Consider the following 57,671-nt stretch of genomic DNA (forward strand, 5'->3'; position numbering starts at 1 on the left):
CCGCGTCCGGTTCTCGTAGCGCGAGCGGCTGTAGACGGCCTCGTAGTCCCAGTCGCTGTCACCCAGCTGGCCGCGTACACCGACGTTGAACGACCACGATTTTTCCAGGAAGCGATTGGCGTTGCGCGGCAGGCCGCCCACTTCTTCCGGTGCGAACCGGCGATACCAGCTCTCCAGTTCACCACTGTTCTGGTTGTAGAAGTAATTGCGTGCGGACGTCCAGGTCGGGGCCCGGGTATTGTTGTAGATGGTGGCGCTGCCCACCGCCAGGTCGGCGAACAGATCGGTCCGTTCGTCCAGATGGAAGGTCAGCAGGCCATAGCCATCGAGGTTGCGCTTTTCAGTCTGCACGGTCCAGTAGCTGGCGGCGGCCTCGTTGCTGCCGCAGTAACTGCCCAGGCGCGGATTGGTGGCGCGGAACACGCTCCCGCCGTAGATCCCGGAAGCGGCATCGCAGCCCTCACTGCCCGGGTCGATGTTCCTGCCGGTGGCTGCATTGCGCCGATAAGCGATGGCAGTGGCCTGCGGGACCGTGCCACGCGGATCATCGTCCAGCGAATCCATGAAGTCGCGCTGGCGTGCGTGGATGGCCTTGCGGATTCCCAGCTCGAAGCCGAACACGCCTTCCCATCGCTCACCGGCACCACCTCCCACCACCTGCACGCGCTGGTTGTCTCCGCCGCCCTGCTCGGTACCGCCGGCACGAACGTTGATGTCCACGCCGTCGTAGCGCTCCTTGAGAATGATGTTGACCACGCCGGCGATGGCGTCGGAACCGTACACGGCCGAAGCGCCGCCGGCGAGCACTTCGATACGCTCGATGAGGGCGCTGGGAATGTTGGCCAGGTTCACCACGTTGACCGAGCCTTCGTAGGCCAGCGGGTAGTCGGACTGGCGACGACCGTTGACCAGCACCAGCGTGCGGTTCGGCCCCAAACCGCGCAGATTGATGGTGTTGGCAGCCGGGGTGAAGGTATTGCCGTAATCCTCGCCCTGCACGTTGCCGGTGTTCTCGGTCAGCGCGCTCAGGGCGTCGAATGCATTGCGGTAGCCCTGTGCGTCGATCTGCTCCCGGCTGATCACGGTCACCGGCGACGGCCCTTCAACGCTGGCGCGCGGAATGCGCGAACCGGTGACCTTCACTTCCTGCAGCGATGTAGGTGCGCTTTCCTGCGCGAAGGCGGGCAACGAGGCCAGCATCAGGGACGACAGCGCGAGCACCAGCGGACGATGGCGCAGCGTCTGGGGAGAGGCGGACATGGGCTTCCTGGGGGAGTTGGACGATTGGACGGGACGCGGCGGCCTGTGCACGCATAACGATCCCGTAACGAAAGTGTCCCGAACGGACAGTTTCAGCGGAAATGACCAGGCCTGATGGGCTTATGCCGGAACCTGATAAGTGACGCTGCGCGCAGCCAACGTGCGTTTTACAACATTCTTGATGGTGTGGCGGCGCATGTACGGGCATCGTCAAGCCATGACGACCTGTTCTTTCGGCCTTCCGATTCCGCCGCTCCGCCCCGTGCTGCGCCAACACCTTGTGCAGCTGCAGGCGGCCCCGATCACCCTGCGCCTGTTCAACCGCGCCGATCTGCCACGCTGGCGCGCCTTCGACGATCGAAGGAGCCGTGGCATCCTGCGCCAGTCCGGCGTCGACGAGGAAGCGCGCTTCCTGGCGGGCGTCCACCGTTCGCGCCTGCAGCAGGACAACGACCAGCTGCTGCTGGGCGTGTTCGATGACCGGCACGGCATGCTGCATGATCAACTTCAGATCCAGCTGCACTCCGCCCACGCCCGATGCGCCGAGCTGCGTTCAATGCAGCACAGCCACGAGCATCCCGCGCAGGCGTTGCAGGCGCTGTGCCCCTTCCTGTTCGACCAGGTCGGACTGCATCGCGTGTTCACCCTGCTTCCGGTGGCCAGCAGCACGCCTTTCGTCGATGCACTGCGCTCGGTGGGGTTCGAGCATGAAGGCCTGCTGCGCGATCACCATCTGGATATCGATGGCTGGCAGGACCGGCAACTGCTGGCCTTGACCGCGCCGCGCTGGCGACAACAGGTCCGCCCGGACTAGCGGACCCGCTCCAGCGCGGCATCCGCCCCGGTCAGTACCGAGCACGCATGGTCCTGCAGCTCCTCACCGCTGGCCTCATTGCCGGTCGCGGGATCCAGGCGGGTCGCCAGCAGAATGAAGCCGGGGCCTCCCAGCACATTCTCGCGGCCCGCCACCACCAGGCTCCATTGGCCGACATCGGGCAGCCCGCTCAGGTCATAGGCGAGCAGGTTCAATGGATTGGCACGCAGTTCTGCTCCCGGCAGCATGCGCGCAACGTAACGATGGCCACGCAGCGGCACGGGCAACGCCGCCCACTGCATTCCGACCGCCGGGGCGTGCGTGTCCAGCGCCTGCAGCACATCGGCGCGCAGGCAGTCGATGTGGATGTGAAGCTGATGCTGGGAACGGCCGTGCGGCGAGTTCAGTGCAAGGCTTGCGACAGTGCGCGGCAGGGGGCGGCCCAGCGCCTGTTCGGTATGCCCGCGGGCCTGCCAGGCAGCCGCGAAGTAGTTCGGCGCACCGCGCTGGTACAGCACAGCGCTCTCGATGCCACTGACCTTGTCCAGTGGCATCAGCAGGAACTGGTAGTCGCCATGGGCGTCCTTGATGAGCACATCGCGGCGGGCCGCGGTCGCGTCCCGTTGCAGGCAGGCGCCACGCGGCACATCGGCACCGCGGCAATCGCGCTCGATAAGCCTCCACAGCGCATCCGAAGGGACCGGAGCCGGCGGAGGCGCGCTGGCGCAGGCCGCCAGCAGCGAACAGGACAACAACAGGATCAGGCGGGTCACGGGTCTCACAATCGACGGCACGGCCAAGGGCTGCGCCGGCCAGTGTACCCTGCCCCCTCAGCCGGGCACGGCTTCTCGCGTATCCGCCGTCTCCTCGACCTTGCCGGGCGTGTACTTGGTCGCGCCGAAGTACAGCACCCGCCATTGGCTCAGGTTGCCGATGAACCAGTGCGCCACCGAGTCATGACCGTACCCGTCGAAGAAGGTCTCCACGTCCGGCGGCAGCAGGGTCGTATTGTCCCAGGATTCCAGAGTGACCCGCTCGGCCATGGTCAGCGTTCTGCCGCGCTCCCGGCGCCGTCGCAGGCTGACGATCTTGTCCAGCAGCGTGTCGTTCTCCTTCTCCAGCCCCCGGCGCTGCTTGCGTACCGCAGAGAGCTCATCGTTGCGCGCCTTCAGCTCGTCTGACACCCGGTTCCATTCGGCGGTCTTCTCCGCATTGCCCTGGTCGGCCAGATGCAGGTTGTCGTTGTCCCAGGGCGATGGCAGCTGCGACTGCCGTCGGCGCAGCGTGCGCACCTGTTCGCGCAGGGCCTCTTCGCGTGCAGCAAGCCGCTGCATCGACGGCAACTGGTCACCACGTGCCACGCGCACGCGCAGCCAGCGATACAGCAGCTCCATATGCGACGCCTGCACGTCCTCCATGCGTCCACGCTTGACCCGCACCGCCTGCAGATAGGCGTTGAACACCGCCTGCAGTTCCGGATCCTGCTTGTCGAACTCAGCCTTGACGTGCTGTTCCAGGCGACTGATCGGGTTGAGCAGCACCCCCCTGGCCTGCGCCATGTCATACATCTCGTTCAGGGCAAAGCGCGCGATGCTGTTCCGGCGCCCCTGGTGCTGGGGATCGTAGCCACCGCCCACGTCCGAGTGCACACCCGGGAACCATATTTCCACCGTGTTGGCGGGGTATTGGGCATGCTCGCGGGTGGAATCCAGGGGGAACTGGCCGCGCAGCTCATGGGCGGCGGTCATGTGCACCGACTGCTCCACGATCTCCGGTATGGTCATGCCTTCAGCCCATCCGGTATGCCCATTGCGGTAGTTCACTGCCGCCGCCGTCAGGCTGGGCCACACCGAGCACACCGTATCGAACACGCCCATGAATCCGATCCGCAGCGGAATACGCTCGCGGTACAGCCAGGTGCCATCGGCCTGGCGTCGGCAGCGCGCGGCCAGATCACGGGCGAACGCGCGTGCCGAAGCCGCTCCGCGCGAAAAGCCCAGTACCGACACGCTGACCACCAGGATGCGCATCGGCTCGGGCTGGCTGTCTATCAGCTCGTCCAGCGACTGCAGCGCGAAGTCGATGCGCTCGCGCCCGCCCTTGCCGATGGACAGCCCCAGCAGCCCCCCCTTATCACCGACCTCCGGGCACGGTGTTCCTACGCCGGACAGGTACTGCCGTTTTATGTTCCGTGTGTCGTCCCTGTGCGCGATGAACAATCGGGCGATGTTCGACAATGCGCGCTCATTCTGGGCCTTGTTCAGCTCCTCATCGCGATTGTTGCCGGTGCCATCGAAGAATACGGCCAGGTGCAGGCTCTGCGTGCATCCCGTAGTGGCCGCTTCCTTGTCGGGCACGGTGCCACACATCGCCTCCTGGCGACGGCGGCGCTCGGCATCGCTCAGCGGACGTGTGCCGCGGGCCAGTCGCGCAGTGCGTGCCGTGCCCTCAGCCTGGGCGACCGGATCCGGGGTGCCCGGTTCAAGATCCACCTGCCCGGGAATCGCGGTCGGATCAATACTGGTCATGGTCCTTGTGCTCCTTCGGCACTGGCATGCGCCGTACGTCCCACTTGTTCACGCCCTTGTCCAGCAGCTCGGCCTCGACATGGCCGTCCGCATAGAAGTGCAGCAGCAAGGTGGCCGGGTTGGGCGGATAGGGCGTCTTCAGCGGTACCACGGCTTCACGCGGCACGCGGTGCCCTTCATCCAGATAGCGGTTGGTGGCCAGATCGTATCGGTTGGCCTCGATCCAGCGCACGCGCACGCTGTGCGGCCCCTTGCCTCGTGGCGCGCGGGGGCCCATGCCGGAACCACCGTTGGTGTACCCGTCCAGCCCTCCGAGATACTGCCCGTCGACACGCACGTCAGCGAGGTAGTTCGGACTGTAGTTGAAGGCGAACAACGACATGATCGGCGTCTTACCGCGTGCCATCGCCCGGCTGCAGCCGACGCCCATCAGCAGCAGTGCGATCACCGCCAGCGCGCTCCACCACAGGTACTTGTTGCCCATCATTCCGATCGCGCTCCGTTCAGTCCCAGCTTTCTTCAAGCGGCCACACTTCGTCACCGATATCGGCAGCGCTGCGCCGCCCCGCCGCGAAGTCCTGCAGGCGAAGCCGCCATGCGGGATCCTCGCCAAGATCGACGCCGGCCAGCAGCGCCCAGGTCGACACCATCACCAGCCGTCGGCTGTCCTCGATGCCGACGTCCGCGGCCGTGGCCACCACCCGTCGGAAGAAGGTATACCAGCGCGCACGGGGAAGCCGCGCCAGCAGCTCCGGATCGGAGAGCTGGAAGTGATCGATCAGCGTGTAGGGGTAGCTGGCATCGATCAGGGCGTGCCGCTGCGCCGCCTCCAGCACCCAGGGAGGATCGTGCGGATCCTGCACGCTGTCCTGCAATTCCAGGTGCGCCCATTTCAGATCGTGGCGCAGGTACCACCAGCGCTCTCCCAGCGCCAGGAAGGCCCGGCACTGCGCCGCGTCCAGCACCTGCACCCACCATGGCAGCACCCGCGCGTCGAAGAAGCGGGCCAGGAACAGCTTGCCGTTCGGGTAGCTGGCGTCCAGCCGTCTCTGCATCCGCTGCTGCAGCTCTTCCGCAGGCAATGCCGTGTCGATCAGGCTGAGCAGGCCCGGAGAACGCGCGTACGACGCCGCACGCTGCAGGAAACCGTCAAGCTCCAGGCCACGCGGCAGGCGCGCGAGGAACACGCTGGCGTCATCCGTGCCATCGGCCAGCAGGCCGTCAAACAGGGGCAGCGGCGCCCAGGGCAGCGCGCGCAGCAGTTGCAGGGGCTGCTCGCACTGCGCGCCATCAAGCAGAACGTAACGCTGGGTGCCCTCCTCCAACGGCGGTGGCGAGAACGGTGGGAACTGCCAGTCGTTGGCCACGCTCAGCCTCCCTTCGGTGTCAGCGGGGCTGCACGCTGTGCGGCCAGCAGCAGGCATTCCTTGCAGACCGACTGCGGGAAGACCGGCAACGGGTAACGGCCGCGATCGCCGGGCAGGAACGACTTGCGTCCCGCGTGCACGGCGATCCTCCCGGGTGCGTTGAACACGATGTTGCCGCCGCTGAGGGTGATGCTGGCCCCGCCTGCGGTGGCCACCTGCACCGTCCGGCCCGCAGCCACCTCCACGGCACCCTGTGCGCTCGTGCCCCGCAGCGACTGCCGCGACTGCACGCGCACCTCGTCCTGTTGCGCCTTGACGTCCAGCACCTGTTCGCCGCTGGCCAGGGTCAACGCCGGCTCGCCCGGATCAGCCCCCTCCAGTGTTGCGGCCAGTACGCCGATGGCCTGCCGTCCATGCCAGCGCGCCTGCCCCATCACCACGGCCTCGCCGTGCTGGCCGCTGCCCAGTGCCAGTGTCTCGCCCGGCGCCCAATGCAGCCCCTGTCCGGCCACCATCAGCGCACCATCAGGTGCAGCCAGGCCCAGCAGGGCATCGCCGGTATGCGGAACGCGACCCTCGCCGGCATCACCGCTGCGTTCCGGCGCCGAGCCGGCCGCATCCTGCAACGCGCTACCGGGCACCGTACTGCGCACGCTGGCCAGCAGCACCGGCAGCGGTGACTGCGAACCGTCCAACCGCGAGCGCTGCGGCGATTGCACGCCGACATGCGCGGCCGGCCGCACTGTCAGATGCGTACCCGCCGCCGCAGCATGGCTGTGGGCCAGCGTGGCCAGCTGCTGCAACAGCGCAGCAGGCTGTGCCGCCGTACCTGCCGGTTCGACGCTGCGGCGGGCATAGGCACTCAACCAGAGCCCGCCTTGCCCGCGCACGCTGCCCCAGGCGTCGCTGCGCAACTCGAATCCACTGCCGCGGAAGCTGCCTCGATGGTTGTCCGCCTGATGGCGCAGATGCCCCAGAGTCAATGCCGAAGCCTGCTGGCTGCTGGCCAGCTGGGCCCGCAGCTGCTGGTCGCTGTCGTCGAACAGCAGACGATTCCAGCCGGCCCCCTGCCACTCCCGTGATTGCACGCCCCACAGTGCACCGGCGTTGCGGTGTGCCTGCTCTCCGGTCGCCGCCGCATGCCAGGCAGGCGCCTGGCCGCCCCCGAGGTTGGCCTGCGCACTGCCGGTGCCATCCCTCGCCTGTGCGTACATGGACGTATCGGCCTCCGCGCTGGCGCCCGCCGGGGTCGGCGCGACGCCGCCTTCGCCGCGCCCGTTGTACAGCGCGCCCAGCACCAGCGGCCGGTCGATGTCGCCCTCGAGGAAGCCCACCAGGACTTCCTGGCCGATACGGGGCAGGAACTGGCTGCCCACGCCCGGCCCCGCATAGCGCTGCGCGACGCGCAGCCACGCGCTGTCCGTGCTGCCCTCTTCCTGCTGGAAGTGGAACCGCACGCGGATCCGTCCCAGTGCATCGGCGTGCAGCTCGGTGCCGTCGGCGCCCTGCGCAGCCACCACGACCGCTGTCTGGTAACCGGGCGCCAGCGGCCGCGGATTGCGTCGCGCACCCGTGCCGTCCCAGAGCGTCGGACGCCAACGCCGGTCGCGGGGCAGCGCGACGAATGTCTGTGCGTAGCCCTGCGTCTGGGCAGCCACCTGCAGCGTGTCCGCGGTGGCGGCGGCATCGTCCATCGCTGCCAGCGCCTGGCGCAGATCCACCGGCAGGTTGTTGACCCCGGCGTGCTCGACGTCCACCAGCAACAGTTCGGTCGGCACCGGCCCCGGCGTTCCGCGCAATGACCAGACCTGGCCGGCATCGCCGCTGCGCACGCTGCCACGGCCGTGCCATTGCAGTGCCTGCGCTTCCAGTGCCTCGGCGACCAGACGAGCGTGGTGCTGCAGCTCGGCCGCGTCGGCAAAGGCATGCGCGCCAACCGGGTCATAGTCCTCGCGCCGCGCCTGCCCGCTGCCCTGCACCGGCAACTGGCCGGCCAGCGAGCGCGCACTGCGGTAGTCGCTGCTGTGCAGTTGCACGTGCGTGCTCTGCAGCCGCCGTTGCAGGCCAAGCTGCTGCACGCCATCACTCTGCTCGGTGCCATCGGCGCGATGGAAGCGGATCCCTCCCGCCGACTGCGACGCAGCGGCTTCCGGCAGGAGGGTCGAATCGGCGAACAGCAGCACGCCGTGGCCGGCCGTCGCCTCCCCGGTATCCTGCACGCACCAGCCCAGCCCTTCTTCGGCCAGCAAACGCTGCACGAAGGCCAGGTCGGTCTCGCGGTACTGCACGCAATAGCTGCGCGGCCGGGATGCGGCCAGCATCCCGTCGACCTCATCGCTCCAGCGCCAATGCGCATGTTGCGGGTGCATCTGGAACACCGCGTCCACGATCTCGCGCACGCTCTGTTCCTGGAACACGCGGCTGCAGCGGGCCTGGTCGAGCCACCAGGTCCAGTCACGCAGCGTGATGCGATAGCGCACCAGTCCACCGTCAGCGCCCACGCACTGCGCATCGGCGATCACGCCGTGACGCGGCCAATCCTGGCCATCGGCCAGGTGCACATGCAGGCATGCGGGCCGCCCCGGCCAGTCAGCCAGTGGCAGCGATGCGTCCAGCGCGAGTACATCGATCTGAAGATGCCGCCCCTGCGACAGGGCATCACGCCCGTGCCACCGGTCGACAACGACCGCCGGCATGCCGGGGAGATCCAACCGATACAGGCGGCTGCCGGCATCAAGACCCGCTGCCTGCACCATGAGGTTGCGAATCGCTTCCATGGCGTTCCTACCGTTGCTGCCCTCCGCGACGCGGCGGGCAGGTCCTTCCCCTGTAGGCCGACGGTAGCAGATGGAAAACGGCGGCGCACGCGACCGCCGTCACGCCGGATTAACGTTCCGGATCAATAGGTTCCGTAGGACACTTCGACGATCACCGGCTTGCCTGTGTCTTGCGCCGGTTGCAGGGTGAAGCGGTCCAGCGCGCTGCTGTCATCGCCCAGCGGCGTGCTGCGGAACTGCAGACGGTAGGTCGCCCCCGCCTGCACGCTGCCATCGGGCAGCAGGCGCGCGTCGGCAGGCAGCAGCAGGCCTCCCAGATCGCTGTAGGCCTCCGGCGCATCGCTGAACCCGTAGTCGACCAGTTCGCCAACGCGGCGCATTTCGTACACCCGCGTCGGCCACGGGCGGGCCGTGCTGCGCCCGTTGCGCAGGTCGGTCACCCACTGCTCAGGCAATTGATAGACCTTGCGCAGCGCCGTGTCATCCAGTTCGGCGCTGGCCACCTGCAGGCAGCACACCAGCCGCTTGCTCTCGCGGTCATACACCGAAAAGCGCGCATCGCGTGCGACCGGCATCGGCAGCAGTGCGAACGGGACGTCGCGCAAGGCGGGCTCGGCACCGTCGCGGGAGTCGAGGTTGCGCCAGCCACCAAAGGCCGGTTCGGCGGCCTGTGCCAGCGGCGCCGCCAGGCACAGCGCCACCGCAAGCCCGCCGGCGGTGCGTCCGATCCACTTCTGCATGTCGTTCATCCGTCGATGGCCGGTGGCCAATCAGTTTCGTGAGGATGCCATGAAGGTGCGACGGTTGCCATGCCATGCGCTCTGGCCACTGCGCACAGCCCTGCGTCCGCGGCGAAGCAACGGCGTAGACCAGCATGGTCCCACCTTCACTTGGTCCGGCTAATAGGTTCCGAATGGAACCTCGACCTTCAGCGCCGGACCTCCCTTTACCGGCGTCAAGGTGTAGGTCTGGAGACCGCCATCCCCATCGCCGAGCGATGTCTCCCGACGCTCAACCCTGTAGCGCTTTCCGGCGAACTCCAGTAGACGGCCACCCACCACCCGCGCATCCGGCGGAAGCAACAGGCCGCCCGTCGCTTCACGTTCCTCCTTGAAGGCATGGCTGCCCATCGCGCCCTGCACCTTCAACAACTGGACATGCGGGCGATAGGGGGCCGCATCGAGATTCCAACCGTTGGTCAAGTCAGTAATCCAGGGCCCTGGAATGTCGAAGCGATCCTGCAACTCACTTTCTCTTACCTCCCCTCCCTCCACCGACAGGCAACAGACAACCTTGTTCGCCTTGGCGTCGTAGATGGTCCAACGACTTCCCGTGGCTGCGGCGTGCGGCAACATCGAGAAGTGGAACAGGTGTTCGAGATCAGTGTCGGAGACCCTGCGCCAGCCGCCCACTTCGGGAGGCTGTGCATGGCAGGCCGTTGCCATCAGCCCAGCCACGACCAGCATGCTGATTCGGCCAACCGTCGTGGCTGCACACGCGCCACCAGGCCGCGTGCACCAATCGATATCGTTACGGCGCCACCAGCGCTGCGCGCGCAAAAGCCTGCCCCATTGAAATCCGTTCACTGTGCTTCGGACGCCATGTATGCAGTCTGGTGTCCGGTAAAGCGCACACCGTCGAATCCGAAGCAGAAACGCCCGTCGTTGATCGAACGGTAGGCCAGTATCGCTCCGACCAGGCAGAAGTGCTGCGCATCCACGGACGTTTCCACCTTCCCATAAGTGGTGGGCTCTCCTTTGCTGGACAAAGGGCCGGACAATGCGTCGATCGGCAACGGATACACCACCCCGCTCCGGGCATTGATGACTACCACCGAACGCTGGAAGTACTCAGGCCATTCCTCCAGCTCCGCCACGATGTAGTGCACGTTGAAGTTCGGCCGCTGCTCGGCGATCACCTTGTCGATCTGGGCACGATGACGATCATCACAGAAGTTGATCGGACTGCTCAGGAAAGCGCACCCTGAATGAGGGGAGAGCATCTTGACGCCAGCATATCGTGCGTTGCCCGCTGTAGATGCAGGCGCTTCCTTCGTCGGGGTGGCCGCCCCCGTCGGCGGCACAACTGCGGCTGGGTTCTCCGATGAAATCGGCTTCCCCGTGCAAGCGGCGGCCGAAAGAAGAAGGCCGAGCAACAGCACAGGCTGTAGTCCCCGCCAGACGCTGGTGTTCATCTTCATCATTTTTTGCTTTCCAGGATTTCGACAAGCAGCGCGCGAACCGCCGGCGTGGACTCCCCGACCGGTCCGAGCGGATCGCCCTTCTTGACCTTGTCCTTGACCTTCAGCGGCGACGCAGCCGACCTGTGTGCATACATCGTATGCACCACCTGCCCACGGATCATGTGCTCGATGGCGATCGTGTTGCCGTAGCCGTTCATCCATCCGTGCTTCCGGTGCGGCCCAGTCCTGCCCTTCGTGGCGCTTCACCGTAGCCAGCGTCGGGTGCTGGCGGGCCTTCGACCAGTCACTGCTTACGCGGAATGGCGGGCCTGGGTTGTACGCCGGCATCGTGCTTTTCTCTTTGCTTGATCAAGCCCAATCGGGCGTGCCCATCAACTGCGACTTCTGCGTGTTGTCACCCTGGGGAACCAGCTTCGGCCTTTCGCCGCGCTGGCTGCGTGCATCATCGGGAAAATCAGATCCAAGCGACCTGCGCGCATGTGCGCGTGCCCGATCCAGCGGCAGGTCGACCAGGATGCCGATCGGCGTGGGCGCGGTTCCCAGGTGGGTAACCACCCTGGACACCGGCAGGCCATGGAAATCGGTGTTGACACAGAAGTAGGCGATGCCGAATTCCTCATCACGCTCGCACGGTTCCGGTGTGTGGCGGGCCAGATAGGGATTGGCGGGACGGCTTGATTCGGCATCGAGATACCAGCCTTTCGGCTGGCAATCGAGCAGTCCGTCAAAAAGCGTTGCGGTGCTGTCCGGATCACCCGCCAGCGGCAGCTCGCCCTGCGCGGCATGCGCGTCGGCGGCGATCTGCGCGTCCATCGCGGCCTGCGCGGAGCGGGTAGCTGCGGCCTGTCCGGCATCCTGCGATGGTGCCTGCCCGAACGCTGCGAGCGGGAACAGCAGGCTGAGCAGGAGGATCGGGCGCAGTACAATGGGCGAGTGACGATTGACGGGCTTGCTCTGAATCATGGCTCCGTGCCATTTCGAAGAACCCCGGGATGGATCCGGGGCATGCGTTCCCATCACCCCGAGAATCCGGTCAACCTCCAGCTGGAGGTGTCGCTCTGGCTCCAGTTCGGCAGCTCGGTCTTGAACTGGGCCGGGCCCAGGAAGGATTTCGTTCCTGCGTGTACGGTGATCACACCCGGGCACGCGAACGTGATGTTGCCGCCCTCAAGGGTAATGCTGGCACCTCCGCTGGTGGCGATGTGCACAACCTTCCCCGCCTCGACTTCAACCACGCCCTGCGCGCTGCTGGCGCGCAGCGATTGCCGGGCCTGCACATGGATGGCATCGGCCTGCGCCTGCACGTCCACCATGCCGTTGCCTGCCACTGCAACCAGCGTGGTACCCGCTGCACCCGCGCCAGAACTGGCCGCGGCCAGCATGCCCAGCGCCTGCGATGCATGAAGCCGCGCCTGCCCCATCACGGCCAGGTCGCTGTGGCTGCCACTGGACAACAGCACACCCTCACCACTGGACCACTGCAGCGATTGTCCAGCAACGTGCACTACGCCATCGGGAGAGGCCACGCCCAGCAAGGGATCCCCGCTGTGCGGCACGCGCTTGTCACCGGGCGAGGCGTTGCGCTTGCGGGCCTGCTCGGTTGCCGGATCGAAGCCTTCCCCGGTCAACGTGGTGCGCACGCTCTTGAGGATGCCAGGCAGCGGCGACTGGTCGCTCACCAGGACCGAGCGCTGCTTCGCCCCCGCCCCCTCCTGCATCGCCAACGGGCTGGTCAGGTGCGTACGCGCGGCCTGGGTGAAGCGTTCGCCCAATGCCTGCAACTGCGTGAGCAAGGCAGCGGGCTGCACTGCCTCGCCCGCAGGTGCCGTCGACCGATGCCCGTACGCCGTGAACCAGGCACCGGCCGTGGCGCGCACCGCGCCCCACGCGTCGCTGCGCAGTTCAAAACCGGTGCCACGCAGGCTGCCGACATAATTGTCTGCCTGGTGACGCAGGTGCCCCAGGGTCAGTTGTGACACCTGCTGGCTGCTGGCCAGCTGCGCGCGCAGTTGCTGGTTCGAGTCATCGAACAGCAGATGGTTGGCGCCCTGCCCGCCTTCCCACTCGCGCGAGCGGATACCCCACAGCGCACCGCCCTGCCGATGCGCCTGGTCCCCCATGCCGGCAGCATGCCAGGCCGGCGCCTGGCCGCCACTGAGGTTGGCCTGCGCGCTGCCGCGCATGTCTGCAGCCTGGCCATACAGCGATACGTCGCTCTGGCCGCTTCCGCCGGCTGGCGTCGGTGCCACGCCCGCCTCGCCACGTCCGTTGTACAGGGTGCCCAGCACCAGTGGCCGATCGATATCGCCGTCGAGGAAGCCCACCAGCACTTCCTGACCGATGCGCGGCAGGAACTGGCTGCCCACGCCGGGTCCGGCATAGCGCTGTGCCACGCGCAACCATGCGCTGTCGTTGGCTCCGCCGCCCTCGCCTTCCTGGAAGTGGAAACGCACGCGCACGCGGCCATGGCTGTCTGCGTGCAGGTCCTTGCTGGCGCCTCCGTCGCCGGCAACCACGACAGCGGTCTGGTAACCCGGCACGGTCGGGCGCGGATTCAGCCGTGCGCCACTACCGTCCCGCAGCAGCGGGCGCCACGGCAGGGTGCGATCCACCGCGTCGAAACGGTTGCCATACCCGGTTGCTTCGGCCTGCTGCCAGAGCGCAGCGTCGGCCGGATCGATCGGCGCCACGCCCAGCGCGTCATCGAGGCTTCGTCGCAGATCGGTAGGGAGATTGTTGATGCCGGCATGTTCGACGGCCACCAGCAGCAGCTCAGGCGGTGTCGCACCGGGGGCCTGCTGCAGCCGCAGCCATTGTCCGGACTGGAAGCCGCGAACCGTACCCGACCCCTGCCAGCCACGGCTGTGGGATTCGCGCGCCTGCGCCTGCAGGCGGGCCTGGCGCGCACCGGCGGTACTGTCGCTGAAGGCGTAGGCACCTACCGCATCGTAGTCTTCGCGCGACGATTGGCCACCTCCGCCCTCCATCGGCGACTGTGCCACCAGTGCGCGTACCTGGCGGTAATCATCGCTCTGCAGGCTGATCGAGGTACTGGCCAGGCGCCGACGCAGGCCGATGGCCTGCACGCTGTCACTGGATTCGGTGGCGTCACTGCGATGGAACCGCACGCCTGCAGCCGCGCTGGTGGCATCTTCCGGCAGCGCGACGCTGTCGGCGAAGATCTCCATGCCATTGCCGCATGGCGCTTCCTCATCGGCGTACAGACGCCAGCCCAGGCCTTCTTCGGCGAGCACGCGCTGCAGGAAATCCAGGTCACTCTCGCGGTACTGCACGCAGTAGCTGCGCACGCGCTGGCCAAGGAAGGCGTCGACGCCCTCGGCCCAGCGCCAGCGAGCGATGCCAGCGTGCCCTGCCAGTACGGCATCGACGATCGCACGCACGCTCTGTTCCTGGAACACGCGGCTGTGCCGCGCATGCTGCAGCCACCACGTCCATGACACCAGCTGCAGCCGGTAGCGCACCAGGCCACCGTCGCTGCCCAGGCAGGAAGCGTCCGCGATCAGGCCGCTGCGCTGCCATTGACCACCATCGGCCGTCTGCGCGACCAGTGTCGCACGCGTGCCCGGCAGGGCGTCCAGCGCGATATCAGCGCGCGTGGCGAGTACATCGACATCGGTCCAGGCATGTTGGCCGAGCGCATCACCGCCGCGCCACCGCTCCACCGTGCACCCTTCCAGTGCATCGGACCGCAGTCGATACAGGCGTTGCGCGTCACCGAGCCCGGCAACCTGGGTCATCACGTAGTTCAGCTGATCCATGCCAATTCCAGTGTGAAGACGCCTGCACCTACCCGGCGGCGTCGGATTCCAGCCGTCAAATCTACCAGATTGCGGTGTTCGTCAAAATCACGACGCCTCTACCGCCATGGAAGTGCGTTGTTCGTCACATAACTGACGGCATTCCGTATTCAGGCATGCCTGGACGGACCAATCCCGCGACCGCGTTCACATCGGCGGGCTAGAATCGCCCACAGTCCCCAACGAGACCCGCCATGCTGGATCAGGAAGCCCTGCTGGCCCCGATTTCGGAACACGCCCCGACCGGTGAAGACCTGTCGTTCTCGGCTGAATTCGATCGGATCATCGAAAACCGTCGTGCCGACGACCCGACCCTGGACCAGGGGGCGTGGCAGACCGACATCAAGTACGCTGACTGGAGCAGCGTGCTGCGCGATGCCACCGACCTGCTGCAGACCCGGACCAAGGACCTGCGGCTGGCAGGCTGGCTCAGCGAAGCCGCCACCCAGCTGGAAGGATTCCAGGGCCTCGCCGCCGGCTACCGGCTCACCGCCGGCCTGTGCGACCGCTACTGGGATGACGTGCATCCGCAGGCACCTGACGGCGATTTTGAAGAGCGGATCGGCAACCTGAGCTGGTTGCTGACCAATTCGCTGCAATGGCTGCGCTCCGTGCCGATTGCCGTCGCGCCGCAGGGGCGTTTCAGCCTCGCCGACTTCGAGCATGCCCATGCCCGTGCCAACAGCGGCGAAGAGGATGACGGCCGCCCTGGCCTGGACATTCTCACTGCCGCCCGCCGCGATACCCAGCACGGGTTCTACCGGCAGCTGGCCGACGACCTGCCCGACTGCAGCCAGGCCCTGGCCGAACTGCAGGCCGCGGTCGACAACCGCCTGGGGCTGGATGGCCCAAGCTTCAGCGCAGTGCGTGAGCAGCTTGAACACCTGCAGCGCACCGTGCTGCGCTTCGCACGCGAAGCCGGGGTGTTGCTCGATGGTGAAACCGAAGCCCCCTCCGACGATTTTGAAGATGCATCGTTCGGCCATGAGGCGCCCGCGTCCGAAGCGGCCCCGGTGACAGCGCCGCGTGGCCCTGCAGGTGCACCCGGCTCGCGCAAGGAAGCGCTGCAGCAGCTGCGCCAGGTCGCTGAGTTCTTCCGTCGGACCGAACCGCACAGCCCGGTGGCCTATCTGGCCGAGAAGGCCGCACGCTGGGGCGAGATGCCGCTGCATGTCTGGCTCAAGCGCGTCATCAAGGACCACGGCACGCTGGAACAGATGGAAGAGATGCTGGACGTCAATCCAGAAGACTGATCTGCCTGCGGATCCCGCTCATGCGGGGATCGGGTCTGGCCCGATCCCCGTCATGTTTACTGGATCTTGAACTCGATGCGCCGATTGCGTGCGCGGCCATCGTTGCTGGTGTTGTCCGCCACCGGCTCGTCCGGTCCCTTGCCGACGACATCCATGTGGCTGCCCGGAATGCCCTTGGACACCATGTAGTTCTTCACCGACAGCGCACGCGCGTGACTGAGCGCCAGGTTCGATTCGCGCTGCCCGACATTGTCGGTATGGCCGATGATCAGGAAACGGCTGTCCGGCATCTGCGCCATCTTGGCGACCATCTCGTCGAGGATGCTCATGCCGAAAGGGGTCAGACGCGCACTGCCACTCTGGAATTCGATGATGCGGTTGGCCAGCGTCTGGTCCAGCACGTTCTGCTGCGAGCTGACCTTCAGCGCGTTGGTCACGGTGTAACTGGTATTGCTGGCCAGACTCAGGTCGCTGGCCACCTGCTGCCGCAGCGCTTCGTTGCCGACCTCACCGGTGATCCGCACTGCCTGTCCGTTCACTTCCAGCTTGCCGGGCGACACCCGCTTCAGGCCGGGATTGATCATGCCCGCCACGTAATCGCCCCAGTTCGGCGGGGTCGCGATCGTCTCGACCTGGATGCGGTCGACCACGCGCTCGGCGCCATACACGGCACGCAGATTGTTCAGCAGCTTGGCCTTGGTCGCCTGGTCAGGCACCACGCCTTCGATCACCACCGGTCGTTCGGTGGCAGCCTGTGCCGCAGCAGGCGCGTTCTGCGCGGCCAGCGGCACGGCTGCGAGCAGCAGCGGCAACGCAAGGGAGAGAGGGTTGCACAAGCGCATCATCAGGTTCCCAGGAAAGTCTCGCCGAACAGCTTGCGTGCGGTGGCCAGGGCCAGATCGTCACGGTCGAGGAAGCTGCCGAAGCGGTTGAGGTTGTAATCGCCGCGCAGATAGTCGTCCACCCATTCCGAATGCTGGATCCGGATCAGGAAGTCGCCGGCTTCCGCCGGGTCCAGCACCGCACGCAGCACCTGGCGGTCGGCGCCGTTGAAACCGACGATCATGCTCGGCGCAGCGTCGTTGCGGATCAGCACCGCCAGTTCGAAATCGCCGCGGGAGACGAAGCTGGACAGCAGATCCAGCCAGAATGCCGCCACCAGTGGGCGATAGGCCGGGTCACGGACCAGCGGAAACACCAGCGCCTTGTCGATGTTGACATCGCCCCCGCTGAGCACCGGCTGCAACAGCAGGCCCAGTGCCGGCAGCACCTGTCGCAGCGCCACCTCGCCGTGACCGGAATCGCGCAGGCGCGACTCGAGGTCTGCCACCGAGGTGCTCTCCAGGAAGTCCTGGAAGCTGCCGTTGTAGTCACCGGGATCGGTGCTGATGCTGAAACGTGCGTCCGCCAGCTGCGCCAGCGCCTGCGCCGCGTCGCTTTCCTGGTAGGCCTGGCGTGCCAGGCGGGCCAGTCCGGACCAGGCGTTGGACATCGCCAGCGGGCTGCGGCCGATGAACGGCAGCGGTTCCGGCGCATCCAGGCGCAGCGCGGACAGCAGCGGGAAGCGGCGTTCGGAGGAATCGCGGCTGGCCAGGAAGTGCCCGCACAGCACCATCTTGCTGCGAGAACCCAGGAACGCGTAGTGGATCTCCGGTGCCTCGTCGTAGCGCTGCTTCCAGTCCGGGCTCTGGCTCAGCAGTTCCAGGCTCTCGCCTGCCCACCGGTCCAGCCAGCCCAGCAGTTGGTGATTGTCGGCCGCGCGGACGAAATCACCGCGCGATGGCACCTTGCCGAAGTAGGAAACTCCGGCACTGACGACGCGGCTCATTGCGCACCTCCCGTGGTCTGCGCCGCAGCAGGCGCGGTGGCCGCCGGCGCGGGCGCGGCAGGGGTACCACCGGCCACCCGCTCGGGAAGCTGCAGGCCACGCTGCCAGTCACCGCCGCCCTCGCTGCCGCTGCCGGCCCGGCGGACGATGCGCATTTCCACCGTCACGGCCACACCATTGCCGTTCCAGGTGATACGGCTGGAATCATCCAGGCGCTCGTATTCGCCTTCGGCCATCAGGCGGTTGAAGCCGTTCGCGCCCGGTGCACTGAATACCTCCACGGTACGACCATCGCCGGTCACCGCCGTGATCTTCACGCCCGGCACCTGACCCGCGTTCGGGTACTGCATGGTGGTCCACTGCGGCGGGGTATTGCGATAACGAAGCACCTGGCCATCGATCTCGATGCTGTACTCCAGCGCGCCGGCAGCCGGCGACGGCAGGATCTCGAAGATCGTGGTGTCCTGCGCCGCGCCGGCGGCAGAGCCGCTCACCCAGTTGCCAAAGTTGGCAACCAGCTCAGCCGACAGGTTCACACCCTGCCCTGCCCAGCGGCGGGTCTCCAGCAGCGGACCGCGCTGGATCACCAGCGTGCCGAGCGCGTCCTTGTTGAAGGCGGCAATGCTGCCACTGGCGCCGAAGATGCCGGCGATGTCGCTCGGTGCGGCATCCACATCCGAGTTGAGGTTGAACGGGTACTGCTGCCCGATGCGTGCCTTGAACGGGTCGTAGACCTGCGCCTTCCAGGTCTTGTTGACCTCATCTTCGGTCGGCGGGATCAGGGCGCTGAAGGTCTGGGTCAACGGGCGCAGCAGCAGCGGGCGCAGGGCTTCACGCTGCTTCTCGTCCAGCCCGGTCAGTACCTGCTCGTCGACCAGCGCCAGGCCCGCGCTCAGTTCGGAGCCTTCATTGCTGAAGGTGTCCTGCATCAGCTTGCGGGTGCCCACGCCGATTTCGCCCTGGCTCTTGATGGCATTCAGGCGCGCACGCAGTTTGCCCAGTGTCTCGAAGTAGGCCGTGATCACTGCCGGCTGATCGCCGCGCTCACTGGTGAGCCGCGCGATGCCTTCGAACGCCTTGCCGATCGGACCCACCGGCTGCGCGGCGGCCGTCGCTGCCGGGTCCTTGCGCAGGATGGTGCGCTGGAACCAGGCCACGAAGCCCTTGCGCGCCTTGCTCGAACGCGCCTGCGCCGGCGGGTTGTCCCATACCGTCTCCTCGTTGATGCGCTCCAGCAGAACACGGAGCGGCGAGTTGCCGGGATCACCCAGCTTGTTGATGCGGGCCACCGCCTCGTCGAACGTACTGAACTCGGCCACGCTCAGGCCCTGCACGAACTTGCTCCACTCGCGCGCGTAGTCGTTCTTGTACAGGGTCACCAGCTCGCGCGAGACATGCTCGGGGCTGCCGGCCAGCGACAGATCGCTCTGCTCGGTGGTACCCAGCACCCAGTCGGTGGTGCTCAGCTGGGTATTGGCTGCTTCCTTGATCGCATCCTTTACGTACTCTTCCCACGCCTTGCGCGAGAACGCACCGGAAATCGCATAGCTGCCGTTGATCAGGCGCCCGTTGCGCTCCACACCCACCAGGCTGTCGACGGTGGTGGTTCCAAAGCGGGCGCCGGCACGTGCCTTGATCTGCGCGTACACGCGCTCCATCGCCGGCTGCCCCTTCATCACCTGCCCCAGCGCCTGACGCGTGTCGGACACCAGCGTGACCTTGTTCTGTATCTGCGGCCAGCTGGGCTGGCCCGCCTGCGCTACGTAGAAGGTCATCAGCTTCTCGGCCGCGCGCACCATCTCCTCACGGCTCATCTGGCCGCGGTTGGCCTCCAGCCAGGTGCGCCAGAACAGGGTCAGCTGCTGCGACAGGTGAGCACCTTCGACGTACTTCGGGTTACCCAGCATCAGGTAGGTCTTCAGTGCGTTGTACGCATCGTTGGTACTGGTTGGCGATGCGTTCTGATACAGCACCTCGCTCTCGGCAGCAGCGCTGCCGCCCTGGCCGAGCTTGTCGCGCTCGGCGACCACCTGGCCGAGATAGTTCTCCAGATTGGAGACGGTCGGCGCCAGCATCACCTGCTGCATGCCGTGGTTGTACTCACGCAGCAGCTTCTCGCGGATCGCGGTGCCCTGGTACAGGCCCAGATGGGTGGTGATGCCGCCTTCCTTGCCATAACGGTCCAGCTGCTCCATGCGATCCTGCAGCAGAAGCAAGGCATCGATACGCGACTTCAGGTCCATGCGGTCCTTCTGCACGCGCACGGCCTGATCCAGATCCTTGGTGGCATTGGCCACCAGCTGGGCATTGGTGGTGTACGACCAGGTCCACAGGCCCAGCGCGAGCGCCAGCACACCCACCGCGCCCAGGAACACGCCATAGCGCAGCCGGTTCTGGTGCGGGCTGGAATACTGCCGGACCAGTTCCTTGTCGGCGAAGATCACCTTGCGGAACAGGTCCTTGAGGAAGAACGCGGTATGGCCGGTCGGCGCCTCATCGACATTGGACCCGCGCTCCAGGTTGAACTGGCGGCCGACGCGTTCGGACGCGTGATGCACCGAACGCCCTTCCTGCAGTGCGCTGGAGAAGTAGAAGCCACGGAACACCGGCTTGAACTGGTAGGGGTTGTCCTCGAACAGCGTAGCGATGAAGGTGCGCAGCGCCGGCTTGATGCCGACGAACTCCAGCGGCAACGACAGCAGCCCAGGCGAGACTTCACGGCCACGCTGCATCGCCATGTGGGTCAGGCTCATTTCCTTGATGCCTTCGGCCAGCTCGTCGAAATGGCTGTCGAATGCCGCCAGCGCGTCGCCCTGCTGATGCACGTCGAACGGCAGCGTCGCGCCCCACACATGCTCGCGCTCGCCGGGATCGAGGTTGCGGAAGAACTCGCTGAAACCGGCGATGAGGTCGGCCTTGGTGAACAGCACGTACACCGGCGCGAACACTTCCAGCCGCTCGGTGATTTCCTGCACGCGCTGGCGCAGGTTCTTGGCCAGCTCGATCGCGAACTCCGGCTTGCTGCCGGACAGCTCGGCCAGGCTGGCGGCGATGATCACGCCGTTGATCGGTGCGCGCGGGCGGTTCTTCTTCAGCAGGCCGAGGAAGGTCAGCCACTCCATGCGGTCCTCGACGCTGACCGAGTAGCGGCCAGCGGTGTCGAGCACGATACCGTTGGTGGTGAAGTACCAGTCGCAGTTGCGGGTACCACCGATGCCCTGCACCACGTTGCCGCGGTTGTCCTCGAACGGGAACTGCAGGCCGGAATTGAGGATGGCCGTACTCTTGCCCGCAGCCGGATTGCCGATGATCACGTACCACGGCAGCTCGTACAGCGCGGCGTTGCCCTTCAGCACGCCCATCCGCGAGGACTTGATCTGCTTGACCGCGTCCATCATGCGCGTGCGCAGCGCCTCGGTATCGGCACGCTGGGCGGGTTGAGCGGTGGCTACCGCCTTGTCCGCCTCATCCTTGACCATCGCCTCCACGCGCTTGGCCGCGCGACGGGCCAGGATCCGCTTCACGATCCAGACCAGCAGCGCCAGCACCAGCAGGCCGGCCAGCACGATGGCCACCCAGATGCCGATCTGCCGTGCTTCGGCCTCACCGTAGTGGGCCAGCGCAGCGGCACCGACCAGGCCGAGCACCATCCAGAGACGGTAGTCGCGCAGGTAGTAGCTGAAATTGCTCAAACTCATGCAGGGATCCAGGAAGTCAGGGGGCCGACGGCGCATCGGCCGCCTGCGTCGGGGAAGGAAGAGGGTCGACCAGGCCGAACAGTCGCTGCTGGTTGTCGGCCACGCCGAGCAACAGCACCGGCTCGGCCTGGCGGTCAAGCTGTGCGCGGGCCAGTGCCAGCTGCGCCAACGGCAGCACCGGGCCCAGTTCGCCTGCGCTGATCGCCAGCGCCAGGCTCTGCGGACTGAAGTCCAGGTCGGGAGCCAGCGACGCCGTGATGGCGGCGGCATCGACCATCAGATCGCCCCGGTGATCGGCATCATGCAGCACGAACTGGGCCTGTGCTCCCTCCAGACCCAGCGTCTGCTGCCACTGCGCAGCGAGCGTCGCCAGCTGACGGCGCTGTTCGGCCGGCCGGGTCGCCTCGATCTGCTCGGCGCGTACCAGTTGCGGGCGCCACAGTCGCGCGTCGCCTTCATGGGCAACGCCCCGGCTCGCCAGCAGGACGCCGGCGGCACCCTCGCCCGGTATGCGGCCATCCGGACTCTGTGCGGTTGCCAGCACACCGGAGGACTGCCATGAGGAAACGATGCCGGCATCGATCGAAGAAGACGCGGACACCAGCAGGTGCCAGCGTGGCTCGCCCTGATCCAGTGCGTCGATCACCCGTTGCAGGTGCGGCCACACCTCGCGTGCGCCGTCCAGCGAGGTGACCCGGACATCGAAGCGGCGCGCATCGATGCCTGCCATCCGCGCCTGCTCCAGCAGCCATGTCTGCACCCAGGGGCGCAGCGCATCGGACCAGCTGCCCGGCACCATCAGCTCGACGCTCAGTACGTTCTCCACGCGCTGTTCGTCGCGACGCCGCAGACCGGCCACCACCACTTCCTCGGAAGCGATGATTTCCGGCAGCGCCGCGGATGCTGCCTCCAGCAGTTCCTCCAGCACCGGCTGCAGCAGGGCGAGCGCACGCCGTTCGTGGGCTGCGGTATCGATGCCGTCCTGACGGGCCTGCAGCACCAGGAACTCATCGAGGTCCTGCGCCGCGCTCATGCGCACCGGCAGGTTGTAGTTGTCGCGGAAGCGGCCATCGAGCGTGGGACGCGGCGGCGCAGCGGCAGCAGCCAGCCATGATTGGGCATCCAGATCCACACCCAGCCTGAGGCCACCGGCAATCAACGCCACCGACGGCGGCACCACCTTCGTCGCGACGGCTTCGCCTTTGCCCTTGACCGGCTCCCCATCGTTGGCCGCAGCCTTGTCCAGCGCCGCATCGACGCCACGGCGCGCGGCGCCACGCAGCATGAAGCCGGCACCGCTCAGGCCGACCGGCAGCAGGCCCAGGTAGGCCAGCATCTGCATGCCGGTCGGTACCGTGCCGCTGTTGCGCCAGTAGAGAATCGTCGCGCCCCAGGTGGAGACGAAGATCATCACCACCGAAGCTGCTTTGCCCAGCCATCCTGCCATCAGTTGCCCTGCTCCATGCGCTGCTCCTGTCGACCGCGCAGGTCAACGCAGACCGGTCATGGCCTGCGAAGCGACCAGCGTCGCTCCACACGCGGTGCGGTCGCCGTCGCGCGCCACCGGCTGACCGTCGATGAGCACTGTCGCGTCGCCACTGACAATCGTGGTCGCGCCATGCACGGCGCACAACGCACGATCACCGACGCGCGCCACCGGCCTGCCATTGATGTCGGTCTGTCCGGTGCCCGCCACCACGGTCCCTCCGTGGCTGAGCGGGTCACCGACGACGATAAACGGTCGTGCCATCCATCATGCTCCTTGATCCATGTGTGACCCGGCGTTCCATCGCCCCCCGGTTCCCCCGACGACGCAGGCCATCGGCGTAACCATACCAGTACCGCCGTGCGGTTATCACCCTTGACGGGACAGTTCCTCGCGCTTTGCTACCCGGGCGGCGCGGCAGCGGTCCGTCATTTCCACGTGAACATAGTCCTTGATGCTCCGCCAGTTTCCGCCCCAGTCCAGGCTCGCCTGTTCAGCCAGCTCGCCGTACAGGAAGTACCCACGCCGGGTCCACGGATCTTCCATGTCCCATTGCAGCTTGCCATCGCGGATGGGTGCGCTGTCCACGCCCAGGCCATACTGGTGGCAGCTCTGCCAGGCACCGGCCCGGGTCGCCTTGCCACCCGCCATCAGTTCGGCCTGCCGCTGCGGACTGCGATAGCCTTCGATCAGCACCATTTCGTAACCGTACTGGCGTCGCATCACCTCATAGATGGCCAGCACGCGCTGCTGCAGATCGGGATCGATCTGACCCCATTTGCGATCAGCCGTGACGATTTCAGGCCGCAGACGACGCACTTCGGCAGTGGTGAACACCTCCGGCGGCGGCGGCGGTGGCGGCGTCAGCCGCTCCCCGCGTAGCAGCTGGGCGACCATCGAACTCGATTCCGCCAGATCATCGCCCCTGAAATCCTCCAGCACCACGGTCTGCCGCGTGACGAATATCACAATTGGAGGAATCAGCAGCAACGCTGCGGCGACAACCAGAATGAGCCAGTGGCGCCGCAGTGCGCCGTGCACGGCTCCGACCTCTTCACGAACCCCACTGCGCACGCGGGTGGCGCCGTGGCCGACCCGGTCACCGACCTGCCCCGCCCGACGACGGAATCCGCCCAGACGCTTCGCGATCGCCTGACGCAGCGATTCGACCGTCTCGGGGAACAACAGTACCCAGCACACACCAGCCACCAACAGTACGACGGCAATGGCAGCAACCACGATTGGCAACACCGGTCCTCCCTGACACGCGATCTGGTTGACGCCCCAACCGCTTTCACTAAGAATGCGCAAATTCGCTTCGGCAGTTGCCGACTCAAACCAAGGGCTGGATGCACTTGAATAATGGCGGAATCAATCGGCCAAGTCTGCTCTCAGGGGGAGCGCAGGCAAAGGGCCAGGCCCCGAATTCGGGCCGTATTCTGGCAGACATGGAGGGCCGGCAGGCAACCGCGTCGCCACGTGCCGCACGCGCGCCGTCCAGCGGCAAACGCCGTACGGTCCTGTGGCTGGCATTGGCCAGTGCCGTGGTCGTCATCGCCGGGCTGACCGCCTGGGGTCTGTCCGGTAGTAATGACTACAGCGACCCGTCCGAGTATTCACTGACACCCGACACCGGCCATGTGACCGGGCACCCGGACGCCCCGTCGGTGGCACCGGGTGAAGGTGCCGCGATGATCGTCGATGCGCCCGCTTCTCCGACTGAGCCGGCGCTGCCGGCCACCACCGGGAGCCCACCCGCGCCTGCCGCTGACGCGGCAACCGCTGCTGCGGGCGCTGCCGCAACCACCGGCACCGCTGCAACGACGCGGGCACGGGGCGCCCAGCCGGGTGAACGCAGCAGTCGCGCCGCCGGTACCGCAGGCAAGGGCGATGAAAATCTGCTCGGCACCCTGCTCGGCATCATCAAGGAAGAGGACAAGGCCAAGGCAAAAGCCAAGGCCCAGCCTCAGAGCATGGATGATCTGATCGCCCAGATCGAAGCAGACCAGCGCAAACGCGCCGAAGATGAGCGCGCCGCATTCGAGCGCGTGGCCAGCAAGAAGTCCGCCTCGACCGAATCCAACATCCAGGCGCAGCTGCGCAGCTGCCCCAGCCCTACGTCACTGAAAGGCGTGGACTGCCGGCGCAGGATCTGTGCGGCGGTGAGCGGCAAGGATCCGGCCTGCCCGGCGATGTGATCCCGAGCCCTGCCTGCTGACGCAGGCAGGGAGCTGCCGCAGAGGCCCGCTCAGAGCGGACGCCGATCCGGCTCGAACTGCGCCATCACCTCGGGTTCCACGAGCCGAAGAGGATCGTTGGCATCGATTGCGCACTCGTCTTCCACCCACTGTGGCCACACGGGCGCGCGGCAGGATCGAAGGACCAACCATCGGCACAACACCAAGGGCAGCAGCAAGGGCATCAGGATGAAGCGCGCGCCCAGCAAGCTGGGACCGAGACTGGCCACCACGAACAGGTAGCAGTTGCGCCATGACGGCGTCACGGACAGGTTCATCTGGCGACCCTTGATGGTATCGACCACCTCTGCCGGCCCCTGCTCCATGTAGCGGCGAATGAACTCCCAGATGCCGCGGATCTTCTGTTCGTCGTCGAAGTAATGGCCCACCGCGAAGGTGCGCTTGATCACCCGATCCTCGAGGATGCTGCAGCGCAGGTCGCGCAGGAACGCCTGGCTGGTCCCCTGCCCGATGTAGAACACGGCCCCATCCCATGGCACGGATACAGCGCCCTCTTCCCCACCCGTGAAGAAGTAGACCGTCCGGTTGCGCCGGTTGAACCGTGTCGGATACCAGACATAGGTGAAGAACTCGTAGCGCAGCGTCGTGTGCCAGAACAGCACCGGGGCACCGACCACGCACACGCCGACCATGGCGTACATCACCCAGTCCCAGAAGTCGCCTTCCAGGTTCGGGATCACCAGCGTGAAAAGCAGGAAGAAACCGAACAGGAACAGGGCCAGCGTCCCCAGCAGGACCATGGTGGTCGAGACCATTCCGCGCAGGCGGAACCTTCGGTCGATCAGATCGATGTAGGTCGAGTTGAAATGAACCAACGACGCACGCTCGTCAGGTGCGACATCCTCGGCGATCCGAGGATCGAAACGCGAGGCGCTCTCCTGTGCCGAGAGAAAGCGATCCGTCGGGAAACTGCGCATCCAGCCGCTGTACATCCGTGATCCTCGCTCACTCGTCTGAGCGAGAATGCCACGCCATGCATCCAACGCCCACTTCACGCATTCAACGAGGTTGCCTGCAGCTGCTGACGAATCCCATCGTTACGGGCCTTGGCTGCCGTGATCGAGTCCTTCCAGAAGCGCTCCATTTCATCGGCACGACCTTCCACGCGATTTACGCGTCCGTATACGACGGGTGCACGGAGCGGAGCCGCGCCCGAGTCGTCAGATACCTCGCGCCTGATCACCCCCACTGGCCAGACTGGCCTGCGGCACAATTTCATTGTCAGGAAACGGAATAGCGCCCAAGGCAATGTAACGGGCAGCGCTATCCACATCAGTCCCGCGCCAGCGGAAGACACATGGATGATGAATGCATTTCGCAACGTTGGCGCCACCGATGTGTACAGCTGAAGCGGAGGAAACGGAAGTGCAGAGCGGCCATCCTCCATGAAGCGCCTGATCATTTCCCAATGTGCGAGCGTGATGCCAGGATTGGACCCGCTATCCGAACCAACTGCAAAGGTATGGACGACCTGATCTCCCTTCATGACCAATCCACGCAGGTCATACGTGGCACCTTCATCCGGCCCAAGAGGCTTGTCCCTCCCAATGACGAAATTGACACTTGACCATGGCACTGAAATTACGCCCCTTCGCCCCCCTGCGAAGATGTGGACTTTCCTCTCACGCCTATCGAATCGGATGGGGTAGTACTGATATCTGAATATATCTCTACCAAGAAGCATCCGGTAGGTGAAGGCAGCGAAACCGAGCATGAGGACAGAGAGGACGCCGACCGTGATCGTCATCTCAGAACTAATGGACTTTCCCTCGGCGTGCATCGCGAGAGTTGCATACACAAATGCCAGAACGAAAACCAATACAAGACCGAGGATCACGCACCCCCACATCGCGCCCCAGCCACGATAGAGGAAATGGCGGTCGACGTACTCAATGTAGTCGTCATCAAGGTACACGATCCCCTGATCAAGTGGCGTGACGCCTGACGAATCGAATTTTCGAACATCTGCAGCGATCTCGTAATCCGTCAAGGAGCGATTGTTACGGTATCGCTGTCCAAGCCAACCTGCGAACTGGCTCATCGGTCAGGCTCCTGCGGGAAGCATTGCATTATATGCGTCCACCTGTGCGTCAACCGAGTCAAACGAGCCATGGTTATGAACACCGAATGGCGTCATATCAAGCCAACGCTCAATTTTATCATCCCGAATTAGATTAATTAGCCACTCGCCGAGCATACTGATAAGCCCCAGAACCAAAAGCACGATAAATCCCACGCCAGCGGTCATCACGCCAGCCAACATCAAAACAGCGACAACCGCTCCTGACACCGCAGTGACGGTATAAAACGCAACCATCGGAACGTCATTTCGCTTATAGGCGTCATAAGCCTTCCACCCGTCGATTACCGCGCCCAATAGACCCCCCACAGCCCCAAGCAGCTTTCCAAAGAACCCTACCATTCCCGCCCGGGTGGAGGCTTGAAGTGCGCCAAATCGAATCTCTGAGGACAGTGCGGCACGCCCCCACATCGACTTGCCCAGAGCCAACCCGGTCAACTCGACACTGGTCCCCGCAAAGCCGGCAAGCGCGGCGCCTAGATTAAGATCGCGACGCCCACCCGGCCCCTCTTTTTCGTCATCCAATTTGCCGTAGGAATCCGCAACATTCCAAGCGTCCAGCACCAGCCCCACAACCCCCAGACGCACGTCTAAACTCACACGTGGAGCGGTGTACTGCGCGGCGCGATTCCTCACCAGGACCCTCACCTGATCTTCGCTCATCAGCATGTTTGACATAGCCCCCGGTTGTCCATTCCGGACGGCTGCCATCGCTTCCTTATCCCAGAACAAGGCCCACTCGAAGACCTTCCTGCCGCGCGCATTTCGATCGCCTGTCGCGACTCTTGCGCCACTGCGCTCACTGAGCTCCTGTCGAAGATGCTGATCAACACGGGCCCTCAGCTCCCGCTTGTTGACACCAGATTGTCCCTCGCTGAGCGCCTCCACCAGAAAGTGCGCCATCTCACGCTCCGAGGCACGAATGCCGACCCTCTGAATGCGCTTACCCGAAAGAACACCGAGCAGGCCGACCAGATTGTTCCTCGTCGCCGTAGAAATAGCGATATTGATGCCTGCCTTTGCGACAGTTGATCCTGCCTTGGTTAGGGCTGTAACAAACATCCCAGACGTCTTGAAGACAAGACCTGCAACCAGGCCTAACCCCTGTTGCAGTTCCTGGGGCTTGCTACCTCCTCGATCGAGGACGTGAGCATATGCCTTGAATATGTTGGACCAAGCACCGGGGTTATCTGAATTGCTCAAGAATGTCTTGGATTGCTTCTCAATAACCTCCGCCGCGATCTTGTCATTGAGCGTCAACGCTCGAACAGTGCAGTTCTTGATGTCCTGAAAACGACCAGCGAGATCCTCCAGAAGCGCAGCCTGCACACAGTCAAATCCAACAACCCCTTCAAGCGAATTATCGACGATCTCCGTCAATCTCATTGAACTATATGACAGTTCATCAAGGTGATTACATGCCAGCCAAGTCCTGAAATCGTCGTTCCTGTACCAGCGAACGAAACTCTGGGCAATCGGGTTCAGGTGCGAAGCGATGTATCGCTCCATTTCCGGCATGAGGCTTTTGTCAAACCTATCAAGCGCTTGCTGGCTGTAATCATCACGGTAGCGATCCCATGCGGAGTCTCTGGCCCTCTTGTCTTCTTCGGCCGTCAACTCCTCACGCATTTTAGTGATTCCCGCCGCATACAGCTCCATCGCCGCGCGCCCGGTGTACGCGCTGGCACGTACGGAGCTCAGCTTCTCTGCGGCCGCCTGATCCTCAATTGCCTGCCGGATTCCGCGGATCGCCACTGAGGTTGCATGCTTCCACCCCCTGTCATCTTCCTCTTCGAACTCTCGGGTCTTCTGCCGAATAAGTGCGGAAAGCTCCTGCGCTATTCCTGCGGGATCATTCAACGCAACCATCATCGGACGCGCAGACAAAGAGCTCTTCTGAAGCCATGCCTCCATTCCTGGCACATCCTGTTTACACCTTGAAAAAGGCGCAAAGGAGAACGAAAAGCCAGGATTAGCATACACATCAACGACTTCGAGGATCGTCTCAACTGCACGATCCACAATTCGAGGCTTCCCAGGGTCCGCAGCCGGTGGCGGACTCGAGGGGAGCATAGGGATCTTCACTTCAGACTCGGATTTTACCCTCTTGCCAAACTTGAACTCGCTGACCATGGAGGGGGCGTCAGCCGCACTTCCCACGTGATCCAGCGACTTTCCTTTGAGCCACATCTGGACATCAATACAGCGCATGTGCTTCTTGCGCTCGCTGGATTTCCGATTTCGCTCCATGATCTCTTTCGTCCATGGAGCCTCCGAGAAGCCAAACCAAACTTTTCCAGCTCGCTTGGGGTCGGGGATGATAACGAAGCGGGCCACCTGCGAATCGGCCATTCGCGCGCATGTAGGTTGAAACTCTTCCTGCGGTGGAGGAGCCGCATGCGGATCGAACTCCAAGAGATAGGAGTCGCTGGTGATCTGATAGCCCTTCCATTCGCCACGGATCTCGTTGAATACATAAAGATACCCTTGGCGGGCAAGTCGCAACGTGTAGTGAGCCTCACTGGCCGGAAGGGTGACACTGGCCACATCCTTTCCAAACCCTCCTCCCAGCCTTGGCCCTTGCCACATTTCCTTGACGTCTGAACGGCAGATGGCGTATCTGATCGGAAGAATCGGCAAGCCGACCTGATCGCAGACATCACACTTCTTCGCGGGGTCACACGACTGTGTCGGCCTCTTATCCATGCTGCCAAGCTCCTTGTTCTGTCTGCTCCAATGAAGGTTCATCCACCTCTTCGTCGGAGGGGTCGCTGACGGCACTGCGGAACGCGCCAGGCTCTAAGCAGGCGATCCGAAGAGCCTCTTGATACCGCGGCGTGTTATGAACTTCGGGTGATTGAAATACTGAAGCAAATGCATACGCTTCCTTATCGTCAGGGTCTGTCAGCCCGCACTCGCCGGCCTTCTCCATCTCGTCAAAGACACGTCTCGAAAGCCCAGCACCCTCAATGCTCCCACCCTCTCGATGCAACCGATCGATCACCCTGTTAACAGAAGCCAACGAGGAAATCGCGTACAGCTGATCGGACGTTAGATGCATCCCATCCTTGTTACAACCACTGTTTTCATATGATTGCCACCGCGCGCCCTTGTCCACGGTTGCGGTCCAGGCATTGATGGGACCAAGCAATGCATCCAGCTGCGACGACAAGAGAATCCACTTCAGCGCGTTCCAGACACGAGGATCGTAGTATCTGAATAGCATCTTCTCACCATCAAATTTTCTCACCATCATACGAGCCAAGTGATTTCGGACTCGCTGACTGTCGGCATTGCATTTCAGCAACGCCGAGAATGGGATGCGGTCATGATCGCGTGCGTAGTGCACAGTTTCATCAAGTGCCGCTAGACGCGCATCAGGCTCAATTTCTTCCAGTCTGATTAGATAGGGAAGAAGATGCTTCTGCCCAAGGAGCTCCTTGGGAACGATGGGTTCGCATGGCCAAAGCTTGGCGATACGTCGATCGATCTGGAGTGGATTGATCAACGCATACTGATGAGCTTCGAATAGCCGGTGATCGAGTTGCATCTCTCAGGCTCCCAGTGGGACCAAGCCGGCGCCCGACTGTTCCGCTGCACGCACGCGATACTCGCATGCCTTGTGTGAACCGTCTGGCACCTTCGCCTCCCCCACCACACTCGCCGGCCCCATCCATTCCCTCTGGCTCGCCTTGAATTCCACCTTGCCCGGCGCGCCCAGTTCGATGTTGTCGCCCTCGATCCGGATGTAGGCGCCGGCCGCCGTCGCCAGCAGATGCTTGCTCGGCGCCGACAGCTGCACGTCCGCTTCGGTACTGGCGATGCGCACCTGCGTCTTGGCGGCCACGATCGCCTGGTCCTTGTGCGCACGCGCACTCACCTTGCCCTGTGCAGCATGCAGCGCGATGCCGCGCTCCTGGTTCGGGCTCTCGCCGCTGGGTTCCATGCCGGCGGTGTACAGCACCAGCCCGCCGGCCACGGCCATCGTCAAGGAGCCCTGCGTCATCCAGTTCAGCGCCACCCCGCTGGCCAGGGTGGTATGCGTGCCGCTGACCCATACCTGGTCGGCCGGGGTCAGGCTCAGCACGCCGGCCACGCCACTGCCCAGCAGGACCGGCGCACTCCAGCCCGGCGCTTCACCGTCGCCACCGGCAATGCTGCCCGCCGCGCTGCCACTGTGGGTGGCGCGCAGGGTCTCCTGCAGTTCGGTCAGCGTCGTGTCCACCGGCAATTCGGCCGCCTCGCCGTGCAGCTGCGCCTGCTGCTTGCCTGCCGACTCGGCCAGCTGCTGCAGCAGCTGCTGGCTTTCCTGCAACTGGCTCAGTGCCTGCGGCGCCGCCAGCTGCGGCGTACCCGGCTCGGTGGTCAGCAGCAGGCCACGGCCGGCGCGCAGTGCACCCTGGGCCTGCGTGGACAGTTCCACACCAAAGCCCCGCTCGCCCTCGCGCACGTTGTCCTGGCCGCCCTTGAGATGGCCCAGGGTCAGGGTGGTCTCGTGCTGGGTGGTGGACAGCTGCGCGCGACCCTGGCCCGGCGTGTCATCGAAGCGCAGCTGCTGGTAGCCGCCCTGCCCGCCCTGGCTGTCGGCCAGCGCCTGGCTCTTGAAACCGGTATACACCGCGGCGTGATCGTTGCCCTCGAACCATGCCGCCGCATTACCGGTGGCGTTGGCACCGCCACCGTTGATCTGGTTGTGCTGCGCGTCCTGCTGGCCACGGCCGTTGTACACCGCACCGACCACCACCGGGCGGTCGATGTCGCCCTCCAGGAAGGCCACCAGCACTTCCTGGCCGCGCCGTGGCAGCACCACGCCGCCCCAGTTGTCGCCCGCCCATGGGGTCATCACCCGCACCCACGTCCAGGCCCCCCCGGTGGCCGGGGCATTGTCGTCCCCACCCGGATGGGCCAGCCCGCTGCTGGCGTTGCCGCCGCGCTGCCACGGGAACTGCACCTTGATGCGGTGGTCGCGGTCGGACAGCAGCGGGTCGCCATCGCTGACCACGATCGCACTGAGCGTGCCGGTGATGGTCGGCCGCGGATGCAGATGCGTGCCATGGCCATCGTCGGTCTGCGGCCGGTAGGTCACTTCGGCCGGGATGGCCACAAAGCGGTTGTCGTAGAAGGCGGTGGAGACCTCACCGGGCGCACGCCCATTGGCCGGGCCCGACAGCGCGCCCGGCAGTGCCGGCGCGGCCACGCTGGACGGACCCAGGGTCTGCTCCAGCGCATCGAATACATCGGCATCGAGGTTGTTGCGCGCCTGGTGCTGCACCGACAGGCACAGGAACTGCGCGTCCTGGCTCACCTGCGGGTGCTGCGACAGGCCGAACCGTGCGCCCGGGGCCAGCGTGCGCCACTGGCCGGCCCCCTCGATGGTCTGCGCGCGCACGCGCAGCGCATCCAGGTGCTGCTGCGCGCGGCGCTGGCCGCGGGCATTGTCCTGCCAGCCGTAGGGGCCGCAGGTGTCGCGGTCGATGATGCCCAGGTCGTTGGCCTGCCCGCTTTCGGCGCTGGCCTGGCGGCGCTCCAGCGTGCGGTAGTCCCAGGTGGCACGCTGCACCTTGCCCGGACGCCAGCGGTGCGCGGTCGACCACTGCTGCACGCTGTCACTGCGCTCGCTCTCATCGCGCCGATGGAAGCGCACGCTGCCCAGCTCGGCGGTGTCATGGCTGTGATCGGCCAGCACCAGGGTGTGGCTGCCGAAGTCGGCACTGCCAGAGTCACCGGCATGCTCGAACCAGTAATAGATGCCTTCCTCGGCCAGCAGCCGCTGCAGGAAGGCCAGGTCGCTTTCCTGGTACTGCGTGGTCAGGCTGCGCCGGGCGTACTGGCCGGCATCGGCCAGCGACCAGCGCCAGGCCGGGGCCAGACCACCGTAGTCGGCGAAGATGTCCTCGACGATCTCCACGACCGTCCTGTCGTGGAACACATAGCTGTCCACCCGCTGCGACAGGAACGCCAGCCACGGCTGCAGGCGCAACCGGTAGCGTGCCAGGCCGCCATTGCTGCCCAGCCGCTCGGCGGCGGTGATGCGTCCATGCAACGGCCGCAGGCTGCCGTCGGCCTGCTGCATCTGCAGCAGCGCGCCCTGCCCGATCAGCGGGCCCAGCGACAGGCCCGCATCCAGCGACAGCGCCGTGATCGTCCACTGGAAACCGATGCCGTCGATCTGTTCGACGCCATCCAGCGTTTCGGCCACCAGCACGTCGCTCCCCAGCGAGGTGTGCAGCCGCAGGAAGCGCTGTGCATGCGATGGGCCGGCCAGCGCTGCCCGCAGGTTGTTTACCAGGTCCATGGTGATTCCCCGACTTCCCGTGCTTCAAGGTGGTCTGCATGCGGCATGCGCATCGGCTTCCTCCGGTTCCCGCTTCCGCGTGGCCTGCGCCCCTCTGCGGGGCGACAAGCTCACACGATCATCAGGCGGCCTGGACGATTTCTTCCAGCTGCAGGCGGACGCCTTCGCTGATCTTCAGGCGGTAATCGCGTCCACCGGCCGTGATCTGCAGTTCGCGCACGTTGCTCACCAGCTGCGGCTTGCCCACGACCGGGGCATCCATGTGGATGCGCCAGGAACCGCGGCTGATCTGCGCGGCCACGTTGCGGGCATCCTGGCGGGCAGCGGGCACCGCGGTCTCCAGCAGCTCGATCACATGTTCGGGGCGCAGCCGGTTCCAGGCACGCACACGGTCCAGCTCACGGCCAAGGCCGAGTTCCAGGCTGTCACAGTGGTTGAGAGCCGCTTCGCGGTCGAATCCATAGAATTCCATTGCCTTCTCCATTTGCTCAGTGTCAAGACACTTTGTATTTGAAGTCACCCTTCTTGCCGGCGGTGACCTTGATGGCGTTGATCCGGTTCCCCTCGGCCATCGCCGCCAGCACGCTCTCGGCGATTTCCGGCAGCAAGGTTCCATTGAGGATGTGGTCAACGTTGCGGGCACCTGAGTCCACTTCGGTGCAACGCGCAAGCACGGCCTCCACCAGACTGTCGTCCCAGCTGAAGGTGGCCTTGTGGTTGGCAATGACGCGGTCGCGGATGCGACCGAGCTTGAGCGTGATGATCCGCGCAAGCACGTCATCGTTGATCGGGTAGTACGGTACGACCTTGAGGCGGCCGAGGAAGGCCGGCTTGAAGCTGCGCATCAGCACCGGGCGCAGCGCGTCGGCGAGCGCGTCGGCCGCCGGAATCTCCTCGGCCGGCTTGTTCAGGCAGGCCTGCATGATCTGCGAGGAGCCGATGTTGGAGGTCAGGATGATGAGGGTATTGCGGAAGTCGATTTCGCGGCCTTCCGCATCATCCATCACGCCCTTGTCGAACACCTGGAAGAACATCTCCAGCACGTCGGGATGGGCTTTCTCCACCTCGTCAAGCAGCACCACGCTGTAAGGGTTGCGGCGCACGGCTTCGGTCAGCACGCCGCCTTCGCCATAACCGACGTAGCCCGGCGGCGAGCCTTTCAGCCCGGACACGCTGTGCGCTTCCTGGTATTCGCTCATGTTGATGGTGATCAGCTTGCGCTCACCACCATAGAGAATGTCAGCCAACGCCAGCGCGGTCTCGGTCTTGCCGACACCGGAGGGGCCGACGAACATGAAAACACCGCGTGGCTTGTTCGGGTCTTCCAGTTTGGCCGTGGCGGTGCGCACGCGCTGGGCGATCGCATCAAGCGCGTGGTCCTGTCCGATCACGCGCTCGACCAGCAGGTTTCCGAGCGTGCGCACGGTACGGATCTCGTCCTTGACCATGCGGCCAAGCGGTACGCCGGTCCATGCCGACACGATCTCCGCGACCACGGTTCCGTCGACCTGCAGCGGGACCATCGGCGTCTCGCCCTGCAACTCGCGCAGCTCGGCCTGCAGTCGCGCCAGTTCAGCATGCTGCGGCGACAGTTCCGGCTTGGCTTTGCCGCGCTTGGCGGCCGGCTTGGCCACGGCGACGTCGCCCTCACCGTCATCGCTGGGCGCTTCGCCATCGGCCGCCTGTGCCTGGCCCTGCTCCATCTGCTGGCGCAGCGCGGCAATGCGGCCTGCCAGTTCGCGCTCGCGGGTGAGGCGCTCCTCATTGCTGGCCAGCACCGCCTGCGCTTCCGCCTGCTGGGCATGCAGCTCGTCCAGGCGCTCGCTGTGCTGTGCACTGCCCCCTGCGGTTTCGCGCTGCAGCGCGCTGATTTCCGCCTGCAGGCGATCCAGGTGCTTGCGGGTGTCTTCGATGATCGCAGGCGTGGCGCTCTGTCCAAGCGCGACCTTCGCGCAGGCGGTATCCAGCACGCTGACAGCCTTGTCCGGCAGCTGGCGGCCACTGATGTAACGGTGCGACAGACGCACGGCTTCGGTCACCGCTTCGTCCAGAACGCGGATGTTGAAGTGCGACTCCATCAACCCGACCATGCCGCGCAGCATCGCTGCGGCCAGCACTTCACTGGGCTCTTCAACCTTGACCACCTGGAAGCGGCGGGCCAGCGCCGCGTCCTTCTCGAAGTACTTCTTGTACTCGCTCCAGGTGGTCGCCGCGATCGTGCGCAGCTCACCGCGGGCCAGCGCCGGCTTGAGCAGGTTCGCCGCATCGTTCTGGCCGGCGGTGCCACCGGCGCCGATCATCGTATGCGCTTCATCGATGAACAAGATGATCGGATGCGGGCTCTTCTTGACCTCGTCGATCACGTTCTTCAGGCGGTTCTCGAACTCGCCCTTGACGCTGGCACCCGCCTGCAGCAGCCCCATGTCCAGCGTGTGCAGCTCGACACCCTGCAATACCTCAGGCACGTCCTTGTCGGCAATGCGCCGGGCGAGCCCTTCGACCACGGCGGTCTTGCCCACGCCGGCTTCGCCGGTGAGGATCGGGTTGTTCTGGCGGCGACGCATCAGGATGTCGATCACCTGGCGGATCTCGCCATCACGGCCGATCACCGGGTCGATCTTGCCCTCACGGGCGCGCTGGGTCAGGTTGGTGGTGAACTGGTCCAGGGCCGGCGTCTTGGACAACCCACCCTTGGCCTCGCCGGATACGGCTTCCTCGCCCTCACCGCCCTCTTCCTTCGCCGAGGCATCGGCGAAGCGGACGGTCTGCACCGCCTCCTGCGAGCCCTCGGTGAGCTTGGCGAAGTCGTGCTTGAGCTCTTCGCGCTTGAAACGCACGAACAGCTTCGAGCCACGGTAGGCCAACTGCGCCAGGTCCGGCTCGGTCAGCAGCGCCAGCAGCAGATGGCCGCTACGGATGCGGGTGGTTTCCGAGTCCAGCGAGGCGATCAGCCAGGCGTGCTCGAACAGCTTGGGAATGTGCTGGGAAAACACCGGCGTGCGGCCGTTGCCGGTCTTGAACTGACTGATCTCATCGTTGAGATCACGCTCCAGCGATTCCGGCAGGATGCCGCTGCGACGGGCAATCAACACGAAATCGCTCTGCGGCTGCTCGAGCAGGGCCAGGAACAGATGCTCCAGGTCCACCTCATAGTTGCCGCGCGCCATGCACAGGTTCGCGGCCCGCTCGGCCGCCTGGCGGCAGGTGTCGTCCAGCTTGCTGATCAGGGTCTTGAGGTTGATGCTCATGCGGAAACACGCACTCCTTGCTGGAACCGTTCGAGGACCGCAGGCACGGACGCCTGCGGCGGGTTGTCATTGCAGCGTGTGGATGCCATAGGTGGTGTCCTCACGCGATGTGGTCTGCGCCTGGGTGCACATGTAGCTGTCCCAGCCCAGCCGAGCGCCGCCGCCGCTGCCGAGGGCGCTGCCCTGCACATCCTCGGCGCGCAGCACCAGCCGCACTTCGTACTCGAGAACGCCGCCGGTCAACAACGACAACCACTTGGACAGTGCTTCGGCCGCACTGCCACCCGGCAGGAAGGCGTCGAACTGATCGCGCCGCAGCGGCCCGATGCGCAGTCGCATGCGCAGGTCTCGCTGCCAGACGCGATCGCCAGCCAGGGCACTCGCCCCCAGCACCGCATTGGCCTGGCCCAGCCGCGTTGCCTGACCGGCGGGCACCCGGTACCACGCGCCGACAAACTGCTCCAGGTGCAACGGCACCTGGAAATAGTCCGACAGGATGCGCTGCATCAGCACGGCCGATACGGGGCGCTGGCGCACGGCGCCGGCGTAATAGGCCACGGCCTGATCGAATATCTCGCCCTCGCCGTCGTGCAGGCGATCGCGCAGCTCGCTCATGCCCATGCCGAGCAGCGAGAGCACCAGCGGCAGGAAGCGCTCACGGCGATCCAGTTCGTACTGCAGCGCCAGTCGATGCTTCTTCCACGCCGCGTAATGCAGCGATACGGCGCGTGTGGAGAAGATGTCCAGGAACGCGCGCGCGGTGCGGTCGCGCTGGTACAACTCGCGCAGCTGCAGGGTCTCGGTGTAATGCAGCGGCAATGCGCCAGCGGTGCCCAGCAGGCCCATGAACTGCGGAGTCAGGTGGACCTCGGCCAGTTCCTCGCCGTGCAGCGCCTGCTCGATGGCCTCGCGCCCCTCCAGCCGCTCGCCTTTCAGCGAGTAGACCTCACCCTCCGCGGACAGCTCGGTGGCCGGGAAGCCCAGCGACAGCGAGTTGCGGAAGCGCACGCGCATCGGCACGGCCTGGCCGGGCTTGACGCCTTGCCGCTGGAACACCTGCTCAAGCAACCGCACCGCCTGGAAGAACTGGAAGCGGTGGGGCTCGGTGAGCAGCTGCTGGGCTACGCCAGGATCGATTCGCCGCTGCGCGCTGGGCATCGGACGATCTCCTCCCCGCTGTCGCCGGAAACCAGCACCAGACGGGTAAAGCTGTTGGCATGCACATAAAGTGCGAAGAAGTGGTCCATCACCTGGGCAAAGGCGGCCACACCGGTACCCACGAAGTGGGCTTCATTGATCGTCAGGCGGATCTCCAGGCCACGCACCACCGAAGCGAACTGGCGACCGTGCATCCAGGTGGTGGTCGGGGTCTGCTGCAGCTCGAGGATGCCGTCGATCTGGCGAGCGGAAACATTGCTGCCGGACAGGTCGTACAGGCGCAGCATCTCCTTCAGCGCTGGCAGGCCGCTGGCGGTCAGTGACAGCTGGTTCAACGACAGGTGCGAGATCAGGCGCCACTGCGCATTGCGGCCATGGCGGAAACGTAGCGGTTTGGTCGGCTTGCGCAGCAGGCTGATCGCCCTGGCCGGGCTGCCGCCTTCGATGTTCAGATCACCACCGGCCACACCGAACGCCAGCTGGTTGGGCAGATCGCGGTTGCTGCAGGTCAGCTCCAGGCTGACCGTGTCGGTCTGCGGAAGTACCGGATTGAATGACAGGTCGACGAAGCTGATCTCCGTCTCGAAACCCGGGCTCTGCCGTGCGACATCCTCGTCACGACGTGCCACCCAGTACTGACCGGTCCGCTCCGGATCTTCGCCATGATGCAGCGAGTAGAACGGACGGAAGGCCTGGATCAGCTCGCCCTGCGGTGTCTGCCGGATGCGGTGCACCGAGTCGATCGAGTGCACCTCGTAGGCGAAGGCGCGACGCGCGTCGGCCAGCACCGGATAGTTGACCGTGCGATGGGTGACGCGGATTGGCTCGCCACTGGTCGTGAACAGGTTGACGATGGGGGTGCAGCCCAGACGCACGTTGTGCGTGCCCAGTTCCTCCAGCACCATCGTGTTGCCCCGGTCCTGGCCCTGCGCATGCAGCACCAGGTGAAGCGTGAAACGACGGCTGGCGCCGGCGGTCACTCTGGGCAAGTGCAGATCGACGAATCCGAACTTCTCCGGATAGGCGAACAGCTCGGTCAGCAGCCGGTACGCCGGATGCGAGCGCGCCGGGAAGTCGATCAGCGCCTCATCCTCGGCGAAGCCCACCGGGCTCAGCGGGACCTTTTCCAGGCGTCGCCAGCGGCCATCGCCATCGGATTCGACATAGGCCGCCTTTACCCCGAGCATCAGCGCATCGCGCAGAGCGGCCCGCACCGACGGCTCGCCATCCAGGAACAGGCGAAGCTGATCGGTGCCCAGCTGGCCGAAGCCGAGCTGATCGGACAGCAGCTGGAAGCCCAGCGAGATCTGGCCGCCGGTGCCCGCCGGCAGCGTCGTGGCCATCGGTGCATCGGCGACACTGCGGTACACCACCTGCTGTACCCCGACCGGTGCCAGGACCACGTCGTAGGCGGTGCGGAAATCACACGGAACGCCACGCACGGGGCGGCTCTGCAGGGCGGTACCGCGGGGTACGCGCACCGGCGCGCTCAGTTTGGAGGCCACCCCTTCCATGTCGAAGTGGGCGATCGAGCACGACGGGAACGGGCGCAGGTAATGTGGATAGAGCACATCCAGCAGCGCGTCGGTGAACTCGGGATAGTCGTCCTCGATGCGCTTGGAAACGCGGGCACTGAGCAGCGCGAACGCTTCGATCAGCCGCTCGACATGCGGGTCCTGGCTGCCCTCCGCGGACAGTTGCAGGCGGCCGGCAATCTTCGGGTAACGCTCGGCGAACTCGCGTCCGTAACGACGGAGATAGGCCAGTTCGCGTTCGTAATAAGGAAGCAGGTCCTGCATCAGGCGGCCTGCGTGCGACGTGCGCGGGTGACCTGGTACTGCAGGGTCGAGGGCTGCAGCATCGCGTCGAAGCTGACCGGCTCGCGCGCCGGTTCCAGATCCAACAGCGCATGGATGGTGAAGTGCAGGCCGCCGGCAAACTGATTGCCGGCGTCCAGGTGCACGTTGACGTTGCGGAGCCGGCGCTCGTGGCGCGCCACGGCCTGCTCCAGGGAGCGGCAGATGGCGGCGCGATCATAGGCGTTGGCCAGGCTCATCGCGGAGAAATCGGCCAGCCCGTAGGTCAGCAGCGACTGCCGGCAGTTGGGGAACTCCTTCATGTCGCCTTCCTGGAACGCGGCGCGCGAATTCAGCAGCCCTTCCAGGTCACGGGCAATGGATTCCTTGTACTGCTCCAGCGAGACGGACTTGAATACCGGCCCGGCGCCCGGCTGTTTGGGGGCGTCGTCGAACAGTTTTTCCAGCAGGCTGGGTTCGAGTCCCTTCATTGGTCGATCCACTCAGGTTCGGCATCCGTGCGGGCGGCAGCGGTGCGGCAGAGACAGGGCCGTTCCTGGCCCTGCCCGACGATCAGACTGCGATGGCGCACGAGGCGCCATCGCAGTGACACAACATCACACGGTGTAGTTCGGGATGTTCTTGGTTGCGCTCCACTGCGCCACGGTCTTGCCACCAACGCCGCCTTCCGGCTTCTGCTGCTGGTAAGTCCACTTGATGGCGCCGAAGCTCAGCTGAACAACTTCCTGCGGCATGCCTTCCTTGTCCACCGTCGTGGTGACGCGGTGGACCAGCACGTTCAGCAGCTCGACCGTGTAGTAATTGATCGCGTTGCCGTCCTTGTCGGCGCGCATGAACTGGATCTGCGCCTTCGGGAAGGTGGTGCCGTTGGAGGCGGCCTGGTTCAGGGCCGTGGAGGCGAGGTCGATCGACTTGGTGATTTCGATCGGGGACAGGTTCACGCGGGCAGCGGTGGTGCCGCCGGAGGTCGACGCGGTGGCCGAACGCGGCTGCAACAGGTCCTGCGAGAACGACTGGATTTCAATCCAGTCCTTGTGCTTGTCGTCGTGCGACTCGCCCTTGATGGTGTCAATCGAGAGGAAAGCGTGCTGCATATCTGGTCTCCTAAATTCCGTTCTTCCGTGAGATTTGATGTGCCAGGCGGGGGCCTGGCGGTTAAGGGGGGCTGCGCCCTCTTGAAATAAGCGTCACTGCAATCCGGGGAGCGGACTCCCCTGGACGCTTCAGTTACAGCAAACCGTTACGACTTTTTCGCGGACGCCGGCAGTTCGGCGACCAGACGCAACGAAACAGACAGCTCATCGAGCTGGAAATGCGGCCTGATGAAGGCCACCGCGCGGTAGACACCAGGCTTGCCCGGCACCTCCGAAACCTGCACAGACGCCTCGCGCAACGGGAACTGGGCCTTGGCTTCCTGCGATGCGTTGTCGTCCAGCAGCACGTACTGGGCGATCCACCGGTTCAGGAATTCCTCGACGTTGCCCGCCGATGCGAAGCTGCCGATCTTCTCGCGCATCATCGCCTTGAGGTAATGGGCGATGCGCGACACCGCGAAAATGTACTGCAGCTGGGCAGACAGGATCGCGTTGGCGTTGGCCGAATCGGTGTTGTACTTCTTCGGCTTCTGTGCCGACTGTGCGCCGAAGAACGCGGCGTAGTCGGTGTTCTTGCAGTGCACCAGCGGCATGAAGCCGAGGTCACTGAGTTCCTTTTCACGACGGTCGGTGATGGCCACTTCCGTCGGGCACTTCAGCGCGACTTCGCCATCATCGGTGCGGAAGGTATGGGTCGGCAGGTCCTCGACCAGGCCGCCACCTTCCACGCCCCGGATTGCCGCGCACCAGCCGAAGTTCTCGAAGGCCTGGGTCAGGCGCGCACCCATCGCATAGGCGGTGTTGCACCACAGGAACTTGCTGTGGTCGGCCGCTTCGATCTCCTCGACGAAGTTGAAGCCTTCGACGGTGGTGCCATCCTTCGGGTTGTAGGGCAGACGGCCGAGGAAGCGCGGCATGGTCAGACCGACATAGCGGCTGTCCTCACTCTCGCGGAACGACTTCCACTTCGCGTACTCGACCGTGTCGAACACCTTGGCCAGGTCGCGCGGCTTGCCCAGATCGGTGAAGGTTTCCAGGCCGAACATGCCTTCACTCGCTGCCGAAATGAACGGTGCGTGCGCGGCGGCAGCCACGTGCGACATCTGCTCGATGAAGTACATGTCCTCCGGCTGGCGGCCGAGGAAGTAATCGCCGATCAGTGCGCCGAACGGCGCGCCACCGAAGGTGCCGAACTCTTCTTCGTAGACCTTCTTGAACAGCGCGCTCTGATCGAAGTCGATGGCCGACTTGAAATCCTTCACCAGATCCTTCTGCGGCGAATTGAAGACCTTGATCTTCATGTTCGGGCCGGTGGAGGTCTGCTGGCACAGGTAATGCAGGCCTCGCCAGCTGCCTTCCAGCTTCTGGAACGGTTCGGCATGCATGACGGCGCTGAGCTGCTCGGAGATGATCCGGTCGATCTCGGCGATGCGCGCATCGAGGGTGAGGTTGAGGTTGTCGGAGACCACCACGGTGCCGTCCAGGACTTCCTTCGCCAGCGCGGCGATGATGTCCTTGGCGCGGTCATGCTCGGTCTTCGACTTGGCGACCTTGCTCTTCTCGACGATCTGGTCGAGCAGGCCGACGTCTTCGGCAACGGCGGCCTGCGTGGCCAACGGGCTGGCTTCGGCTGACATCGGTCAGTCCTCCTTGGTCACGCCGAGCTTCTTCAGCTGCTCGGTGTTGTTGAGCACATCGGTCAGCAGGTCTTCCAGCTTCTCGTTGCCGGCCAGCTTGTTGCGCAGGTCGGCGAGCTTGGTGCGCGACTCGAGCAGGCGCCGCAGCGGTTCGATCTGCTGGACCACCGCTTCGGGACGGAAGTCATCGATGGAGTTGAACTTCAGCTCGACGCCGAATTCGCCGCCTTCGTCGCTGATCTTGTTCGGCACGCGATAGACCGCACGCGGGGCGATGCCTTCCATCACTTCGTCGAAGTTGTCCATGTCGACGCTGACGAACTTGCGATCCTTGACCTTGGGCAGCGGCTGCTCCGGGTTGCCACTGAAATCGCCCATCACGCCGACCACGAACGGCAGTTCCTTCTGCTCGATCGCGTCACCCTTCTCGACATCGTAGGTGAGCTGGACGCGCGGCGGGCGGATCTTCTGCAGCCGCTTCTGGATGCTTTCCTTCTTGGCCATGTGTGTCTCCTGACTGGGGCCGGGTCCGGATCAGTTGCCGATGTTCTGGAACGGATCGGAGTTGTTCGAGCGGGCAGCGGGCTTGGCCGGCTGTGCAGCGGGCTGCGCGGCAGCGGCGGGCGCGGCGGCACGGCCGGCACGGGCGCGGCTGCGCGGCTTCGGCTTGGGCGCCGGATCGAGAATGGCATCACCCATGGTGTTGCGCAGGGTGGTAGCCAGGGTCTGCGCTTCCTTGCGGGCAGTATCGGAAGCCAGCGCGCCGCGCCCCTGCAGGCGGGTCAGCGACTGGTTGGCAATGCGGAAACCGGCCACCGTGATCACGCCATCGGCGACCAGATCGCTGGGATCGCGCTGCAGCACTTCCTCGGCAGCCACAATGGCGCGGGCATACTGGCCCTGGTCGAACTGCAGCTGAGCGATGCGCACCCACGGCTCCTTGCGCGTCGGATCGGCCTTCGCCGCTTCCTCGAATGCGCTGATGGCGGCATCCGCGCCACCGGTGGTGACCTGTGCTTCGGCATTGCTCAGCGTCGTTTCGAACGGCACGACCTCGGCCTTCTTCGGTGCCGATGAGCAGGCCGCCAGGCCCGACAGCAACATCAGCGCGAACATCGGCCGGTAGACAGCCTTCCCCATTGCCTTCACTTCCATAGTGATCCCTCGTCGAAATTAGTTCCTAAAGGAAGCCGAATCGCCGCCGATACACCGCACGGGATTCCTGCCCCTGTCGGCGGCAGTGTACATTCGCGAATACGCATCGGTATAGTGAATTTCGTCAAGAATGTGGCGGTTTTGATAGACACATTCTTCACATTCCAATGTGATATCCGCGAGCGAAATCCGTTGCATACGTGACTTTCACCCCGCCCTTCGAGCCCGCCGACTCCAGATGAATGCGCAACTTTCCTCATTTCGCCGCGTGATATCCGTCACGATTTTCTCCTTCATTGTTTCGGGTTCCCTTGCCGGTTGCGCCAGCGACAGCAAGCTCGGGAAAGCGATGGACAAGACACTGCAGGCCGTCGGCATCCGCGAGGAAAAGCCGAAAGCGCCACCGACCGTCCCATTGCGCCTGTATGCCGGCACCAACCTCAATGCCGGCAACGACAAGCGGGCGAGCGCGGCGGTGGTCAAGGTCTACCACCTGCGCAGCCTGCAACGGTTCGAACAGGCGCCCTTCAACGCATTCCTGGACCAGGCCGGAGAGCAGGCCGCCCTCGGTGCCGACCTGCTGTCGGTCAATGAGGTGGTGCTGACCCCCGGGGCCCGGCAGGAATTGTCCGAGCAGCTGAGTGAAGGAAGTGCAGTGCTGGGCGTGGTCGCCCTGTTCCGCGCCCCCGCCGAGAACCGCTGGCGGCTCGCGTTCGACACCAAGGGCAAGACCCTGCCGCAGGACGGTGTGACCATCGGTGTCCACGCCTGTGCCCTGACCAGCGACAGCAAGGCCCTGCTCACACGACTTTCCGGCGATCCGGGCAGTCTTGCCTCGATCCGCTGTGCAGGCGCGAAATAGGACCGCGTCGGAATTCTGGCACTCAAATTGCCGCAATGCGATAGTATCTTCCGCGCAACGTTTGCCCCGCCGCAATCAATGTGCGATGTGATTCACATTTTCACATTGCAAGGCAGGGCCTTCGCCGCAGCGGAACGCGAGGACGGCGGAACCGGCCCCCAAGGGGCAACCTTTCAAGGTATTTCCAAGGATTGAATGTGGCTTATGTAAGCAGGATGTCGAAGGTTCTCTGGGGTGAAGGCCTGTTCCTGCGGCCCCAGCATTTCCAGCGCCAGGACGCATATCACGAGGCACGGCTGCAGGATCTTTCGCAGACGCTGCACCCGTACGCGTGGGGCGCGCGCCGCGTGCGTTTCGACCCCCATGCGTTGTCCGGCGGCACGTTGAGGCCGCTCGATCTGTCGGCGGTGTTCCCCGATGGCGAAACCTACGATGCCCCCGCCCACGACAGCCTGCCGGACGCGGTGTCGCTGCAGGATCTGCCGCCTGGCGTGCAGTCCACGGTGATCTACCTGGCACTTCCGCTGCTGCGCGATGACGGCGCCAACTGCACCGATGCGGAAGGCACGGTGCTTGCGCGCTATCGGCAGGCCAACCGCGATACGCAGGACCTGTTCACCGATGCAGTGGAGGCCGAACTGGCCTACCTGAGCAAGGCGGTGAAGCTGCTTACCGACGACCAGCCCCGTGATGCCTATGCGACCGTGCCGGTGGCGCGTGTGCGCCGCACCTCCAGCGGCGGCTTCGAGCTGGACGATGAGTTCATCCCGCCCTGCGCGCAGCTGCAGGCCTCGCCGTTCCTGCATCGTGAACTGCGTGCAGTGCTCGATGCGCTGCAGGCCAAGGTCGATGCGCTGTACGGGCTGCATCGGCAGACGTCGCAGAACATCATCGAATTCCGCTCGGGCGACATCGCGTCGTTCTGGCTGCTGCATACGATCAACAGTTCCTTCAGCGCGCTGGCCCATCTGCTGCATCATCCGCAGCTGCATCCCGAGCGCCTGCACCAGGAACTGCTGCGCATGGCGGGCGCACTGCTGACCTTCTCCAACGCCTACCAGCTGGGCGACCTGCCGGTGTACCGCCACGACCAGCCGGAAGCTTCGTTCCGCAAGCTGCTGGAGATCGTGCGGGCACTGCTGGATACGGTGATCTCCACGCGCTACTTCAAGATCGCGCTGAACGAGGTCAAGCCGTCCTACCACCTCGGTCGGCTGGACTCGCAGCGGATCGACGGGAACGCCTCGTTCTACCTGTCCGTCTCCGCCTCGCTGCCGGCGCAGGAGCTGATCCAGAGCGTCCCGGTGCGCTTCAAGGTCGGCGCGCCGGACGACGTCGAGAAGTGCGTGCTGTCCGCACTGCCAGGCGTGAAGCTTACCCACGCCGCGCAGGTGCCGGCAGCGATCCCGGTGCGCCCGGGCAGCCATTACTTCGAATTTGATTCGCGCGGTGCGCTGTATGAGCGCATGCTCAAGGCGCAGTCGGTGATGATCTATGTGCCGGCCGGCATTGCCGAGCTGAAGATGGAACTTGTGGCGGTGACCTCATGATGAATTCCCCCCTGCCCCCGACCCCGGGCCCGATGCCGTCGCTGACCGCCAATGGCGCGATGGTCAATCCGACGCCGCAGGCGGCCAATCCGCAGAGCCTGCAGGATCTGATGTCCGACGGCTTCTACCTGCTGCTTCTGCTCAAGCGTGGCCAGTTGCCGCACGACGCAGAGGGCTTCGTGCAGACGGTGCAGAAGTTCCTCGATGGCGTCGAACGCAACGCGATGCGGCTTGGCGTGGCGTCCGAAGATGTCTACGCCGCCAAGTACGCGTTCTGCGCCGCGGTGGATGAGGCGATCCTGTCGCAGCCGTCGCCGCTGCACGAAACCTGGGAACGCAATCCGCTGCAGTTGCGCCTGTTCGGCGAGCACCTCGCCGGCGAGCACTTCTTCGATCGGCTGGAAGAACTGCGCCGCCAGGGCGCGGCGCGCCTGCCGTCGCTGGAGGTCTATCACTACTGCCTGCTGATGGGCTTCGAGGGCAAGTACCGTATCGAAGGCACCGAGAAGCTGGGCTATCTGACCGCGCGCCTGGGTGACGAGATCGTCTACCTGAAGGGCAAGCGCCACGGCTTCGCCCCGCACGCGCTGCCGCCCGACAACGTGCGCCATGGCCTGCGCCGGGTCGTGCCGCTGTGGCTGCCGGCCGTGGTTGTCGGCTGCTTCGGCATCGTCTCGTTCTTCGGCATGCGCGCCTACCTGGGACACGAAACCCGTCAGCAGCTGGCCGCCTACAACGACGTGGTGCAGATGCCCGAGCGCACCGCCCACATTACGATCACCCTCCCATGAGCCTGACGATATGGACATCTCGCGCTCCACGCTGCTTGCTTCCCTCGCCTCGCTGTCGCATCGGGATCGCCTGATCCAGCTCAAGGGCCCCGACGAGGGCCTTGTGGTCGAGCGGTTTGAAGGCACCGAGTCGGTGTGCGGTGACAACCGCCTGCAGATCGACTGCCTGGCCACCGATGCGTTCCTGGAACTGGAACCGTGGCTGGAGCAGCCGCTGACCCTGCAACTGCGCCAGGCCGATGGCGCGCTGCGGCAGTGGCACGGGCTGTGCACCGAGGCGGCGCAGCTGGGAAGCGACGGCGGGCTGGCCCGCTATCGGCTCACCCTCGAACCCTGGACCGCCCTGCTGCGCCTGCGCCGCAATGCGGTGATCTTCCAGGACCAGGACACCCGCGCGATCTGCGAGCAGATCTTCGCCGACTACCCGCAGGCCGCCTTCCGCTTCGACGTGCAGGCCCAGTTGCCGGCCCGTGCGATCACCACCCAGTACCGCGAAACCGACTGGGCCTTCGTCACCCGCCTGCTGTCCGAGGCCGGCCTCGCCTGGCGCATCGAGCAGACGCAGGACGGCGACGCCGCCCACACCCTGGTGGTGTTCGAGCCCGGCGCCGAACTGCCCGATGTGGGCCGCGTGCGTTTCCATCGCGCGGACATGGCCGAGAGCAGCGATGGCATCACTGCCTTCGCCGAACGCCAGCAGCTGGTGCCCAACGCCAGTACCGTCGCCAGCTGGCACAGCGAGCAGGTCAATGCCGTGGCGGCGCAGTCCAGTGCCGATGCCGGCACCCTGCCCGCGCTGGAGGTCTATGTGCAGCCGCGTGCCGGCCGCTTCGCCCAGCCCGCCTGGGCCGACGCCGAAGCGCAGGCGCGGCTGGACGCACTGCGCGTTGGCCAGGTGCTGTACAGCGGCAGCGGCAGCGAGCGCCAGCTGGCCGCAGGCAGCACCTTCAGTCTGGCCCAGCATCCGCAGCATGAGGGCCAGCGCTTCCAGCTGCTGGCCGTGCAGCATGTCGCCGTCAACAATCTGGACCAGGGCATCGCCGAGCTGCTCGCCAGTACTGATCTGGAGCGCGGCGCCTACCGCAACGCCTTCCTCGCCACCGGCGCCGGGGTGCCGCTGCGCGCCCTGCCGCAGGACCGCCCCACCCTGCATGGCCCGCAGACCGCACGCGTGGTGGGTGTGGCCAATGCGGCCGTCAGCCCGAACCGCGAACACCAGGTGCGCATCCAGTTCGGCTGGCAGCGCGGCAGCCAGCCCAACCCGGGCGGTCTGACCGACACCGGCAGCGCCCAGACCGGCCATGCGCCCGGCGACCACACCAGCGGCAGCTGGGTGTCGGTGGCCGAATGGGTGGCCGGCCCGAACTGGGGCACGGCCTTCCTGCCGCGCATCGGCAGCGAAGTGCTGGTGGAATTCCTGCACGGTGACATCGACCAGCCGCGCGTCACCGGCCAGCTCTACAACGGTGAGGTCGCCCCACCCTTCGGCGGCGGCATCGATGAGAACGCGCGCCATCCCGGCGTACTCAGCGGCCTGCACACCCAGGCCCATGACGGCAGCGGCACCCAGCAATGGGTGATCGATGACACGCCGGGCCAGCTGCGTACGCGCCTGCACAGCTCGCTGGCCGACAGCCGGCTGGAGCTGGGCTACCTGATCGCGCACCAGAACACCGCCCGCGGCGCCCTGCGCGGCGAGGGCTTCGAGCTGGCCACGCAGGGCTGGGGCAACGTGCATGCGGCCGAAGGCCTGCTGCTGTCCGCCAGCGCGCAGGAGCGGGCCGCTTCCACGGTCATGGACAACGCCAGCGTGGTGGCGCAGCTCAAGGGCGCCGAGCGCAGCCTGGAGCAGATGCAGCAGACCCTGGCCCAGCAGCAGGTGCCCGGACTGGCCGAGTTCGAGCGCACAAAGCAGCTGCGCGAGCAGATCGATCCGCAGGCACAGGGACGCTACGAAGGCGAGGTCAACGGACAAAGCGCGATGAAGCCGGGCGGCGATGGCCGCAGCCCGGGTGACCAGCCGGTGGAGCGTCTGGCCAAGCCGCTGCTGCTGGCCGAAGCACCGCACCACATTGCCTGGACCACGCCAGCCAGCGCGGTGGCCTACGCCGGGCAGAACCTGCAGATGACGGTGCAGCAGGATCTGCACATCAGCGCAGGCGAGACCATCGCCACGGTGTCCGGCGAGCACGTCTCACTGTTCGCGCAGAGCGGCCCGCTGCGGGTGATCGCCGCCCAGGGCCCGGTCAGCCTGCAGGCCAACGATGGCGAACTGGAGCTGCTGAGCGACCAGGCACTGACCATCACCGCCACCGATGACCGCATCGATGTGCTGGCGCAGAGCAAAGTGGTGCTGCAGGCCGGCAGCAGCGCGATCACCCTGGAGGGCGGCAACATCACGTTCAGCTGCCCGGGCGAGTTCAAGGTGAAGGCGGGCGAGCATCCGTTCATGGGGGCCGATACCAATCCCGCCATTCCCGAGCACCTTCCGCGCGGCACGCAACTGGTACCGCAACAATTCGGACTGCGCCTGGTCGAGCAGTTTGGCCTGCAGGGACTGGCCGGCAAGCCCTACTCACTAGACATCGGCGGACAACACTTCGAAGGCGAGCTCGCCTCCGATGGCAGCCTGATGCATGAGATGCCCGAAGGTGCGAAGCAGGCCAAGCTGAAGGTGTTTCCGTTCGGCGCCGACAACCATCCTTGGGAATGGACACTCGACCTTGCCGCACAGAAGCAGACCGACGAGCACACCGGGTTGCAGTCACGTCTGAAGAATCTTGGATTTTACGATGGTGCGGTCGACGGCGACTTCGGCCAGCTCAGCCGCATGGCCATGCAACGCTTCCACCAGGCGCGTGAGCTGGTTGGGCTGAACACGCCCAGCCTTCCCGGCGTCACCTCGCTGGGCAAAGACCACGACATCTAGGACGGATGCATGATCTACGGCAATCACAACCTGCGACGAGGCGACCACGACGGCACGCCTGCGAACAACCGGCCGCCTCGCTGGGGCGGCGTCGACAATCCGCCGCCACCCACGCCCACGAACGCGCAGACACCGCAGAACCAGGGCGGAGCGACACTGGCGATCCCGCAGCACGTGCGCCAGCTCCAGCAGGACCTGCGCACTCTGGGCTTCATGTTCGTCGGCACACCCGATGGTGGATTCGGCCGCGGCACCGAGTGGGCGGTACGGGAGTTCCAGATCTACGCCAGCATGGCCAATGCCGCGCAACTGAACCAAGGGCGGCTGCACGGCTGGCAGCCCCAAGCAGGTTTGACCGCACCGGAAGTAATGGCGCTGGGACTGCGCCCCAACTCCAATCCACCGGAAAGCTATCACGTCGCCTCATTGGACCGGGTCGCCAACGGATCGCGCTACACCGGCCCGATCAGCGGCGTGATGAACGCCGACACGCGTACCGCGATGGAGCACTGGCTGCGTAACAACTATCGCTGCCCGGTGGTCATCGAGGCATGGCAGGTTGCCACCGGCAACAACCAGCGCACCACGCCGTTCACCAACGGCATCAACATCTGGAACTTCGACGAGATCACGCAGGGCACCGTGCGCAATGCCGCCAATCGCGTGGTGGCGCGCGTGCGGATGTTCAGCAGGGACTTCACCGGTCATTACACACTTCCGAACGGCCGCCGCGATGACCAGTACCAGTCGCTGGGCAGCTACGCGCGATTCATGACCTACGGCGGCCCGATGAGCGAGGTGCCCAACCATACCTGGGCCGAAGCGGAAATGACGCCGGAACGCCTGATCGGTCCAGCCACCACCACGGCAGTGTTGGCCGCCACGCCCAACGGTGCCGCAGCATCCACCTACCGCGTTGTGCGTGCCACGGCGGAGCAGGAGTGCATGGGCATGTTCGACAGCATCAATGCCTACGACGACGCACTGGTCTCGCTCGGCCCCTGCCATTGGACCATGGGCCTGATGCCTGCCGGCGGCTATGACAACGGTGAGCTGCCCGGCTTCCTCGCCTACTTCCTGCATCGCAACCCGGCCGACTACCAGCGTTATCTCGGCAATCTGGGTCTTTATCCGGCCACGGCCTGGGCAGGCGTCAACACGGGGCCGCTCTGGGACCGCACTGGCCGCAAGTATGTGGGTTGGATCCGCCATCACGACGAACAGACGCGGCCTGCGCAGGCGGCGACCGGCCTGGCCCAGCTGCCCATGGTCGACCGGGCAACCGTGGAGGCCAACTACTTCAAGACCTGGCACTGGTTCTACCGGCTGGCCATGATTGGCCGCACCTGCGCGAACTTCCAGCAGGCGATGTGGGACATGGTCCGCTTCCGCATCCGCGACATCCGCTCGGCCCCCATTGCGGTCAATGTGGGTGCCGTCCATATCAACGGCACGCTGGGTGATATCTACACCTCGGAAAAATCGGTCGCGATCCTGCTTCGCTGGCATATCTTCCGTCCAGGCCACGTGACCGGCGCCCGCGTCAGGGATTCGTTGACCCGCGCCATCAATGGCCATGCCCAGTTGAACTGGGCGACGGCACCTGCGCAGTGGACCAACGCACACGAACAGGCGATCACGGCGCAGCTGCTCACCGACGCGCTTACCGTCAACGACACGCAGGACCGCCTCGCCAACTGGCCTACCTATGCCGGGCGCAACAGCCGCAACTACACCCTCAACAACGAGCTGGGCGCGCTGCGTGATGGCCGCGGCTCCTTCCACTTCGATACCACGGGAATATGACGATGCCTTCCGTCCTTCGAGCCGCCCCGCTGCTGGCCGGTCTTTGCCTGGCCGCCTCCTGTGCGGCCAAGCCCCCTGTTGCCGATACCCTGGACCGCGCCTGCGCCGCGGTCTCCATCGACGATCGGATCGAACTCCTTCCCCTGGAAGGAAAGCACGTCAGCGCCTGTCCGCCCGGCGACGATGAAGGCTGCCCGTACAGCGGCCAGCAGGGAAAAACATCGCTGAGCGACACACCGGACCTGAACAAGGATGGACGCAAGGATGCCATCCTGACTTACTTCGGCAGCAGTTATGGCGATATCGACGTGACCGACAAGCTGGTCCTGGCCCAATGCAAGGACGGAACCTACATCCGACTTCTGGAAGGAAAGTTCACAACACTGGTCGCTCCGGCCGTGCCGCATGCCACGTGGCCGGTTCTGGAAGCAACGCGGGACTGCCCGCAGGCTCACGGTGATGGGGTCCGCACCGAAAAAATCCAGCTGAACTTCGACCCCAGGACGGCGAAGTATCGTGGACCAGCCGGACTGAATCTGGCCGTGGCGTGCCCGGCCCAGGGCCTTTGACAGGCGCTTGGCGTGATCGCGGCTCACCGCGCGAAGCGGGCGCGATGAATGGCCGGGACGTGACGGACGATTATGGTTCCCATGGTCATGCGAAGAAGCATTCCCCCCCACAGGCTTGCCGCTTTCGTTACCCTCTTCTGCCTTGCGGCCTCCGCGTGCTCTTCCGCGCGGAGAGACAACGCGCTGAAAATCCATGCGCCCCAAGGAGTCTCCGTGACAGTGGACCGTTCGACTGCACGCGGCTATCCGCAGACCCGGTGCTTTGATTTCCAGCAAAAGGGCCGGAGCGTGGGATTTCTCTGCTCGTCTTCCAGCACCCGGTTCGTCACCGATTTCGGCATTACAGCAACAACCGGGTCCCTTGATGGTCAGGAGCATTTCCAGGTCGCCACGGGCATGTCGACGTACGAAATGAAGCCAGCCACCATCGACGGCCGCATGTTGTTCACTGCGGAAGTGGACTGTGATGAGGGAGACGGTCCGCTCTCTCGTGCTACCTCAACTTGCCATGTGGCATTCATGCCTCGGGCCGGTGCGCACGTCTTGTACAGCAATTTCGTTCTCAGAAACAATGCCACCTCGGCATCCGGCGTTGATGCGAGGACGGTCATGGGAATCTGGGAGGATCTGAGCAATGCGCTTGGTGGGCCTTGATGAGCGGGGTCGCAGAACGCACTGCCACACCCGGCCACTGTCTCCTGGCTGCGTTCGTGCTGCTGTTGGCTGGCTGTGACGCGTCGCCGACACAGCCCACATTTGAGACATTTCCCGCATCGCACGAGAGGCAGTTGAAGGGTCTGTACACCGGCACCCTGCTCAAGCAGGTGGCATTCAAGGACGTCGATGGCGCGGGCTTGCTGCTGCTTTCGGTCAGCGATCAGGCAGTGCCGGCACACGGCGACGACGAACCGATGGATCAGATCACGCTGCGTGCAGAGCTGTTCCGGCGCGCGGATGAGGCGGCGCCTTGGATGTCGCGGTGGAGTGTGGAGGATCCGGTCCAATGCGATGGCTTGGACCTGGAGGCCGGCTATTTCCTGGATCAGGTAACCGCAACCGACCTGGACAACGATGGTCGCGCCGAAGTGACCGTCGCCAGCCACAGCTTCTGTGGCGGTGGCGTTGACCCGCGGCAGCTTCGGATCGGTCTTCACCAGGGTGAGCAGTACTACGAAGTGCGGGGTGAATCACAGGTAGAGGTGGAAGGCGATGCCCCTCTCGGTGGTGAGCGCCACGACGCCCCCGAACTGGCAAGGGCGCCGGTTCCGCTGCGCACCCACATGGACAGGGTGTGGGAGGCGATCAAGTACGGCCCATCACCATGACGGGGTCCGACGCCAATGCCTGCACACACCGACTGACACGCTTTGATCCAACGCATGCCGTCGCCACAGGCAGGGTGCTATGGTGGCGCCACCATCTCGCAGGAGCGCCGCTCATGACCCGTTTCCGTTCCGCTGGCTTTGCCCTGGCCACAGTCGCCACGCCGATGCTGCTCGCCGCCTGCGTCAGTACGCCCGGGCCGGAGGTGAAGGGCACCGGCCGCTGCGACGCCAGCCAGCTTGGCTGGGCAATCGGCCAGCCGGGCAATGAGGAGAACATGCGTCGTCTGTCGCGTGAGAGCGGCGCCGGCCTGGTCAACCCGATCGGCCCGACCACGATTACCACCAAGGATATCCGTCCGGATCGCCTGCGCGTCTACATGGACAAGGACAACATCATCACCGCAGCCCGCTGCGAGTAACCACCGCGCGGGCTTCTGTAGAGCCGAGCCCACGCTCGGCTGCCACTGAACAGCAGCCGAGCGTGGGCTCGGCTCTACACAGAACGCGCGTCGGGCATGGACCAGCGTGACAGGGCTCAGGGTTCGGTATAGCCCGCACAATCCGGCAGTGGCTGGTCGGGGTGAAAACGGCCCTCACTGAAACGGAAAAGACGCGAATAGCTGCACGCGGGATCCTGCTCGGTGTGCAGGTCCTTCGTCTTCAACGGCCCCTTCGCCAGCGAATCCTCGAAACGCGATGCACCTGCGGGGAAGCGGGTCGCCACCGTCTGGTAACGAAGCACCGGCATGCCCTGCACTGCCGGATCCAGCCCCAGCTTTGCCGAGAATCCATACTCATCGTGGCAGGCACCGGCACGCTGCCTGATGTCCTGCTCGCTGAAGCAGGCACGGATCATCGCGTTGCCCACCCACGGCACGGTCAGCACATCATCGTCCACCTGGACGCCATCCTGCAGGTGGCGCACGCGTGCCAGCTGCAGCGTCGATGCGTCTGCACCACCGCCGGAGTACATCATGCTGAAGGTGACCGTGGCGCCTACCAGTACGTTCTGGCGGGCACGCTGCTGCGGGTCAATCACGTCCTCATCCGCGCCGACACCGGGTGCCAGGCGTACGATCCATGGCCACAGCTTCAGTTCGCTTTCCTGCGGCACGTCAATGCGGACGTGGTAGCTATTTGGCTTGCCCTGGCCCGGCACCTTCTCAAGCACTTCCAGCACGGTGGGCCGCTTCCCCTCTTCGGCCACCGGTTGCACGCGTACACACCAGTTGCCGTCCTGGGTGCACTCATAAAGTCCTGCCGGGCCTGCCTCCGGGGTGATCAGCACGTGCCCCAGCGGCTCCATCACATTGCCGGCGGCATCGCGCTGCTGTGGCAGGATCGAGCCCTGCGCCAACACCAGGATCGGGGCGGCCAGCAGTGCAGCACACACGGTCGTGCGGACAACGATGGGGGGCATGGGCGGCTCCTGCGGCTGGAATTCCGATGGTAACCGTTGCCCGGGTAGAGTCGAGCCATGCTCGACTGCTGCCTGCCGGGAAGTGCAGCCGAGCACGGGCTCGGCTCTACATCATCCGCAGTCGCAGCCACCCCAGCCCTTGACCTTCGAAGTCTGCCCGATGCCCGGGTTGAAGGTGTTGCTCGGGTCCAACTGTCGGTAGAACCCAGCCAGCGCCGGCTTGGCCGGGTACAGGTGGCCAACGTTGTGCTCGGCCGGATACTCGGCCCCGCGCCGGTCGAGCAGTGCCCACATCGCGTGCTCGATCGCCATCGGATCTTCGCCCTTGCGTGCGATGTAGTCCTGGTGGAACACGTGGCACAGGAAGTGGCCGTAGTAAAGTTTGTGCAGCAGGCGACTTTCGATGGCGGCGGGCAGCTGCTCGAACCAGTCTGCGTCGTCGCGACGCAATGCGATGTCGAGCGCGACGATGTCCTGCACCTGTTGGCGATGCACCTCGCGATAGCGCACGGCAGCACCGGCCACGGCAAAACGATGCAGGAAGGCCTTGCGCCCTTCTTCGGCCGTGCAGTGGAAATAGCCGCCTTCGTGCTCGGCGAAGAATTGCTGCAACCAGGCCTCGGTCTCCGCTGCATCCTGTGCGGAGACCTTCAGCAGCAGATGATGCTCGTAACGCTGCCGGAACTCGCCCATGCGCTGGGGCAGGTGCGAGGGCAACAGGCCGGTCAGCACCTGCATTACCCGGTCGGTCACGCCGCGCAGGCCCAGCCGCTCGAACCAGCCGTCAACCCTGCTCTTCAGTGCGAATGCCGCGGGCACCCGTGCGGTCCCGAGCCGGTCGATCAGCAGGAATGTGTCCTTTCCATAGCGCTCGCCGATATCGTAGGCGTCTCGGTGGATGTACTCACCGGCGATCGGCAGCCGATCGAAGCCGGTCAGCAGTTGGCGGCGGATGGCGGTGAAACTCCCGGTACGGTTGCTGCCGATGTAGAAGACCTCGGCGGGCTCCTTCTCAAACGTATCCAGGCGCACCGCGAACACCGCCAGTTTGCCGGCTGAACCCGCCGCTTCGTAGTGACGACTGGGATCGGCATTGAAGCGCGCCGGTGTATCGGCATCGACCCTGCGCACCTCGTCGGCGTAGCGCGGGTCGGACGCGGAACGGCCGTCGCCGTCGCTGACATCGGCGGCATCGTAGTCACCGGCCTGCAAGCGCTGCAGGATCTGCTCGGGCGTATCGCCCAGCGCGATGCCCAGGTGGTTGACCAGCTGCAACCGGCCCTGCGCATCAACCTGCGCATATAGCGCCAGCTCGGTATAAGCGGGGCCACGCCGCACCAGCGCACCGCCAGAGTTGTTGCAGATGCCGCCCAGCACCGAGGCGCCGATGCAGGACGAGCCGATCACCGAATGCGGCTCGCGCCCCAGCGGCGCCAGCGTCTGCTCCAGCCGGTCCAGGGTGGCGCCCGGCAGACACACCACCTGGCGGCCCTCGTTCAACAACTGGATGCCGGTCAAGCGCAGGGTGCTGACCAGCACGACCGGGCGCCCATAATCATTGCCATCCGGGGTCGAGCCGCCGGTCAGGCCGGTATTGGCGGCCTGCAGGATGATCGCTGCCCCACCCTGCACAGCCGCCTGGAGCACACGCCACAATTCCAGCAACGTGCCCGGACGCACCACGGCCAGCACCGCGCCGTCGCCGAAGCGATAGCCCCGGCGGAAGCGGCGGGTCGCCTTGTCGCGGGTCAGCACATGGCGGCTGCCGACAGCAGCACGCAGCTGCGACAGCATGGCCCCGTGGCCAGTCATGGCAGCCGCACCAGTGAATCTCGGCCGATGTCGGTAATGCGGTGTGCGCCGGTCAGCGTCATTGCCACGCGCATCTCCCTGGCGATCAGGTCCAGCAGGTTGGCCACGCCGGCCTCACCCTGCGCCGCGAGCGCATAGACGAAGGCGCGCCCCAGCAGCACGGTGTCAGCGCCCAGCGCCAGCATGCGCACCACGTCCAGTCCGGTGCGGATGCCGGAATCGGCGAGGATCTTCAGGTCGCCCTGTACCGCGTCAGCGATGGCCGGCAGCGCGCGTGCGGTGGACAGCACACCATCGAGCTGGCGCCCCCCGTGATTGGAGACCACGATGCCGTCGGCACCGAATGCAACCGCGGCGCGTGCGTCTTCCGGGTCGAGGATGCCCTTGATCACCATCGGTCCCTTCCAGAACTCGCGGATCCACTCCAGGTCCTTCCACGAAATGGATGGATCGAAGTTGCTGCCCAGCCAGCCGATATAGTCCTCCAGCCCGGTGGGGTTGCCGCGATAGGTGGAGATGTTGCCAAGATCGTGCGGACGTCCGAACAGACCCACGTCCCAGGCCCAGCGCGGATGGGTGATGGCCTGGCCGATGCGGCGCAGCGGAGCATTCGGACCGCTCATGCCGGAGTGCGCGTCTCGATAGCGCGCACCCGGTACCGGCATGTCCACGGTGAACACCAGCGTCGTAACGCCCGCCGCCTGGGCGCGCTCCAGGGCGTTGCGCATGAAGCCGCGATCGCGCAGCACGTACAGCTGGAACCACATCGACCGCTGGATCGCCGGGGCCACTTCCTCGATCGGGCACACCGACACGGTGGACAGGGTGAACGG

47 protein-coding genes (2 of these 47 only partly in view) are annotated in these 57,671 nt (G+C 65.2%); 12 read left to right on the top strand and 35 right to left on the bottom strand.

Annotated features, from left to right (window positions below; genetic code table 11):
• On the bottom strand, positions 1 to 1,260 hold the 5' end (the start) of the coding sequence (locus ACZLIF_RS12300) for a TonB-dependent receptor plug domain-containing protein (protein ID WP_128989202.1). The gene continues 1,467 nt to the left of window position 1, outside the view; 1,260 of the gene's 2,727 nt are visible here — the first part of the coding sequence; its start codon is at positions 1,258 to 1,260; its stop codon lies off the left edge, out of view.
• Positions 1,261 to 1,522: 262 nt separating this feature from the next.
• Here ACZLIF_RS12300 and ACZLIF_RS12305 point away from each other — a divergent pair, with 262 nt between their 5' ends.
• Positions 1,523 to 2,074 (top strand): GNAT family N-acetyltransferase, encoded by a 552-nt coding sequence (locus ACZLIF_RS12305; protein ID WP_315974039.1) that lies wholly within the window; start codon positions 1,523 to 1,525, stop codon positions 2,072 to 2,074.
• Here the strand turns inward: ACZLIF_RS12305 and ACZLIF_RS12310 are convergent.
• The 11 genes from ACZLIF_RS12310 to ACZLIF_RS12360 form a co-directional block, all read right to left on the bottom strand.
• Positions 2,071 to 2,847 carry a CDP-diacylglycerol diphosphatase gene (locus ACZLIF_RS12310; protein ID WP_053518376.1) on the bottom strand — a complete coding sequence of 259 codons (777 nt, stop codon included), beginning with the start codon at positions 2,845 to 2,847 and terminating at the stop codon, positions 2,071 to 2,073. The genes ACZLIF_RS12305 and ACZLIF_RS12310 overlap by 4 nt on opposite strands.
• A 57-nt stretch (positions 2,848 to 2,904) precedes the next feature.
• Positions 2,905 to 4,602, bottom strand: a complete 1,698-nt coding sequence (locus ACZLIF_RS12315; RefSeq protein WP_128989198.1) for a T6SS phospholipase effector Tle1-like catalytic domain-containing protein — start codon at positions 4,600 to 4,602, stop codon at positions 2,905 to 2,907.
• A complete protein-coding gene (locus ACZLIF_RS12320; protein WP_065182772.1) occupies positions 4,589 to 5,089 on the bottom strand; it encodes a DUF3304 domain-containing protein in 501 nt (166 codons plus the stop codon). Before ACZLIF_RS12320 ends, ACZLIF_RS12315 begins: the two co-directional genes overlap by 14 nt.
• Before the next feature lie 16 nt (positions 5,090 to 5,105).
• The gene (locus ACZLIF_RS12325) at positions 5,106 to 5,969 is read right to left on the bottom strand and encodes a DUF4123 domain-containing protein (protein WP_164972385.1); all 864 of its coding nucleotides are present in this window, start codon (positions 5,967 to 5,969) and stop codon (positions 5,106 to 5,108) included.
• Between the two features lie 2 nt (positions 5,970 to 5,971).
• Positions 5,972 to 8,746 (bottom strand): type VI secretion system Vgr family protein, encoded by a 2,775-nt coding sequence (locus tag ACZLIF_RS12330; RefSeq protein WP_128989195.1) that lies wholly within the window; start codon positions 8,744 to 8,746, stop codon positions 5,972 to 5,974.
• Between the two features lie 122 nt (positions 8,747 to 8,868).
• Positions 8,869 to 9,486 carry a decarboxylase gene (locus ACZLIF_RS12335; RefSeq protein WP_128989192.1) on the bottom strand — a complete coding sequence of 206 codons (618 nt, stop codon included), beginning with the start codon at positions 9,484 to 9,486 and terminating at the stop codon, positions 8,869 to 8,871.
• Positions 9,487 to 9,645: 159 nt separating this feature from the next.
• Positions 9,646 to 10,212: a hypothetical protein gene (locus ACZLIF_RS12340; RefSeq protein ID WP_128989190.1), complete on the bottom strand. Its 567-nt coding sequence runs from the start codon at positions 10,210 to 10,212 to the stop codon at positions 9,646 to 9,648.
• Positions 10,213 to 10,328: 116 nt separating this feature from the next.
• The gene (locus ACZLIF_RS12345) at positions 10,329 to 10,949 is read right to left on the bottom strand and encodes a hypothetical protein (RefSeq protein WP_164972384.1); all 621 of its coding nucleotides are present in this window, start codon (positions 10,947 to 10,949) and stop codon (positions 10,329 to 10,331) included.
• The gene (locus ACZLIF_RS12350) at positions 10,946 to 11,146 is read right to left on the bottom strand and encodes a peptidoglycan DD-metalloendopeptidase family protein (protein WP_128989186.1); all 201 of its coding nucleotides are present in this window, start codon (positions 11,144 to 11,146) and stop codon (positions 10,946 to 10,948) included. The genes ACZLIF_RS12345 and ACZLIF_RS12350 overlap by 4 nt, the downstream gene beginning before the upstream one ends.
• 151 nt (positions 11,147 to 11,297) lie before the next feature.
• The gene (locus ACZLIF_RS12355; protein ID WP_478462003.1) at positions 11,298 to 11,912 is read right to left on the bottom strand and encodes a hypothetical protein; all 615 of its coding nucleotides are present in this window, start codon (positions 11,910 to 11,912) and stop codon (positions 11,298 to 11,300) included.
• Positions 11,913 to 11,965: 53 nt separating this feature from the next.
• Positions 11,966 to 14,728, bottom strand: a complete 2,763-nt coding sequence (locus ACZLIF_RS12360) for a type VI secretion system Vgr family protein (RefSeq protein ID WP_241685972.1) — start codon at positions 14,726 to 14,728, stop codon at positions 11,966 to 11,968.
• A gap of 233 nt (positions 14,729 to 14,961) precedes the next feature.
• Here ACZLIF_RS12360 and tssA point away from each other — a divergent pair, with 233 nt between their 5' ends.
• Complete coding sequence (gene tssA / locus ACZLIF_RS12365) at positions 14,962 to 16,020, top strand: type VI secretion system protein TssA (RefSeq protein ID WP_128989182.1); 1,059 nt, start codon at positions 14,962 to 14,964, stop codon at positions 16,018 to 16,020.
• 56 nt (positions 16,021 to 16,076) lie between these two features.
• On the opposite strand, the gene ACZLIF_RS12370 is transcribed toward tssA, so the two are convergent.
• The 6 genes from ACZLIF_RS12370 to ACZLIF_RS12395 form a co-directional block, all read right to left on the bottom strand.
• Complete coding sequence (locus ACZLIF_RS12370) at positions 16,077 to 16,862, bottom strand: OmpA family protein (protein ID WP_128989180.1); 786 nt, start codon at positions 16,860 to 16,862, stop codon at positions 16,077 to 16,079.
• Positions 16,863 to 16,864: 2 nt separating this feature from the next.
• The gene (tagF, locus tag ACZLIF_RS12375; protein ID WP_053518394.1) at positions 16,865 to 17,848 is read right to left on the bottom strand and encodes a type VI secretion system-associated protein TagF; all 984 of its coding nucleotides are present in this window, start codon (positions 17,846 to 17,848) and stop codon (positions 16,865 to 16,867) included.
• Complete coding sequence (gene tssM, locus ACZLIF_RS12380; RefSeq protein WP_128989178.1) at positions 17,845 to 21,546, bottom strand: type VI secretion system membrane subunit TssM; 3,702 nt, start codon at positions 21,544 to 21,546, stop codon at positions 17,845 to 17,847. The genes tagF and tssM overlap by 4 nt, the downstream gene beginning before the upstream one ends.
• Before the next feature lie 16 nt (positions 21,547 to 21,562).
• On the bottom strand, positions 21,563 to 22,993 hold the full coding sequence (locus tag ACZLIF_RS12385; protein ID WP_128989176.1) for a hypothetical protein: 1,431 nt from the start codon (positions 22,991 to 22,993) through the stop codon (positions 21,563 to 21,565).
• A gap of 42 nt (positions 22,994 to 23,035) precedes the next feature.
• Positions 23,036 to 23,296: a PAAR domain-containing protein gene (locus ACZLIF_RS12390; RefSeq protein ID WP_053518398.1), complete on the bottom strand. Its 261-nt coding sequence runs from the start codon at positions 23,294 to 23,296 to the stop codon at positions 23,036 to 23,038.
• 105 nt (positions 23,297 to 23,401) lie between these two features.
• The gene (locus ACZLIF_RS12395; protein WP_241685971.1) at positions 23,402 to 24,283 is read right to left on the bottom strand and encodes a M15 family metallopeptidase; all 882 of its coding nucleotides are present in this window, start codon (positions 24,281 to 24,283) and stop codon (positions 23,402 to 23,404) included.
• Positions 24,284 to 24,480: 197 nt separating this feature from the next.
• On the opposite strand from ACZLIF_RS12395, the gene ACZLIF_RS12400 reads away from it, so the two are divergent.
• Entirely contained in the window at positions 24,481 to 25,230 is a 750-nt protein-coding gene (locus ACZLIF_RS12400; RefSeq protein ID WP_262218316.1) for a hypothetical protein, read from the top strand.
• A 50-nt stretch (positions 25,231 to 25,280) separates the two neighbouring features.
• Here ACZLIF_RS12400 and ACZLIF_RS12405 read toward each other — a convergent pair whose 3' ends face one another.
• The 14 genes from ACZLIF_RS12405 to ACZLIF_RS12470 all read right to left on the bottom strand — a co-directional run bounded on the left by ACZLIF_RS12405 (position 25,281) and on the right by ACZLIF_RS12470 (position 43,774).
• Entirely contained in the window at positions 25,281 to 26,273 is a 993-nt protein-coding gene (locus ACZLIF_RS12405) for a DUF6708 domain-containing protein (RefSeq protein ID WP_478462006.1), read from the bottom strand.
• An 8-nt stretch (positions 26,274 to 26,281) separates the two neighbouring features.
• A complete protein-coding gene (locus tag ACZLIF_RS12410) occupies positions 26,282 to 27,331 on the bottom strand; it encodes a DUF6708 domain-containing protein (RefSeq protein WP_128989170.1) in 1,050 nt (349 codons plus the stop codon).
• A 3-nt stretch (positions 27,332 to 27,334) separates the two neighbouring features.
• Positions 27,335 to 30,076, bottom strand: coding sequence for a T6SS effector BTH_I2691 family protein (locus ACZLIF_RS12415; protein WP_128989169.1), 2,742 nt, complete (start codon positions 30,074 to 30,076; stop codon positions 27,335 to 27,337).
• On the bottom strand, positions 30,069 to 30,920 hold the full coding sequence (locus tag ACZLIF_RS12420; protein WP_081284442.1) for a DUF4123 domain-containing protein: 852 nt from the start codon (positions 30,918 to 30,920) through the stop codon (positions 30,069 to 30,071). Before ACZLIF_RS12420 ends, ACZLIF_RS12415 begins: the two co-directional genes overlap by 8 nt.
• Before the next feature lie 3 nt (positions 30,921 to 30,923).
• Entirely contained in the window at positions 30,924 to 33,665 is a 2,742-nt protein-coding gene (locus ACZLIF_RS12425; protein WP_478462009.1) for a type VI secretion system Vgr family protein, read from the bottom strand.
• A gap of 121 nt (positions 33,666 to 33,786) precedes the next feature.
• Positions 33,787 to 34,137, bottom strand: a complete 351-nt coding sequence (locus tag ACZLIF_RS12430; RefSeq protein ID WP_053520392.1) for a hypothetical protein — start codon at positions 34,135 to 34,137, stop codon at positions 33,787 to 33,789.
• A gap of 22 nt (positions 34,138 to 34,159) precedes the next feature.
• Positions 34,160 to 36,913, bottom strand: coding sequence for a type VI secretion system ATPase TssH (gene tssH, locus ACZLIF_RS12435; RefSeq protein ID WP_128988016.1), 2,754 nt, complete (start codon positions 36,911 to 36,913; stop codon positions 34,160 to 34,162).
• A gap of 66 nt (positions 36,914 to 36,979) precedes the next feature.
• Positions 36,980 to 38,071, bottom strand: a complete 1,092-nt coding sequence (gene tssG, locus ACZLIF_RS12440) for a type VI secretion system baseplate subunit TssG (protein ID WP_128988017.1) — start codon at positions 38,069 to 38,071, stop codon at positions 36,980 to 36,982.
• The gene (gene tssF / locus ACZLIF_RS12445) at positions 38,035 to 39,870 is read right to left on the bottom strand and encodes a type VI secretion system baseplate subunit TssF (RefSeq protein ID WP_128988018.1); all 1,836 of its coding nucleotides are present in this window, start codon (positions 39,868 to 39,870) and stop codon (positions 38,035 to 38,037) included. Before tssF ends, tssG begins: the two co-directional genes overlap by 37 nt.
• On the bottom strand, positions 39,870 to 40,358 hold the full coding sequence (gene tssE / locus ACZLIF_RS12450; RefSeq protein WP_057496761.1) for a type VI secretion system baseplate subunit TssE: 489 nt from the start codon (positions 40,356 to 40,358) through the stop codon (positions 39,870 to 39,872). Before tssE ends, tssF begins: the two co-directional genes overlap by 1 nt.
• A gap of 126 nt (positions 40,359 to 40,484) precedes the next feature.
• The gene (locus ACZLIF_RS12455) at positions 40,485 to 40,982 is read right to left on the bottom strand and encodes an Hcp family type VI secretion system effector (RefSeq protein ID WP_006465355.1); all 498 of its coding nucleotides are present in this window, start codon (positions 40,980 to 40,982) and stop codon (positions 40,485 to 40,487) included.
• 146 nt (positions 40,983 to 41,128) lie between these two features.
• Positions 41,129 to 42,619, bottom strand: coding sequence for a type VI secretion system contractile sheath large subunit (tssC, locus tag ACZLIF_RS12460; protein WP_053517619.1), 1,491 nt, complete (start codon positions 42,617 to 42,619; stop codon positions 41,129 to 41,131).
• Positions 42,620 to 42,622: 3 nt separating this feature from the next.
• Positions 42,623 to 43,123, bottom strand: coding sequence for a type VI secretion system contractile sheath small subunit (gene tssB, locus ACZLIF_RS12465; protein ID WP_053517620.1), 501 nt, complete (start codon positions 43,121 to 43,123; stop codon positions 42,623 to 42,625).
• 30 nt (positions 43,124 to 43,153) lie between these two features.
• On the bottom strand, positions 43,154 to 43,774 hold the full coding sequence (locus ACZLIF_RS12470) for a tetratricopeptide repeat protein (RefSeq protein WP_180877009.1): 621 nt from the start codon (positions 43,772 to 43,774) through the stop codon (positions 43,154 to 43,156).
• A 349-nt stretch (positions 43,775 to 44,123) separates the two neighbouring features.
• Here ACZLIF_RS12470 and tssJ point away from each other — a divergent pair, with 349 nt between their 5' ends.
• The 9 genes from tssJ (at position 44,124) to ACZLIF_RS12515 (ending at position 54,025) form a co-directional block, all read left to right on the top strand.
• Entirely contained in the window at positions 44,124 to 44,636 is a 513-nt protein-coding gene (gene tssJ, locus ACZLIF_RS12475; protein WP_229765827.1) for a type VI secretion system lipoprotein TssJ, read from the top strand.
• A gap of 215 nt (positions 44,637 to 44,851) precedes the next feature.
• Positions 44,852 to 46,186, top strand: a complete 1,335-nt coding sequence (tssK, locus tag ACZLIF_RS12480) for a type VI secretion system baseplate subunit TssK (RefSeq protein ID WP_053517623.1) — start codon at positions 44,852 to 44,854, stop codon at positions 46,184 to 46,186.
• Complete coding sequence (icmH, locus tag ACZLIF_RS12485) at positions 46,186 to 46,977, top strand: type IVB secretion system protein IcmH/DotU (RefSeq protein ID WP_128988019.1); 792 nt, start codon at positions 46,186 to 46,188, stop codon at positions 46,975 to 46,977. Before tssK ends, icmH begins: the two co-directional genes overlap by 1 nt.
• Before the next feature lie 10 nt (positions 46,978 to 46,987).
• Positions 46,988 to 49,906, top strand: coding sequence for a type VI secretion system tip protein TssI/VgrG (tssI, locus tag ACZLIF_RS12490; RefSeq protein WP_128988020.1), 2,919 nt, complete (start codon positions 46,988 to 46,990; stop codon positions 49,904 to 49,906).
• A gap of 9 nt (positions 49,907 to 49,915) precedes the next feature.
• Positions 49,916 to 51,712: a peptidoglycan-binding domain-containing protein gene (locus tag ACZLIF_RS12495; protein ID WP_128988021.1), complete on the top strand. Its 1,797-nt coding sequence runs from the start codon at positions 49,916 to 49,918 to the stop codon at positions 51,710 to 51,712.
• Positions 51,713 to 51,714: 2 nt separating this feature from the next.
• A complete protein-coding gene (locus ACZLIF_RS12500; protein WP_128988022.1) occupies positions 51,715 to 52,281 on the top strand; it encodes a hypothetical protein in 567 nt (188 codons plus the stop codon).
• Between the two features lie 219 nt (positions 52,282 to 52,500).
• Complete coding sequence (locus ACZLIF_RS12505) at positions 52,501 to 52,935, top strand: hypothetical protein (RefSeq protein ID WP_164972343.1); 435 nt, start codon at positions 52,501 to 52,503, stop codon at positions 52,933 to 52,935.
• Between the two features lie 134 nt (positions 52,936 to 53,069).
• Positions 53,070 to 53,606, top strand: coding sequence for a M949_RS01915 family surface polysaccharide biosynthesis protein (locus ACZLIF_RS12510; RefSeq protein ID WP_128988024.1), 537 nt, complete (start codon positions 53,070 to 53,072; stop codon positions 53,604 to 53,606).
• A 113-nt stretch (positions 53,607 to 53,719) separates the two neighbouring features.
• The gene (locus ACZLIF_RS12515; RefSeq protein ID WP_128988025.1) at positions 53,720 to 54,025 is read left to right on the top strand and encodes an I78 family peptidase inhibitor; all 306 of its coding nucleotides are present in this window, start codon (positions 53,720 to 53,722) and stop codon (positions 54,023 to 54,025) included.
• 116 nt (positions 54,026 to 54,141) lie between these two features.
• Here the strand turns inward: ACZLIF_RS12515 and ACZLIF_RS12520 are convergent, their stop codons facing one another.
• From ACZLIF_RS12520 to lldD, 3 genes are all read right to left on the bottom strand, one after another.
• The gene (locus ACZLIF_RS12520; protein WP_128988026.1) at positions 54,142 to 55,026 is read right to left on the bottom strand and encodes a hypothetical protein; all 885 of its coding nucleotides are present in this window, start codon (positions 55,024 to 55,026) and stop codon (positions 54,142 to 54,144) included.
• A 111-nt stretch (positions 55,027 to 55,137) separates the two neighbouring features.
• A complete protein-coding gene (gene dld / locus ACZLIF_RS12525) occupies positions 55,138 to 56,838 on the bottom strand; it encodes a D-lactate dehydrogenase (protein WP_128988027.1) in 1,701 nt (566 codons plus the stop codon).
• A protein-coding gene (gene lldD, locus ACZLIF_RS12530; RefSeq protein ID WP_128988028.1) for an FMN-dependent L-lactate dehydrogenase LldD crosses the window boundary here: on the bottom strand, positions 56,835 to 57,671 show its 3' portion. The gene runs 303 nt beyond the window's last position; 837 of the gene's 1,140 nt are visible here — the last part of the coding sequence; the start codon falls outside the window, past its right edge; the stop codon is at positions 56,835 to 56,837. Before lldD ends, dld begins: the two co-directional genes overlap by 4 nt.

This window comes from Stenotrophomonas sp. 2201_Sma (genome assembly GCF_056486685.1).

What these genes read in the sequence shown, in the direction of transcription:
- ACZLIF_RS12315 (WP_128989198.1), bottom strand. Translation starts at nt 4,602, where the DNA reads ATGACCAGTATTGATCCGACCGCGATTCCCGGGCAGGTGGATCTTGAA.
- ACZLIF_RS12320 (WP_065182772.1), bottom strand. Translation starts at nt 5,089, where the DNA reads ATGATGGGCAACAAGTACCTGTGGTGGAGCGCGCTGGCGGTGATCGCA.
- ACZLIF_RS12330 (WP_128989195.1), bottom strand. Translation starts at nt 8,746, where the DNA reads ATGGAAGCGATTCGCAACCTCATGGTGCAGGCAGCGGGTCTTGATGCC.
- ACZLIF_RS12335 (WP_128989192.1), bottom strand. Translation starts at nt 9,486, where the DNA reads ATGCAGAAGTGGATCGGACGCACCGCCGGCGGGCTTGCGGTGGCGCTG.
- ACZLIF_RS12340 (WP_128989190.1), bottom strand. Translation starts at nt 10,212, where the DNA reads ATGCTGGTCGTGGCTGGGCTGATGGCAACGGCCTGCCATGCACAGCCT.
- ACZLIF_RS12345 (WP_164972384.1), bottom strand. Translation starts at nt 10,949, where the DNA reads ATGATGAAGATGAACACCAGCGTCTGGCGGGGACTACAGCCTGTGCTG.
- ACZLIF_RS12350 (WP_128989186.1), bottom strand. Translation starts at nt 11,146, where the DNA reads ATGAACGGCTACGGCAACACGATCGCCATCGAGCACATGATCCGTGGG.
- ACZLIF_RS12355 (WP_478462003.1), bottom strand. Translation starts at nt 11,912, where the DNA reads ATGATTCAGAGCAAGCCCGTCAATCGTCACTCGCCCATTGTACTGCGC.
- ACZLIF_RS12360 (WP_241685972.1), bottom strand. Translation starts at nt 14,728, where the DNA reads ATGGATCAGCTGAACTACGTGATGACCCAGGTTGCCGGGCTCGGTGAC.
- tssA (WP_128989182.1), top strand. Translation starts at nt 14,962, where the DNA reads ATGCTGGATCAGGAAGCCCTGCTGGCCCCGATTTCGGAACACGCCCCG.
- ACZLIF_RS12370 (WP_128989180.1), bottom strand. Translation starts at nt 16,862, where the DNA reads ATGCGCTTGTGCAACCCTCTCTCCCTTGCGTTGCCGCTGCTGCTCGCA.
- tagF (WP_053518394.1), bottom strand. Translation starts at nt 17,848, where the DNA reads ATGAGCCGCGTCGTCAGTGCCGGAGTTTCCTACTTCGGCAAGGTGCCA.
- tssM (WP_128989178.1), bottom strand. Translation starts at nt 21,546, where the DNA reads ATGAGTTTGAGCAATTTCAGCTACTACCTGCGCGACTACCGTCTCTGG.
- ACZLIF_RS12385 (WP_128989176.1), bottom strand. Translation starts at nt 22,993, where the DNA reads ATGGCAGGATGGCTGGGCAAAGCAGCTTCGGTGGTGATGATCTTCGTC.
- ACZLIF_RS12390 (WP_053518398.1), bottom strand. Translation starts at nt 23,296, where the DNA reads ATGGCACGACCGTTTATCGTCGTCGGTGACCCGCTCAGCCACGGAGGG.
- ACZLIF_RS12400 (WP_262218316.1), top strand. Translation starts at nt 24,481, where the DNA reads ATGGAGGGCCGGCAGGCAACCGCGTCGCCACGTGCCGCACGCGCGCCG.
- ACZLIF_RS12410 (WP_128989170.1), bottom strand. Translation starts at nt 27,331, where the DNA reads ATGAGCCAGTTCGCAGGTTGGCTTGGACAGCGATACCGTAACAATCGC.
- ACZLIF_RS12415 (WP_128989169.1), bottom strand. Translation starts at nt 30,076, where the DNA reads ATGGATAAGAGGCCGACACAGTCGTGTGACCCCGCGAAGAAGTGTGAT.
- ACZLIF_RS12420 (WP_081284442.1), bottom strand. Translation starts at nt 30,920, where the DNA reads ATGCAACTCGATCACCGGCTATTCGAAGCTCATCAGTATGCGTTGATC.
- ACZLIF_RS12425 (WP_478462009.1), bottom strand. Translation starts at nt 33,665, where the DNA reads ATGGACCTGGTAAACAACCTGCGGGCAGCGCTGGCCGGCCCATCGCAT.
- ACZLIF_RS12430 (WP_053520392.1), bottom strand. Translation starts at nt 34,137, where the DNA reads ATGGAATTCTATGGATTCGACCGCGAAGCGGCTCTCAACCACTGTGAC.
- tssH (WP_128988016.1), bottom strand. Translation starts at nt 36,913, where the DNA reads ATGAGCATCAACCTCAAGACCCTGATCAGCAAGCTGGACGACACCTGC.
- tssG (WP_128988017.1), bottom strand. Translation starts at nt 38,071, where the DNA reads ATGCCCAGCGCGCAGCGGCGAATCGATCCTGGCGTAGCCCAGCAGCTG.
- tssF (WP_128988018.1), bottom strand. Translation starts at nt 39,870, where the DNA reads ATGCAGGACCTGCTTCCTTATTACGAACGCGAACTGGCCTATCTCCGT.
- tssE (WP_057496761.1), bottom strand. Translation starts at nt 40,358, where the DNA reads ATGAAGGGACTCGAACCCAGCCTGCTGGAAAAACTGTTCGACGACGCC.
- ACZLIF_RS12455 (WP_006465355.1), bottom strand. Translation starts at nt 40,982, where the DNA reads ATGCAGCACGCTTTCCTCTCGATTGACACCATCAAGGGCGAGTCGCAC.
- tssC (WP_053517619.1), bottom strand. Translation starts at nt 42,619, where the DNA reads ATGTCAGCCGAAGCCAGCCCGTTGGCCACGCAGGCCGCCGTTGCCGAA.
- tssB (WP_053517620.1), bottom strand. Translation starts at nt 43,123, where the DNA reads ATGGCCAAGAAGGAAAGCATCCAGAAGCGGCTGCAGAAGATCCGCCCG.
- ACZLIF_RS12470 (WP_180877009.1), bottom strand. Translation starts at nt 43,774, where the DNA reads ATGGAAGTGAAGGCAATGGGGAAGGCTGTCTACCGGCCGATGTTCGCG.
- tssJ (WP_229765827.1), top strand. Translation starts at nt 44,124, where the DNA reads ATGGACAAGACACTGCAGGCCGTCGGCATCCGCGAGGAAAAGCCGAAA.
- tssK (WP_053517623.1), top strand. Translation starts at nt 44,852, where the DNA reads ATGTCGAAGGTTCTCTGGGGTGAAGGCCTGTTCCTGCGGCCCCAGCAT.
- icmH (WP_128988019.1), top strand. Translation starts at nt 46,186, where the DNA reads ATGAATTCCCCCCTGCCCCCGACCCCGGGCCCGATGCCGTCGCTGACC.
- tssI (WP_128988020.1), top strand. Translation starts at nt 46,988, where the DNA reads ATGGACATCTCGCGCTCCACGCTGCTTGCTTCCCTCGCCTCGCTGTCG.
- ACZLIF_RS12495 (WP_128988021.1), top strand. Translation starts at nt 49,916, where the DNA reads ATGATCTACGGCAATCACAACCTGCGACGAGGCGACCACGACGGCACG.
- ACZLIF_RS12500 (WP_128988022.1), top strand. Translation starts at nt 51,715, where the DNA reads ATGCCTTCCGTCCTTCGAGCCGCCCCGCTGCTGGCCGGTCTTTGCCTG.
- ACZLIF_RS12515 (WP_128988025.1), top strand. Translation starts at nt 53,720, where the DNA reads ATGACCCGTTTCCGTTCCGCTGGCTTTGCCCTGGCCACAGTCGCCACG.
- ACZLIF_RS12520 (WP_128988026.1), bottom strand. Translation starts at nt 55,026, where the DNA reads ATGCCCCCCATCGTTGTCCGCACGACCGTGTGTGCTGCACTGCTGGCC.
- dld (WP_128988027.1), bottom strand. Translation starts at nt 56,838, where the DNA reads ATGACTGGCCACGGGGCCATGCTGTCGCAGCTGCGTGCTGCTGTCGGC.